This is a genomic window from Streptomyces sp. NPDC044044 (assembly GCF_056434405.1).
Genome location: NZ_JBWKFG010000015.1, coordinates 57,231 through 114,901, shown reverse-complemented (window position 1 = coordinate 114,901; position 57,671 = coordinate 57,231). Strand labels below are relative to the sequence as shown.

Genomic DNA, 57,671 nt, shown 5'->3' with positions numbered 1-57,671 from the left:
CGATGTGGGGGGAGGGTTTGTCGGCGTGCAGGGTGGGGGGCAGGTGGTCGTGGTTGAGGGCTTGGACCATTTTGATGATGCCGCCGATGCCTGCGGCGGCTTGGGCATGTCCGATGTTGGATTTCAACGATCCGAGTAGTAGGGGGTGTTGGGGGGTGTGGTGTTGTCCGTAGGTGTTGAGCAGGGCGTGGGCTTCGATGGGGTCGCCCAGGGTGGTGCCGGTGCCGTGGGCTTCGACGGCGTCGATCTGGTCGGCGGTCAGGCGGGCATTGGTGAGGGCTTGTTGGATGACGCGTTCTTGTGCGGGGCCGTTGGGTGCGGTGAGTCCGTTGCTGGCGCCGTCTTGGTTGATGGCGGAGCCGGGGATGACGGCGAGGATGTGGCGGTTTTGTGTGGTGGCGTCGCTGAGGCGTTGCAGGACGATGACTCCGGCGCCTTCGGCCCAGCCGGTGCCGTCGGCGTCGGCGCCGAAAGCTTTGCAGCGTCCGTCTTCGGCAAGCCCCCGCTGGCGGCTGAACTCGATGAAGATCTCCGGGGTGGCCATGACGGTGGCGCCGCCGGCCAGGGCCATGTCGCATTCGCTGTTGCGCAGGGCCTGGCAGGCCAGGTGGACGGCGACCAGAGAGGACGAGCAGGCCGTGTCCACGCTCAACGCCGGACCGTGCAGACCGAGCGTGAAGGCGATGCGACCTGACGCCACCGCTGGAGTCGTGCCGGTCAGGAGGTAGCCCTCCAGCTCCGGTGTGTACGCAGCCCCGTAGTGGTTGGGGGAGAGGCCGGTGAAGACTCCGGTCTGGGTGCCGGTGAGGGTGGTGGGGTCGATGCCCGCGTCCTCCAGGGCTTCCCAGGCTGTTTCCAGGAGGAGGCGTTGTTGGGGGTCGATGGCTTTGGCCTCGCGCGGCGAGATGTTGAAGAAGCCGGCGTCGAACTGATCGGCGTCGTGCAGGAAACCGCCGTGGCGCACGGTGGAGGTTCCGGGTCGGTCGGTGTCGGTGTCGGTGTCGAAGAGGCGTGTCAGGTCCCAGCCGCGGTCGGTGGGGAAGGGCCCGACGGCGTCCCGGCCCTGGGCCACCAACTCCCACAACTGCTCAGGCGAGTTGATGCCTCCGGGATAGCGACATCCCATCCCCACCACGGCGATCGGCTCGTGCGCACGGTCCACCATCTCCCGCAACTGTCCACGGGCCTGGTGGAGCTCGCCGCTGACGCGCTTGAGGAAGTAGCGCAGCTTCTCGGGGTCTTCTTCTCCCACGTTCGCCTCCTCGATTGCCGGAATCGATCACGCTTCACGGCAGGCGGAGGTAGGAATGTGGAGTCTGCGGCCGCTACCCCCGTCGGCACCGCAAGATTGCTTTGGGCTCTGATGGACTGTCACCGCCGAAATTGCTCACTGGTCACGGCCGTGAGCGATCCCTCGAGCGCTATGCGGCCTGCTCAGGCGAGAGGTCGAGGGGGTCCATGTCCATCAGGGCCGACAGGATGGGGGGTCTGCTCCAGTCGAACGGACGGAGTGCCATGTTGACGTGGATGTCCATGTTCTGGGTGACGCAGAGGGGGCCCGCCATGCCGACGAGCCGCGTGGCGGCGTCGTAGGGCGGGACGGTCGTGAGGCCGGGAACGGCCGTCAGGCCCGGGCCGGTTCCAGCCGCAGGGGCGAGCGCATGCAGGTACCACTCGCCGACGGGGATCCCGGAGAGGTGGAACCGACCGGGGGCGCGGACCGTGGTCGAGGTGACCGGACGGCCCTGCAGTATCGGGCTGTTGAAGAGACCGATGAACGCGGCGGGCAGAGCGCCTCCCTCGACGGTGATCAACCCGTGGACGGTGCTGGACTGCCGGTGCTGCGGCGGAGCGTGGACTTCCGCGGCTGCCCGCTCTCGTGGGGCCTGCCGGAGCGGTAGGAGCGCCGTGGTGGTGCGGGTGGCTCCGGAAACGTCGGGGCGGCCGAGGGGCTTGGGGATGCCAGCCGTGTCCGGCTGGCCGGTACACCGCTCGTAGGCCAGGTGCCGGTACCTGGTAGGGGATATCCCCACCGATTCGCTGAAGCGTCGTGAGAAGGTCCCGGTGCTGCTGTAGCCGACCTGCGCGGATATGTCCGCCACGTTGAGCGAGGTGGTGCGCAGCAGTCGCTTGGCCTCGTGGAGGCGGACGGCGCTGAGGAAGCGTCCGGGGGTGACGCCGGTCACGCGCGTGAACACGCGCAGGAAGTGGAACTTGCTGACCATGGCCGAGCGTGCGAGGTCGTCGAGCGTCAGCGGCTCGTGGTAGCTGCGGTACATGGTGGTGATCGATCGGCGGACCAGGTGTTCCATCGGAGCCTCCGGGGTGACATGGCGAACCAGGGGCGGGGCGGGTCCGTGCCGCATGGGTGTGCGCAGACTCGCGGGAGCTGTGCTGATGGGCATGCTGGGAGTGGCGCCGGGCGGGCGGCGCCGGGTGAAGGGGGAGCGGGTTGGAGCGACCTCTCCTCAGGTCACCGGGACGGCTCTCGGTGCGTCACTCGTCGTGACGGTGGGAGGTCGCAACGCACCGGACGGCCACGGGAGTTCTTGATGGGGCCGTGGAGCGACGGAACGGGGGAGTCCGCGGAACGTGCACTGGTGGGGTGGTGTGGCTCCGTCACGCGTCTCAATTCCGTACCCGGGCAATCTCGCCTCTTCTTCTTCGATATGTGGTCAAAGAGCGGGTGCGCCTACGCAGTTCCATGCCCAGATAGAGGAAACGCGTACGAAGGCATGGTTCGGAGCGCTGACGCGGCGCCGTCGATCGGCCGAAGGTTCTGCCGCCGATGCGCTTGTCTGCTGGCTGATAATCGATCATGCAGGGCGAACGGGGCGCTGTCTTCTTCATGCTTGCTGAATCAACGACCCAAGCGAGGTGAGCAACCTCGGCGATGACGGAAGGCCACGTCGGAGGCAACGCTCGATACCGATACGGCCTTGGGGTATGGAGGTGGACAGTGGCGAACGGGGGGCCAATGCGGCTGGAGCTTCTGGGCAATGTCGGCGCTTGGCGGCATGGACAGAAGGTGGCAGTCGGGCCGCCGAAGCAGCGGGCCGTTCTCGGGTTCCTCGCGGGGCATCTCAACCGGGCGGTCAGCGTCGAGGAGACGCTCAACGCCGTCTGGGGGAGTGAGCCTCCGCGGACTGCGGACAGCGCGCTGCATACCTATGTCGCCGGACTGCGCCGCGCCCTCGACCTCCCGCGCGAGGACACGGAGGGTGGCTGTGCGCTGATGTCGACCGGGGGCGGATATGCGCTGCGCATGAATCCCGAGAACGTCGACGCGCGTAGCTTCGAGCTCCGTCACGCCGAGGCGCGCAGGCTGCAGGACTGCGGGGAGCGCGAGGAGGCCCTAGGCCTCCTGGAGTCGGCTCTCGGCCTGTGGCACGGCTCGGCCTACACCGCGGTGCCCGGACCCTACGCGGGCGTTGAGCGCATCCGGCTGCAGGAGCTGCGCTTCACGGCGGTCGAGGAGTGGGCTTCCGAGATGCTGGCGACGGACCGGCATGCGGAGACGGTCGCGCCATTGCGCGACCTGGCTGCCAGGGAGCCGCTGCGTGAGCGGCTGAGGGGCCTGCTCATGGTGGCGCTTGAGTCCGGCGGGCGGCGGGCGGAAGCGCTCGCCGTGTACCGCGAGACCCACGAGATGCTGCGTCGGGAACTCGGCGTCGGACCCGGGCCCGAGCTACAGCTCCTGCACGACCGGATCCGCGAGGACCGGCCCGCGCCGAACGGGCCGCAGAGCTCCCGCATTCCGGGGCAGCGCACCCCCAGGCCCGCCCAACTGCCGCCCACAGCACGCGGATTCATCGGACGCTCTTCTCAACTGCGGGAGCTCGCGGACTTCCTGGTAGAGGAGCCGGCCGCGCAGGGGGCTCCTCGGATCGCTGTGATCGACGGTGAACCGGGCGTCGGCAAGAGCGCGCTCGCCCTCCATCTGGCCCATGAGACGGCGCACTGCTTTCCGGATGGCCAGCTCTTCGTGGACCTGTGCGGAAGCAGCCCGCTGCGCGGCCCCTTGGGCGCCCTCGAAGCACTCGGCCTCGTGCTGGGCAGCCTCGGGGTCCGGGCGTCGGATCTCCCCGTCGATCTGTCCGGACGGACGCGGCTCTTTCGCGAACTGCTCTGCGGCAAGCGGACTCTACTGTTCCTGGACGATGCCTGCGACCTGTCGGAACTGGGCCCGCTGATGGCCGCGGGACCGTCGGCCGTCGTGGTCACCAGTCGATGGCGACAGGCCGGTCGGTTGCCTCAGGGGCGAGTGCACCGGGTCGAGCTGTCCGCCCTCGCGTCGGAGGAGGCCGTGCGGCTGCTCTCCTATCTGGCGGGTGCCCAGCGCATCGCGGGGGCACGTCACGACGTCGTCCGGCTCGCCCGACTGTGCGGACGCCTGCCCCTGGCGTTGCGGATCACCGCCGAAGTTCTTGCCGAGCATCCCGGTCTCTCGGTCAGGGAGCTGGCGGACGCCGTGGAGAACGGCCGCCTCGACGAGCTCACCGTCCTCGGGGCGGCCCTTGCGGGGCTGCGGGTGGCGAAGAAGCCCCGTCACGTGCTGCCCCGCCGGGCCACGCGCAGACTGCGTCTGCTGGGGCCGCGCGAGGAGCAGGAGGACGAGATCACCGTGTCCGTGGCGCCCGCGCCGACCGGAACCGTCCGATGTACGGCCGGGCCGGCGAGGGCGCGGGTGAGCAACCCGTACTGAGCCACGCGGGAACGCGCCCCGGGTGCTGGTGCGGGGCGCGAGCAATCAGGCAACGAGAGAGATGCGCGCCCGCCCGGGCTCAGGCAAGAGTTGGCGACGGTACGGACCGCCCGTACCCCCTCAGCACAGCGAAGCAGACGAACGGGGAGAGCACATGGTGGAGTTGACCACGACGGCGAAGGCCTGGGTGCGGCGGTTTCATCCGTCCCCCGACGCCAGTCGGCGCCTTGCGTGCTTTCCGCACGCGGGCGGCGCCGCGAGCACCTTCCATCCGCTGTCGGCGCGCCTCGCTCCGGTTGTCGAAGGGCTCTCCTTGCAGTACCCGGGCCGTCATGACCGGCGTGCCGAGCCGTTTCTCACGGACGTCCGGTCCATGGCCGACATGGCGTACGAGGCGCTGCGGCCCTGGGCGCGGCCGGGTGGCGCGAACGCGCCCGCCCTGTTCGGGCACAGCATGGGGGCGATCGTCGCCTTCGAGGTGGCGCTGCGTATGGAGGCCGCCGGCACGCCGGCGGCGCACCTCTTCGTATCCGGACGCAGGGCGCCTTCCACCTACCGGGACGAACGCGTCCATCTGCGGGACGACGCGGGTCTCGTGGAGGAGATCCTGGCGCTGGGGGGAACGGAGCCCGAGGCCCTTGCCGACGCGTCCTTGCTCCAGTTGATCCTGCCGCCCGTCCGTAACGACTACACGGCCATCGAGACCTACCGCTGCCCGCCAGGCGCCGCCTTGACGCGCACGCCGATCACCGCGCTGGCGGGGGACGCCGACCCCAAGGTCACGCCGGACGAGGCTCAGGCCTGGGCCGGCCACACCTGTGCCGGATTCGAGCTCCAGATCTTCGAAGGCGGCGGGCACTTCTATCTCGCCGAGCGTCAGGACGAGGTGGTGTCGGCCGTAACGAGGCAGCTGGGCGTGTCGTCGGTGGTCGCCGCGGGCTGAGCGCCGGCGCGGATGACCTGAACTCCACGCCGCCGACCGTCTGTTGACCGTCGGTCCTGACCTCGCGCGGCATTCTTCCGCCCGATATGGGCAGTTCGTCCCCAGGAGGCTTCGGTGAGCGTAGTACCCCCGATCATGGCCGAGACCCCACGGACGGTCGGCCCTCCGGGGCGCGGCTCTCCCGGTGGCAGCCGACTGGCGGGCGCCGTCACGCTCGATGGCCTGTTCAGCAGGACCGCAGCTCGCCGACCGGACGGCACGGCAGTGAAGGACGGCTGGCGCAGTGTCACCTACGACGGGGCGGAGAAGCGTTCGGGGCAACTCGCGTCTGCTTTGCTGCGTTACGGCGTCCAGCTGGGCGACCCCGTCATCGTGCACACCTCGGATCATGTGCAGTCACTGGTGGCGCAGTTGGCGGTCCTGAAGGCCGGCGGGGTGTGCACGCCGGTGTCCGGCGAGGCCGACCGCCGCTCGATCGCCCGGGCCGCCGCGGTGAGCGGCGCGCAGCTTGTGCTGTGCAGTTCCGCGAACCGGGCGAGCTGGCAGCTTCCCGCGCTCGTCCTGGACGACAGCGGGACCCTGGCGCGCCTCTCTGCACTGCGCATGGATCGCTCGCTGCCCCGCTCGGGGCCGACCGACGCCGCGTATCTGCTGGTCGAACAGGATCCGGTGGGCCGCGCGACCGGTCACCTCATCGACCACAAGGCGTGGCTTCTGGCCCTCGCGGACCGCGTGCGCAGAGCCGGCCGCGCGGAACGGGGCGTGCTCTGTTTTCAGGCGCCCGGCGGATCCTCGACGCTGACCGCGCTGTGGTGGGCGGTATCGGGCGGAGGCACGCTGTACCGCAGGCAGCCGGCAGTGGGCGGCGGCGAGTCGGCCGCCCTCGCTCTGCCGTCGGACGGTGCCCGGTTCGATGCCGCGGTGTTCGGCCCCGCGGCGTACGCGCAGGCGCTGGCCGGGATGGAACGCGCGCCGTCGACGCACCTGAGGAAGGTGGTACTCATCGGCGAGCCGTGTTCGCGTGACATCGTCGAGCGGCATTTCCAACTACTGCCCATTACACCCCTGTTGGCGGAATTCTCCCCCCTGGGCGGTGCTCTCCCGTGGGCGGCGGCGGAGCACCTGTCCGACGACGGCCGTGGGGTGCGGGAGGGCATGGTCGTGGGCCGGGCGGCGCCGCACGTGCGGATCACCATCCGTGACACCGACGGTCAGGCAGTGCCCGCGGGAGACACGGGTGAGATCTGGGCCGCGGGTTCGGCGCTTCCGTTCGACCATCTGGGCGAGTTCGGCGCGGGCGCCGCGCCGGTCCGTCGTGCTTCGTTCGCCGTCTCCGGCCACCTGGGCCGCTGGAACGAGGACGGCCTCCTGGAAGTGACGGGACGCCGCGCCACCGAGCCGCTCCGCCCCGTCGCCGCACTGGGAGACCGCTGGACATGACCGTGCCCGACATCCGCGTGGAGAAGGGGAACGCCCGCGCCGAGGAGATCGCCGCCATCACCGCGGTCCTCCTCGCCCGTGCCGCAGGCCGCTCGGCCCCTCGCCCACCCGCATCGCTCGGCCGCGACAGAGCCCGCTGGCACCGCTTGGACCGTGCTCCCCGCTACCGTGCCCCGCACAGCTGGCAGGAGTAGCGAGCGGTCCGGTGCCGCCGGCCCGAAGGCGGCGGCACCAGGGCTGCCTCAGCCCCCGACCGGCTGCGGGCGGGCCAGGCGGCCCGTCCGGTACAGGCCGTGCAGGGCCGCCGCACTCCCGAGGCCGAGAGCGAGCAGCGCGAGCCAGGGGAGGGCGGAAAGACCGGCCGCGCGGGCCGCGTCCAGACTCGCACCGGTGAGCAGATTGCCGACGGTGATACCGATGCCGCAGACCGTGTTGTAGAGGCCGTAGTGGGTGGCGACGAGGCGGTCGTCCGCGAGCCGGACGACGGTGTCCATCTCGAAGGGGTACGCGATCATCGTGCCCACGGCCAGCAACAGCGCGGCGAGGAGGGGCGGCAGCGCAGCGAGCAGCCAGCGCTCGACGCTGCCCGCGGCGGGCACCGGCAGGGCACTCGCCGCGACCAGTGGCACGAACGCGCCGCCCATGAAGAGCAGGCCGCGCACCAACGACTGGCCGGGCGTGAGGTGCTGTTTGCACCAAGCGGTGATCCTGGTCTGTCCGAGGATCGTGGCGAGACCGGACACGGCGAAGAGCAGGGCCACGGCGACGGTGCCGGCTTCCCCCGCGCCGCCGACCCTTCGCACCTCCAGGGGAAGGGACAGATAGACCTGGAAGGACAGGACGTACGCGCCGGTCATGGCGGTGGCGAAGAGCAGGAAGGCCCGGTTGGCGAGGACCGTGCGCCACTGACCGATGACACCCGCGGCGACGGTCCGCTCTCCGCGGCGGGTGGGCAGTGCGCGGATCTGCACGATGCTGAGCAGGCCGAAGACGGCGGCCGACACCAGGCAGGTGAGCCGGAAGTCGATGCCGGTCAGGAGCATGCCCACGAGCGGGCCGAGCAGAATGCCTGCCTGGTAGAAGACGTTGAACAGGGCGAAGGCCTCGACACGGCGTTCCCCCGCGTCGGCCGCCAGGTACGCGCGTACCGCCGGATTGAACAGGGCGCCCGCGAATCCGGTGGCCGCCGATGCCGCGAGCAGTGCCGCGACGGAGTCCACGAGGCCGAGCGTCGCGAAGCCCGCGGTGCGCAGCAGACACCCGGCGACGATCAGGGGTTTGTACCCGAAGCGGTCGGCGAGAGTGCCGCCGATGAAGAACATGCCCTGCTGGCTGAAGTTCCTGACGCCGAGCACCAGGCCGACGAGCCAGCCCGCGAGGCCCAGCGTCCCGGACAGGTGCTGGGCCAGGTACGGCATCAGCATGTAGAAGCCGAGGTTGATCGTGAACTGGTTCGCGAGCAGGAGCTGCACGCTGCGGTCGTAGCTGCGCACCTGGGCCAAGGTGGTCTTCATAGGGCCGCTTCACCGTCCCGGACGTCGACCTCGGCGGACAGCGGATCGGTGATGCTCGTGCAGCGCGTCCAGCAGGTGATCTCCTGCTCGGCGGAGCTGGAGACGACCTGGGGATCGGACGCGGGTGTCACGTCGAGCAGTCCGTGCGCGGCGCAGTACGCGTCGTCGTAGACCGTGTCCAGATAGCGCTGCGGGCCGTCGGGGAAGATGGCCACGACCCGGGCCGAGGCGGGCAACGTGCGGGCCAGCCAGCCGGCCACGAGGGCGACCGCGCCGACGCTCCAGCCGCCGGTCGCGTAGTGCAGGGTCGCCAACTGCCGACAGGCCCAGACCGCTTCGGCCGGTGCCACCCAGTGGACCTCGGAGAACGCGTCGTACGCGACGTTGCGCGGGTGGATGCTGGAGCCGAGGCCACGCATCAGACGGGGACGGGCGGGCTGGCCGAAGATGGTCGAGCCGATGGTGTCCACGCCGACCAGGCGCAGCCCCGGGCGCAGCCGACGGAGCACGCGGGAGATGCCGGCGGAGTGGCCGCCGGTGCCGACGCTGCACACGAGGACATCGATCTGTTCGAGACCGTCGGCGAGTTCGAGGGCGAGCGGGGCGTAGGCGGCCACGTTGTCGGGGTTGTTGTACTGATCGGGGCACCATGCGCCGGGCATCTCCCGCAGGAGTTCGTCGACGCGCGCACGGCGTGACTGTTGCCAGCCACCGACGGGATGCGGCTCGGTGACGGTGTCGACGCGTGCGCCGTATGCCATGAGCAGGCGGGTCATGGACGGTTCGAGCCCCGGGTCGGTGACGAGCGTGACGGGGTGGCCGTACACGGTGCCCGCGAGGGCGAGGCCCAGGCCGAGGGTGCCACTTGTGGACTCGACGATCGGCCGGCCCGGCAGCAGCTCGCCGCGGGCGCGGGCCCGTTCGACCATGTACAGGGCGGCGCGGTCCTTTATGCCACCGGGGTTGAAGCCTTCGAGCTTGGCCCAGAATCCGCGCTGGGGCGGGGTGAACGGCTCGGACACCTGCAGGACGGGGGTGTTGCCGACGAGCGCGGACAGGGTGGAGCCACGAGCGGTGGCAGGGGACATGGGTTGTGTTCCCAATCGCTGGTTCGGTCGCTGGCTGCGTGGCACGGTCCCTACGGCTGTTTGCGCGCTCCTTGCCGGAGCGCCGGTGAGCGGCGGGATGCGATGAGGGAGCGCACGACCGTCCCGGGCTTCATCACCGAGGACGGCGAGGCGAGCAGGTGCTGCACGTCGAGCATGACGCGATGGGAGTACGTGGAAACGTGGCTGGCCAGCATCACGCGCCTGATGTAGGCGTTGACCAGACCGATGCCGGGCGGGCGCCGCCCCTGTGTCTCCGGATAGACGAAGTCGCTGCTGGTCGCCATCTGCCACGGCGTATCGATGATCTTTCCCGCGGCGCGGTAGAAGGACCGCGCCATCCGCGCGGACGGGCTGCCGAACTCGTCAAGACGGCACCCCAGTTCGAGCGCCTCCAAGGCGGCGACGGTCATGCCCTGGCCGTAGAGCGGATTGAAGCTGCATATGGCGTCACCGAGCGCCACATAGCCGCCGGGCAGGTGGCGCAGCCGTTCGTAATAGCACCGCCGGGCCTCCGGATAGGTGAACTTCCGGGCGTCCTTGTCGTCCAACGGCTCTGCACGCGCGAGCAGTTCCGCCATCTCCGGGGCCTCAAGCGCGGCCGCGAACTCCTTGAAGCCCTCGCGGTCCACCGGAGCGTGGGCGCGGTGCCAGCCGCCGAGCGTCACCATCCAGCGATCTCCCTCCACGGCGAACGCGGCGGCGGCCCGTTTGTCGTGCGGTGGTACGGCGCCCATCAGATAGAGCAGGCCGTCGCCATGCAGATCTCCGGGCCTGCGCTTCAGGAGCAGCGTGGTGTACCCCACGTCGATCTTCACGGTGTCGACCTCAGGCGCCGGATAGCCGAACCGCTGGAGCGACTGCGCGGCGCCGCCGCCACCGCGCCCCGTGGCATCGACGATCAGATCCGCCCAGATCCGCTCGCCGCCCGTCAGTTCCACGCCGGTGATCCGGCCGCCGCCCGCGACGAAGCTGCGCACCAGTGTCTGGTCGCGGACGGCCACATTCTTGAGGTCACACACCCGGGCCCGCACGTTGTACTCCAGAAACGCGCGGCTGAGGCTGACGCCGAGCCGCCCGCTGGCAAAACGGGTGCGCAGAGCGCCCATTTGATGGAAGAGCAGATCATGACCGGGGTCGAAGAGAATCGCGCCACCGTCCACGAGTTCATCGGTAAGCCCCGGAAATAGTTCTTCCAGTGCCAGACGACCGCTGATGAGCAGCGCGTGAGCGTGACTGCCGTGAGGTACCGCGCGGCGATTCTCGGGCCGTTCCGGAAGGGTGTCACGGTCGATAACCGTGACCTGGCGAAATCGCGACGCCAGGGCCTTTGCGGCGACGAGCCCTCCCATGGAGCCGCCCACCACCACCGCGTGCTCACCGATCACGCCCATACATCCTCCACGGATAGGTCGACAGGAAATTCAAGAATGAGATCGCCGACAGCGTGCGGCCCGGCGGGCCACAAGTATCTTGTGCCGCCCTCGTCGGTGTCTTCTTCTTGATTGCTCACCTGTCTGTGTTCCATGGCTCTTTGGAGAAGTGTGGCGATACAGTCCCGATGGCCGAATCCCTTCTCAAGACAAGGGAAGAATTCCTCATGTCCAAGAAGCCCAGCAGACCGAATGCGCTGAACTCCAGCTCCGCCGAGGCATCCGTCGCGCAATGGACCGAGGCGCGGATGCCGGACCAGTCGGGCCGCTTGGTCGTGGTGACGGGCGGCAACAGCGGCATCGGCTATGTCACCGCACGCGAGCTCGCCCGACGTGGCGCCCACACGGTCCTGGCGTGCCGGGACCGGACCCGCGGAGAGGCCGCGGTGCTGCGGATGCGTACGGAAGTGCCACAGGCCCGGGTGGAGCTGAGGCTGCTGGACCTCGCCGACCTCAAGTCGGTCCAGGGCTTCGCGGAGAACTGGGACCACGAGCGGATCGATGTACTCATCAACAACGCGGCCGTGGTGATGCCGCCCCTCATCCGCACCGTCGACGGATTCGAGTCGCAGTTCGGCGTCAACCACCTGGGGGCGTACGCGCTCACGGGCCGGCTCCTGCCGCATCTGCTGCGGGCACCTGAGCCACGTGTGGTCACGGTGAGCAGCGAGGGGCAGCTCACCGCCCGGTTCAGCCTGGACAACCTCAACGCCGAACAGCGCTACAACCCCAGCCTCGCCTATGCCCAGTCGAAGCGGGCCAACGTCTACTTCTCGGCGCAGTTGCACCGCCTGGCCACTGCGGAAGGGCTGCCCCTGCGCAGCATGATCGCGATTCCCGGCCTGAGCGATACCGGCGTCATCACCAAGAACTCCGTGCACGGTCCGCTGTGGAGAGCCGTGGCCCCCCGCTTCATCCGGCTGCTCGCCAAGCCGGTCATCCAGGGAGCGAGGCAGTCGCTGTACGCGGCCACGGTCCCCGGCCTGCGGGGAGGCTCGTACATCGCGCCGAAGGGACGCCTGCAGATGCGGGGCGCGCCCACGCCGAGGCAAGGCCGCCGCACCTCGTACGACGAGGAGACGGCGGTAGCGCTCTGGGACCTGTCGGAGCGCCTGACCGGGGTGCGCTACGGACACTGAGCACGCACGGCGCCGCCCCCGCCTGATCGGCGGGGGCGGCGCCCATGGGGTCGAGCGGTGGCCGGCGGCCAATCACCACCCGCTCTTGCGCCGGCGCCGTGCCCCGGCCAGGCCGCGCAGTCTGCGCACCTGGGTGTCGGCGATGTCGACCAGAGTGGCCACCGAAGCGAGCGTGAGCAGCGCGGTCCCGGAGACGGCCATGTGCACGGGCCGATGCTCGTCGCCCTTGACCTGCAGGAACTCCGGCTCGCTCGTGGGGGCGGGCAGGGTGATGTCGACGTGCTCCGAACGCTGCTTCAGCGGCAGCTTCCAGATGCCCGGCACCGCCCCGTGGGCCCGCAACCCGGCCTTGACGGCGGGCAGTCTGACGTTGCTTTCCAGGCGCCAGATGGCGCGCCGCTCCAGGCTGCGGTGCCAGCGCTCCACGGCGCCCGCGACCACGTGGGGGTCGAGCCGGTGCCAGGGTGCGGACTGGGAGAGGAACAGCCGGCGGCTCAGGCCCTCCCGCAGCTCCGCATGCTCGGTGTTCTCCGCCGACGTGCGGCCACCGGTCTCGATCAGCCAGCGCGCGGAGCGGAAGCGGCCCAGCATCGCCGCTCCGAAGATCGTCAGGTCGAGCAGGTGGTCGAGGATGAAGAAGCGGCTGTCGGCGATGGCAGGGCTGTACTTGGAGCGGACCATCGAGCGCATGATCCGCCAGTCCGCGGTGGCGGCCCTGTTGACGTGGTTGAGGTAGTCCAGATCGAGCGTCTCCAACTGGATGTCCCGCTGCGCGATGTTCGCGATGTGCCAGGAGACCGTCATGGACAGCGAGATGCCCTGGCTGTAGTACGCGTCGATGATCGACGACGCGTCGCCCACCATGGCGTACCGGCGGGGCGAGATGAAGGTGTCGGTGCAGTGCTGTACGTCGCGGTACGCGCTGAACTCAAGGACGTTCTCCTCCTTGAGCCAGTCCAGCATCGGATAGCGGCGCAGTACCTTCCAGAACACCTCGCGCGCATTGCCGTCCTCCGGCGGCCGTCCCCGGTCGTACGACACACCGATGCTGACCCGGTCGCCGGCCAGTCGGATCACCCAGATCCAGTAACCCTGCCCCCACAGGTGCAGGGTGTTGCGGTCCCGGCGCGCCACGTCCCCGTCGGGGAACTCATAGGCCCAGCGCTCGTCGAAGAGGTCGTCGGTGCAGTGTGAGAACTGTGCCCACGCGGCGGTGGTCCGGAACTCCTCGTCCAGGGGCAGATCGTGGTCGTACTTGCGGGCGAGCAGCCGGGCTCGGCCGGAGCAGTCGACCATCCAGCGCGCGGATATCTGGCCGGTCTTCTTCTTGTTGCGAGAGACCCAGGTGATCAGGTGGTCGGCGTCGTCGTCACCCAGCTCGATGTCACGGACCAGACCCGTGTCGTCGAGGAGGGTGACGTTCTCCATCTTCCTTGCGCGCTCGCGGAGTTCGGCCTCGATCTCCGGTCGCACGATCTGCGAGTCCTGGAACATCACACGAGGGAAGAGAGCGTTGTTGAACTTGTCGTACCAGCGCTCGGGCAGCTTGCTCTGGAAGCCCCATTCGGTGACCGAGCCGTCGAACTCCTTGCGTCCCTCCAGACCGTGAGCCATCCAGAAGCCGGCCTTCTGGAACGACTGGTTGAGCGGGGCGTCCAGGTCGCCGAGCGTGCGCAGGAACGCGTTGGAGAAGATCAGCAAAGACTCACCGACCTTGTAGCTCTGCTGCTGCTTGTCGGTGGGCTGGTCGATGCAGACGACGGTCAGGCCCCTCTTGGCGAGCGCCATCGTGTTGATCAGTCCGACAATGCCGGACCCGATCACACACACATCGGCTCGGACGCGCTCCGTGGAATCGGCCGCGGCTGCGTCCCGGCTGCTTGCGGGCACAACGTCTCCTCTGCTGGGCAGGGCACGCCGGGGCGTGCGGCGAATGGGGCGAAACTGTTTGCCCTCGTCCTGCTAGGAAGCGTAGGAACCGGTCTGCGGCATCGCGACTTCCAGGTTGCTCAACTCGTTCGGGGCCTTCAGTTGATGAAGTCGAGACAGGGGTCGGTATCGGCCACGGCCTGTGGCCAGGTCGCGTACCGGCGCAGTCCGTACAACAGCGGCAGCTCCGCCTGGAGTTGGCGGATCCGCTCCACTCGGCCCATGATCACGACATGATCGCCGACGTCGCTCGCTTCGCTGACGCGGCAGTCGGCGATGGTGTGTGCCGAGTTCTCGAGATGTGGACCGCACGCATCCTCGCCCATCCGCCAGCCGACCCGATCGAAGCGATCCGCCGCTCCGGAGGCGAAGAGTTCCGCCGACGACTGGGCCTCGTCGTGCAGAAGGTTGATGGCGAAGCCGCGGCTGGCCAGGACCGCGGCGAGGGTCGGACTGCCGCGGCGCAGGCAGACGAGGAGCGTGGGCGGCTCCAGGGCGACACTGCACAGAGACGTGCAGGTCATGCCCCAAGGGACTCCGTCGTTCAGGGAGGTCACGATGCACACGCCGGTGGGGAAGCCGGCCATGAGCCGGCGCATGTCCACCTGTTGCTCGGTGTCGGTGGCTTTCTGGATCATGCTGGTCGCCTCCTGTGGGCGTCGGCGGTCGTGGGGTCGGACACGGACAGGGCGGAGCGGACCTCGCGCACCACGGCCCGCCCGAGCCGGCCGAAGCCGTCGTCCAGGAAGTGGAAGTGCCCGCCGTCGAAGGTGTGCTGATGGAACGCTCCGGTGGTCTCGGCCGCCCATGCGTGCAGGGTGGCCACGGGCGCCAGGTCGTCGTCCGTGGCACCGAACGCGGTGAGAGGCGCGTCGAGTCCGCGGCGTGCGAGGGCCGGGCGAAAGGCGCCCAGGGCGTGCAGATCGCCACGGACCAGGCGCAGGAAACGCTTCCGGAACTCGGGCACCTCGTCGAGCCGTTGCGGGATTCCGCCCATGCTGCTCAGCGCCGTCAGGAGCGCCTCGTCAGACAGCCCGGGATCGAGCGGGTCGGCGCGCTTCTGCGTCATGGGTGCCACCCGCCCGGAGACGCCCACCCAGGCGGGCCGCACCCCGCGCTCCATGAGCCGGTGCGCGCTCTCCAGGGCCACGACGGCGCCCATGCTGTGTCCGAACAGGGCAAGGGGTGGTCCGGTCCACGGCAGCACGGCCGCCGTCACGTGGGCGGCCATCTCGTCGATGTCTCGCAACGGCGTGGCCCGGTGCAATGTCCCCCGCCCCGGCAGGTCGACCAGCAGTACGTCCCAGTCGTCGGGGAGCTGACGGCTCAACGGAAAGTAGACGCTGCCGGATCCCCCCGCGTGGTGACAGACCACGAGTCGCACGGCCGGGTCGTTGTGGCGCAGCGGCCGGATGATGGCACTCACGCACAACGCTCCTGTGCATCGGATCCGCGCGCGTCGGCGGAGGTGGTGGCGCGGCCTGCGATGTCCGCCGTCAGTCGGCCGATCAGCGTCTCCAGGGACAGGTCGAGCGGCAGATCCTCGGGGGTGAGGCCGACCTCGAACCGCTCCTCGATCTTGGTGATGAACAGCGTGGAGATGAACGAGTCCCCGCCGGCGTCCAGGAACGAGCGCTCCATGTCGAGTTCGCCGGGCGCGTCGAGTGCGTCCCTGAGCACGCCTTCCAGGAACGTTCGGATGCCCTCCGGGCCCAGGGGGCCGGGCCTGGTGCCCAGGGCGTCGCCGTCCTCGTCGGGCGCGCGGCCTTCCTCGCCGAGGTGTGGCTCGGCCACCCAGTAGCGGTTGCGCCGGAAGGGGTAGGTCGGCAGGTCCCCGAGCCGCTGCGTGCCGGGCGGACACAGGGCGTCCAGGCGCAGTTCGGCCCCGGCCTCGAAGAGCCGGCCGAGGAGGTCGAGGAGAGCGTCGACGGGTGCCGCCGCGGCACTTTCCCCGTCCAGGCCATGGGCTGCCTCGTCGCCGCTCGCGTCGTGGTACACCCCCACCTGTATCCCGAATGCCCCGAGGACAGCGCCCAGTTGCTCCGACGGGTCGGGCTGGGTGGAGGTGCCGGGCGTCGGGGCGGCCAGCCATGGATAGGCATCGGCGAGCGCGTCGGCCAGGTTCCTCAGTTTCCTCGCGTCGGATGGCGGCCGCACCACGACCCGGCGTAACGGGGACAGCGGCCGGGATGGTGCCCCGTGCGCCGCGCGGGTCAGCGCGTCGGCCAGTTCGGCCGCGGAAGCCCCGGTGACCGCGACGCGGTAGGGCAGCGGTGCCCGCCCGCCGCGCAGGGTGTGGCACAGCGCGGGCAGCAGGTCCGGTTCGGTCTTGCGCAGCCGGTCGGCGACTGCCGCCGCGAGGTCGGCGAGCGCGCCCGGATCCTTGGCGGAGAGGGTGAGCAGCTCTGGGCTCCCTGCACGGGGCGTGGGCGTGGCCGCGTCGCCCTGCCCGGTGTATGCCTCGAGCACGACGTGTACGTTCGTGCCGCTCATGCCGAAGGAGTTGACCCCGGCCACCCTGCGTCGCAGCGCCCTGGGCCAGGACTGGTTCTCGCGCGGCACGGTGAAGGAGATCCGGTCCCAGTCGATGTGGGGGTTGAGCTTGCCGTCGTCGGGGGTGGCCGCCGCGGGGATCTCGCCGTGCTGGAGCATGAGAACCGTCTTGATGAGGGCGGCCATGCCGGAGGCCGCCTCAAGGTGGCCGATCCGGGACTTGACGCTCCCGATGGCCAGCGGAACCCCGCGTTCCCGCACCGCTTGGCCGACCACACCGTCCAGGGCGCCCACTTCGATGGGGTCGCCGAGGACGGTTCCGGTGCCGTGCGCCTCGATCCAGCCCAGTTCGCCCGCCGCCACGCGCGCATCGGCGAGCGCGGCGCGGATGACCTCTTCCTGGGCGGGGCCATTGGGGGCGGTCAGCCCGGAGGCCGCGCCGTCGTGATTGACGGCCGAGCCGCGGATCACGGCGAGGATCGGGTGGCCGTCGCGTTCGGCGTCGGCGAGGCGCATCAGAGCGACGGCGCCGACGCCCTCACCGCGCCCGTAGCCGTCCGCGGAGGCGAGGAAGGACTTGGAGCGGCCGTCGGGCGAGAGCGCCTTGGTCTGGCAGAGGGAGACCATGAGGTTCGCGGAGAGCAGCAGGTTGGAGCCGCAGGCGAGGGCGTAGCGGCACTCTCCGGCGCGCAGCCCCTTGATCGCGAGATGGAGCGCCGTCAGGGAGGACGAACACGCGGTGTCCACGCTCGCCACCGGACCGCTGAAGCCCATCGCGTAGCTGATCCGTCCGGCGCCGAAGCAGAGACCGCCTCCGGTGGTGTAGTAGGGATCGATCCGCGTCATGTCGGCGCGGTCCTCCAGCCGTTCGCTGTACTCGGAGGCCATCATCCCCAGGTAGACGCCGACGGGGAGCCGGTCCGTGCGGCGAACACCGATGCCACCGCGCTCCAGGGCCTCCCAGGCCGTCTCCAGGAGCATCCGCTGCTGCGGGTCGAGCAGCTTCGCCTCGCGCTGCGAGATGCCGAAGAAGTCGGCGTCGAAGTGCGCGATGTCGCCGAGGAACCCGGCCCGGCCGACGTAGGACCGTCCGGGCCTCGGCGGGCCCGGCTTGTACACGGCCCGCAGGCCGGGGCGGTCCTCGGGGATGGCGGAGCAGGCCGTCGTGTCGCCGCGCAGAAAGTCCCAGTACGCCTCTGGGGAGGTGAGCCCGCCGGGCAGTCTGAGGCCCATGCCGATGACGGCGACCGGGCCGTGCCGCTCGTCCTCGAGTTGCCGGATCCGCTCCTGTTGACGGAGGGAGAGCCGTAGCTGATCCTCCATCAGTTTCCTTATTTCGGCGGGCTCCATGGTGTCGATCCTCACTTCTCTTCTGCCAGGTCTGCGACGTCTGCCTGGACGGCTCGCACGAGTTCGTCGAAGGACAGCGCCGCGGGGTCGGTGTCGCGCCGGGGGGCAGGGGCGGTGGTGCCGCCGGGGTCGGTCCGGTGCGGGGCGGCGTCGGCGGCGGGCTGCCGCATGCCGCGCAGGTCCGCGATGTACGCGGAGAGCAGGGTGACGGTGGGGTGGTCCAGGGCGACCGTCGCCGACAGCTCCAGAGCGAGCGCGTGCGAGAGGCGGGTACGCAGGTCGATGACCATGATGGAGTCGAGCCCGAGCTCGCCGAAGCCGAGGTCGTCGTCGATCGGACCGCGCTCGCCCAGCGCCTCGGCGAGAAACTCCCTTACGGAAGCCCGCAGTTGATCCAGTGCCCGCTCGTCGTCCAAGCCGTTGAGCAGCTCGCTCAGCTGACCCCGACGCGGTCGGCCCGTGGGTGCGGAGCCGGGCTGCGGTGCTGCCTCGCCCAGCAGGGCGGCCCGGGGGTGCCCCGCGGTGCGGGCCGTGTAGCGGTCCGCGTCCACGGCGACGGCGACCAGGCGCGCGTCCCTGGCGGTGAGCTCCGGTTCGGTGAGGCAGAGCTGGAGCAGGTCCTTGGCCTGCTCGTCGTCGAGCGGTGTGATGCCGAGCCTGTCGATGGCCTGCGCCGTTGCCGCGGACCCGGCGAGGCCCGCCTTCGCGCGCGGGATCCAGGGGCCCCAGGCCACGCTCGTGGCCGGGATGCCCTTGCCCCGCAGTGCTCGTGCCAGACCGTCCAGAAAGCCATTGGCGGCCGCGTAGTTGACCTGGCCGGCGTTGCCGAGCACGCCTGCCACGGAGGAGAAGAGGACCAGTGCCGCCAGGTCGTCGCCGCTGTCCTCCAAGGCCGCCGTCAGGTGGGCGGCGCCGGTCGCCTTCGCGGCGAAGACCCGCTCGAAGGCCTCGTCGTCAAGGTGCTCGAAGGCGCGGTCGTCGGACGTTCCTGCCAGGTGGAGCACGATCTTCAGGGGTGCGTCCCGGCCTGCCTCGGCGACGGCGCGGCGGCAGTCAGCGGGGTCGGTGACATCGCCCTGGACGATGCGCACGCGGGTGCCGCCCGCGGCGAGGGCGGAGATGATCCGCCGTCCCTCGTCGTCCGGCGCGGAGCGCCCCATGAGCGTGACGGCGGGCACTCCCCACGCGGCCAGCGCGGTGGCCGTGCTCAGTCCGAGGGCGCCGAGCCCACCGGTGATGAGCGCGGCCCCGTCGGCGGCGAAGGCAGGGGGGCCATCCGGCCGAGGCTCGTCGCGTGGCACGAGGCGCACCGCGCGCACTCCGCCGGCGTCGACCTCCAGGCGGGTCTCGGGAATCGAGGTGTTGAGCGCGCCGGTGAGGGCGCGTGCCACGCGCTCGGCGGCATCCGTCCGGTCCGCCGTCGGGGCCACGGCCACCCGGAGCAGTCTGCGCTCGGTCTGTTCGGCCTCGAGCGCGGTGAGCATGGACCACAGGGCCTCGCGGCGCGGACCCTGAGGATCGGGCCTGCCCTGCTCCGGAGCCGCGCACAGCAGCGTGTAGGGCAGGTGCCGCGGGGTCGCGCGCAGGTCGTCGGCGAGTGTCCGTACGGAGGCGAGAACTTCCGCCGGTGAGCAGGGTTCCGTCGCGTCGTCCTGGTGGATGGTCTCCGGGACGACGGTGAGGAAGCGGGTGTCGACGACCAGGTCAGGATCCAGTGCGGTGAGTTGGGCCACGGTCGCCGCGGTCACGCGGTGGCCCAGCTCTTCGAGGGCGCTCGTCAGCTCCTTGGCTTCCGGGTGCTCCGGCGTGCCCAGGACGGCCACGTGGAGCGGACGGGCCGCCGCCTCGGGGGCGTCCGCCGCGAGGTACTCGCCACGCAGCGCGTACGCGTGCCGGACGCGTTCGCGCAGCGAGCGCTCCAGCAGCGAACGGGGTGCGCTGCGGAACCGGAAGCGGTCGACGTCGAGCACCGTCGCGCCCGTGCCGTCGAAGAGGCGCAGATCGGCCGATTCGATCGCGAGGAAGTCCGCGGATCCGTCCGGGTGCTGCTGATCCCTCACCACTGTGACGTGGGCCCACAATTCACGCCGACGCGTGGGACGCCCGCGGAGCGTGACACCGGCGGCCGCGAACGGAATGGCGAGGGCCGCCTCCTCCGTGACGGAACCGGGTCGCGCGGCGGCGACCGCGAAGGCCACCGTGCTCTGCAGGCAGGAGTCGAGCAGGCCGGGGTGGATCTCGTAGCCGTCCGGGTCCTCGTTCATCCCGTCCGGCTCGGCGAACCGGACCAGCGCCTCGTCGCCGTTGATCCACACATCACGGATCCAGCGGAAAGACGGTCCCAAGTGGTAGCCGACGGTGTGCAGATGGGCGTAGAAGGAGTCGCCGTCCAGGTGTCGGTCGGCGCCCGCGATGAAGGCCTCCCTCGGGAAGACGACGGTCGGCGGCTCCGGGGTCGGCGCCACGACACGCGCCGCCAGGTGCTCCTGCCACTGGCCGTGCTCGGGGTCCACGAGACTCTGCACGCTCACGGTGCGGGTGCCGTGCTCCTGCACCTCCTCGATGACCTGAAGGTCGTAGAGCTCCCCGTCCCGGAGCACCAGGGCACGGGGGAAGTGCAGGTCCTCCAGGGTGACATGGGCGCCGTCGCCGCCCAGCGCCGACAGTGCCGTGGCGGTCTGGGAGGCACCTGGGACCGAGACGACGCCGAAGAGCCGGTGGTCGGTCAGGTGCGGGGGGTAGACCGTGCTGCGCTGCGTGGCGAACACCCGGCCGCCACGCAGCGCCGGGGAGCGCAGCTCGGTGCCCCAGGCCGGGGCGCCGTCCCGGACGGAGAGCGTGACGGGCCGATCGACGGCCCGCGGCACCTGCCCGTCACGGTCCGTGGCCCCGACCCAGTGGCGTGTGGGTGCGAAGGGATACCGCGGAGCGTCGACCCGGCGCCCGTGGGTGATGTGCTCGGCGCGGTCGATGCGCTGCCAGTCCAGGTCCTGGCCGAGTTCGTAGAGCTTGCCCGCGGCGGTGCGCAGGGTGTCACGGCCCGCCGCTCCACGGCGCAGGGAGTGGGCGACACCGCCATGAGGGGCGGCGCCCGCCCCCTGGACCAGGCTGACCAGCGTGCGGCCGGGACCGATCTCCAGGCAGACGTCCACGTCCAGTTCGTCCAGTCGGCGGACGCCGTCGAGGAACCGGACCGGGCGGCGGGCGTGTTCGCGCCAGTACGCGGCGTCGTACTCGTCGTGCGACACGAGCCGCCCCGTCACATTGGACACGACCGGCACACCGGGCGGCCGGAACTCCAACGCTGCGACAGCGGTGGTGAATTCGTCCAGAGCGGGGTCCAGGAGCCGGGAGTGGAAGGCGTGCGAGACAGTGAGCCTGCGGTGCCGCACACCGAGCCCGTTGAGTCGCTCCTCCAGCTTGGCGACGGCCCCGGGGGAGCCCGAAAGGACCGTGGCGTTGGGGCCGTTGACGGCGGCGAGGTCGAGGCCCGCCGCCTCGGCCCAGGCGACCGCGTCCTCCTCGGGGGCCGACACCGCGAGCATGGCCCCGCGCTCCGTGGCCTGCATCAGCCGGGCGCGCTCGGCTATCAGGCCGAGGCCTGCTCCCAGGTCCATCGCGCCGGCGCAGAGTGCCGCGCCGATCTCGCCGACGCTGTGGCCCATCACCACGGAGGGGGTCACACCCCAGGACTTCCACAGCTCGGTGAGTGCGAACTCCAGGGATACCAGTGCGGGTTGAGTGATCCGGGTTTCGTTGAGCGTGTCCGGGTCCGCCGGATAGAGGACCAGGTCGGTCAGGGATGCGCCGAGTACCGGTGCGAGGTGACGGTCACAGGCGTCGTACGCGGCGCGGAACACCGGCTCGGTTTCGTAGAGATCGCGGCCCATCCCCGCGTACTGGCTGCCTTGCCCGGAGAAGAGGAAGGCGATCCTCGGCGCCGCCCCGGTGCGCGGGGCGGCACTGTGCGAATCGACACCGTCCAACGCCGTGAGCAGCTGCTCACGGCCCTTGCCGAGGAGCGCGCGGCGGTAGGGGAAGTGGGCACGGCCCGCGCCCGCCGTGGCCGTGAGGGCGGCGACCTCGCCCGCGTTCGCGTCGGTGAGGCGCTGACGCCAGGCCGCGGAGAGCCGTGCCAGACCCTCCGGATCGGGGGCGGAGAGCGGGAGGAGGTGCAGGACGTCGTCCGGCGCCCGAACCGGCTGTTGCGCTTCGGGCACGGGACCGGCGGCGGGGGCCGGCTCAGGCGCCTGCGCGAGAACGATGTGCGCGTTGGTGCCGGTGAAGCCGAAGCCGGAGACCCCCGCAACGAGAGGGCCGCCTGTGGCCCGCCACGGTGTCGTGGACTCCACCACCTGGACATTCATCGATTCCCAGTCGATGTGCGGATTGGGCCGGGAGAAGTGCAGGTTGCCCGGCAGTACTCCGTGCCGCAGGGCGAGCACCGTCTTGATGATGGAAGCCATGCCCGCGGCGGACTCGCAGTGGCCGATGTTGCTCTTCACCGAACCGACCCGCAGAGGCATTCCCGCCCTGCGGTCCGGACCCAGTACCCGCCAGGCCGCGCCCAGTTCGATGGGGTCGCCGAGCGAAGTGCCGGTGCCGTGCGCCTCGAGGTACGACACCGTGTGGCCTTCGGTGGCGGCATCGGCGAGCGCGGCCCCGATCATCGCCTCCTGGGCCGTGCCGTTGGGTGCGGTGAGCCCCGAGGAAGCACCGTCCTGGTTGACGGCGCTGCCGCGGATCACGGCGAGGATCTGATCGCCGTCCCGCCGGGCGTCGCTCAGCCGCTTCAGTACGAGGACGCCGCAGCCCTCGGCCCGTGCGAACCCGTTGGCGTCGGCGGAGAAGGTACGGCACCGCCCGTCCGGGGAGAGCATGTGGGCGCGGCTGACGGCGACGGACGCCGCCGGGTCCAGGATCACGTTCACGCCGCCGGCGAGCACCGCGTCCGTCTCGCCGGAGCGCAGGGAGCGCAGGCCCAGATGGAGAGCGACGAGCGAGGAGGAGCAGGCGGTGTCGACGGCGACGGCGGGCCCGTTCAGGCCCAGTGTGTAGGCGATGCGGCCCGCGGCGGCGTTCAGGGCGGTGCCGGTGCTGTAGTACGCGTCGAGCCCCGCGGGGCCGCCCTGCGCTAGCAGCCGCGCGTAGTCGCCGTAGCTGATGCCGACGAACACACCGGTCCGGCTGCCCTTCAGACTGGTGGGATCGATGCACCCGTCCTCGAGTGCGTGCCAGGCGGATTCCAGGAGAAGCCGCTGCTGCGGATCGAGGTTCTGTGCCTCGCGGGCGGGGATGCCGAAGAAATCGGCGTCGAACCGGTCGATGCCGCGCAGGAACCCGCCCTGGTCGCTGGCGATGCTGCCGAGCTCGTCGGCGTCATGGCCCGAGGCCGCGTAGGCGGCGGCGTCCCAGCGGTCCGCCGGTACGGTCCCGACGCCGTCCCGGCCCGTGCGCAGCAGGTCCCAGAACGCGTCGATGTCGTCCGCGCCGGGGAAGCGCCCTGCCATCCCGACGATGGCGACGGGCTCGTGGCCGCGGGAACCGGAGGAGGGGGAGGCGGCGGGCACGGCGGGTTCCCGCGCGGGAGCGGTACTTCGCGGTGCGAGCGTCGGCACCGGGCGGACCGGCGGCCGGGCGGACGCGCCCGCGCGGGGCGCCCCGGCGGACGCGGCCAGCAGATGTGAGGCCAGGTCATTGACGGTGGGGTGGTCGAACGCGTCGGCCACGGTGAGCGGTGCGTCGAACGCGGCGGCGAGCCCCGCCACCAGGTCGACGGCGGCGATCGAGTCGAGGCCCAGGTCGAAGAAGCCGGTGTCCCGGCGCACGGCGCTCGGGTCGTCGTGGCCAAGGACGGCCGCGAGGATGCGCGCGACATGGTCGCGGGCGGCCTTCGGCCGGGCGCTCTCGGGTAGCGCGGTGATCTCGCCGACGACGCAGGGCTCCGGAGCCGAATCCGCCGCGGCGGCCCGCCCCGGGGCGGCGCCCTCTGCCGAGTCCTCTGCCGCCCCCGTACCGAGCCCGGCGAGCAGTCCGCGCTGCCGCAGCCCCGCCATGACATGGCCGAAGCGGTGCGGGTCGAGAGGACACGCCACGATGTGTCCCGCGTGGCCGGGCGCACGGGCGGTGAGTTTGCCGCAGCCCGCCGCGGAGTCGAGAGGCCCGACGCCCAGGCGCGCGTACCGCTCCCGGGAGGCGGCGTCCGCCATGCCCCGGCCGTCGAGGTCCCAAGGCCCGTACGCGACGCTCACGGCGGGCAGCCCCTGGGACAGCCGCTGTGCGACCAGTCCGTCGAGCGCGCCATTCGCGGCCGCGTACGCGGCGCAGTGCTCCGTACCCCACACGGCGGACACCGAGGAGATCATCAGGAAGAAGTCCAAATCCCAGTCCCTGGCGGCCTGGTGGAGCCACCAGGCGCCAGCGGCCTTGTCGCGCAGCGCGGCCGTGAACTCGGGGACCCCGGTGGAGGCCGCCGGTGTCCGCTCGACGCTCCCCGCCGCGTGGATCACGCCGCGCACGGGTGGCATTCCGTCGAGCGGTGCGCACGCGGCGGCCAAGGCCTCGGCGGTATCGCAGCCTCCGCTCCGATAGACGACCTGCTCGGCCCCTTCCCGGAGCCGGGCAAGGACCTCCGTCGCGTCCGTGTCGAGTCGGGTCTCGGCCCGGCGCCCGATGACCAGCAGATGCCGGGCTCCTCTGCGCACCAGATCACCGCTCAACTGCCCGCCCACCGCCCCAAGTCCACCGGTCACGACATACGTGCCGTCGGCGTGCACGGGCAGAGGGGCGGGCTCGGCCTCCACGGGCCGCAGCCGCGCGACGAGCACGCGGCCCTCGCGTACGGCGGCAAGGTCCTCCAGGGGCCGACCGCCCCCGGCGGACACGAGGCCGACCAGCGCGCCCAGGTCGTGCGCGGTCGGTTCGCCCGGCAGGTCCACGATGCCGCCCCAGGCGGCGGACAGTTCGAGCCCAAGGACGGGGGCGAGCCCGTGCAGGGCGGCGTGCCCGGTGGCCGCCGCGACGTCGTCGGGGCCGGTGCGGCGGGCGGCCCGGGTGACGGCGACTGCCTGCCGCCCGGCGCCGGGCGTTGCGGCGAGCGCCGCGACGGCCGTTGTGACGGCGGAGCACAAGGCGGCGGCGGACCGGGTGCCACCGTCGTCCGACGCGGTCGCCCGCCAGGCCAGGACAAGGCGTGCCGGGGTGTCGCCGGGACAGCCGTCCCAGAACTCCCGCCACGCTTCCGGGGTGTCGGGCAGTGCCCGCGTCCGCCAGCCGTCGGCCGCTGTCACGGCGGCCTTCGGCGGCACGAGCAGAGTGCCGCCGAAGCCGCGCACGGCGGCCGCACCGGCGAGACCTGCCAGCAGTTCGGTGTCGTCGCCCGCGAGGACGAGCGTGGGGCGGCCGCCCTCCGGGGCGGAAGCCACCGCTGGGGTCTCGTGCCAGGTGACCTCGTAGTCGCTCAGTAGTGCGGCCGTGCGCGTCGCGTCGGCCTTCTCGTCGTCGGCCGGCCCTTGGACCGGTCCCTCCGGGGCGTACCGTTGCCGCTGCCACGGGTATCCGGGCAACTCGATGACACGGCGCGGGAGCTCACTGCCAAGCTGCTCGCCACTGGTGCCGTCGGCCGAGTCCGTCACGACCGCGCCGGGGACCTCGTCCCCGGCGGCGACGGCACGCAGTGACGCGGCCGCGGCGGCAGGGGTCGCGGCGGTGATCCGTGCCCGTGACCGCAGGCGAGCCCGGCCCGCGGTCACCGTGTGCGCGAACGCCGGGTAGTCCGCGGGGGACAGGGTGCCGAGCCGTTCGGCGTGGGCGGCGGCGAGCTCCCGGAGCGCCTCGGGTGTGCTCGCCGACAGCTCGAACCCGGTGACGGGACGGGCCTCCGGCGCATCGGCCGGGGCGCCGTGCGCCAACTCGTCCGGTGTCGGCAGGCCGAGGATCACCTGGGCGTTGGTGCCACTCATGCCGAAGGAGCTGACCGCGGCGTGGTCGCCGCTGTCCGGGGACCAGTCCGTCAAGGCGGTCGGGACGGTCATCCCGGTGCCGGACAGGTCGATGCGCGGGTTGAGGGTCTCGAAGTGCACGACGGGCGGTACTTGCCGGTGCCGCAGGCACAGGATGGCCTTGACGAGTCCGGCCGCGCCGGCCGCCGACTCCAGGTGCCCAAAGTTCGTCTTGACCGCGCCGACCGGCAGCGGCGCGCCGCCGTTGCGACGGCCGAGCGCGGAGGCGAGCGCCTCCATCTCGATCGGGTCGCCCAGCGAGGTACCGGTGCCGTGCGCCTCGACATAGCCGATGTCGGCCGGCTCCAGGCGTGCGGAGGCGAGCGCCGATTCGATGAGGGAGATCTGCGAGAGCACATTGGGCGCGGTGAACCCGCCCGAGCGGCCGTCCTGATTGACCGCCGAGCCGCGGATCACGGCATGCACCTTGTCTCCGTCACGCACCGCGTGGTCGAGCCGCTTGAGCACGACGGCGCCGCACCCCTCGCCCCGGGTGAAGCCGGCGGCCCTGGCGTCGAACGTGCGGCACAGACCGTCCGGCGACAGCGAACGTGTCTCCTGCACGAGGCGCATGGACCGCGGCGACATGATCAGGTTGGCGCCCGCCGCGAAGGCTGTCTCGCACTCACCGCGCTGCAGAGCCTGCACCGCGAGGTGCACCGCCACGAGCGACGAGGAGCACGCCGTGTCGACGGAGAGCGCGGGCCCGTTCAGGCCGAGCGCGTACGCGATGCGCCCCGCCGCGAAGTTGTGCCCGTTGCCCGTGGTCCAGTACGCGTCCGGCTCACCGCTCAGCCAGTCCCGGTAGTCCTGCCACATGATGCCGAGGTAGAGCCCCGCGCGGGAGCCCGAGAGCCGGTCGGCGGGCAGCGCCGCGTTCTCCAGGGCCTCCCACGTCACCTCCAGGAGCATCCGGTGCTGCGGGTCGAGATGGCGGGCCTCGCGCGGGCTGATGCCGAAGAAGCCGGCGTCGAAGTCGAGGACTTCGTCCAGGAACCCGCCGCGCTGAGGCAGCCCCTCCCACTCCTTGGCGAACGGTCCTTTGCGGGCCTCAGGCATCGGCCGCACCAGGTCATGGCCCGCGGCCAGCGCCGTCCAGTAGCCGTCGAGGTCGTTGATGCCGCCGGGCAGCCGCAGGCCGACACCGATCACGGCGATGGGCTGGTCGCCCTGCTGCTCGTCCAGGCGTTGCTGCAGCCTGCGGACGGCGGCCAGCGCACGGGTGAGCGGTGTCTGCTTCGTCGCCCCGGGTCGTGGGGCCCGGGCTGTCCCGGGCTCCGCGCTGGTGTTCTGGTCCGTGTTCGGGGCATCCATGTCCGGGCTCTTCATGTACGGAGTTCCTCGCAGTGGGGAGATGACGGCCGGCGACGGGTTCGGTGAGGACGTCAGTCCGCTCCGGGCGACTCGGACAGCTGGCCGACGAGCGCCGTGGCCAGTGCCGTCGTGCTGCCGTAGGACCACAGGAGCGTGGGCGACAGCTTCATGTCGAGCGCGGCCTCGAGGCGGTTGCGCAGTTCGAGGCTCATCAGGGAGTCGAGGCCCAGCGCCTTGAAGGGGGTGTCCCCCTCCATGGCCATGGGCTCGATCCGCAGGACACGGCCGGCCAATGCCCGCACGGTGTCCTCCACGAGCCGGACCCGTTCGTCCGGTAGCGCTGCCGCGATGCGTGCCCGGAGCTCGGCTCCGGACGCCCCGCCACCGCTGCCGTCCCGGGCCGCGGCGCGCAGCAGCTCCCAGCTCTTGAGGGCCGCGGTGTCGGGATAGGCGTCGAACCACTGGCGCAGGTCGATGGGGACGTAACCGACGACGGGTTCGTCCTGGCCGAGCAGCCGCATCAGCGCGGGCCAGGCCTCACCCACGCCGATGCCGCCCATGCCGCGATCGGCGAGCCGCGCGCCGCGTCGGCTGTCGTCGGCGGCGAGTCCCACGTCGGTGACGGGGCCCCACTGGACGCTGAGCGCGGGCCGCCCACGGTGCCTGCGGGCCTCGGCGAGAGCGTCGAGGAAGGCGTTGCCCGCGGCGTAGACCGCCTGGCCGGGGTTGCCGACGAGGGCTGTCGCCGACGAGAACAGGACGAAGAAGTCCAGCGGGTCGTGGTCCGTCGCCACGTCCAGGTTCCGCGCCCCGTCGGTCTTCGGGGCGAGCACGGAGGCCAGTTGTCCGGACGTCACATTGACGACCGTGGCGTCGTCGAGGAGTCCCGCCGCGTGCACCACGCCACGCAGCGGCGGCAGTTGGGCACGCAGCCCGTCCAGTGCCGTGTCGAGGGCGGCCTGGTCACCCACATCGCACTGCACGGTGTGCACCCGGATCCCGTCGGCCCGCAGCGCGGCGACCCGCCGCTCCGCCTCGGGGCGCACCGCGGATCTGCCGAGCAGGGCCAGGTGCCCGGCACCGTTGCCGGCGAGGAACTCGGCCAGTGAAAGCCCCAGGGCGCCGAGGCCGCCCGTGATCAGATACGTGCCGTCGGCGCGCAGCCGTCCCCCGGGCAGCGGCACCGCCGCCACTCCGTCGACGTCCCGCAGACCGGTGACGACGACACGCTCGGGACTGGTCAACTCAAGGAGCTTCGGGGTGACTTCGGCGTGGTTGATGCGGCGAACGGGCAGGGGTTCGAGCTTTCCGGCGGCGACCAGATCCCACACCGATGCGAGTGCTCGGGTGAATCGCTCGGGGCGCGCCGAGAGAAGCCCTGCTGGGTCGATGGTGGCCAGGCTGATACCGCCGTGCAGAGCGTCGAGGTCGACCGAACGGCCGCCGCCCCCGGCGATGGTGCCGGTGTCGAGGAACCGCCCGCCGGGGGCGAGCAGTTCGAGTCCGGAGCGTACGGCGGTCCCGGTGAACGGGCCGAATGCGATGTCCACGCCGCGCCCCGATGTGGCGGTCCTGACCCGCTCGTGCCAAAACGGGTCGTCGGTGTCGAAGACAGCGTCGGCGCCGAGTTCGGCCAGCAGCCTTTGCCCCTCCTTGTCGCGGTCGGCGCCGAGCACCCGGGCGCCGAGCAGCCGGGCCGCCTGGACGGCGGCGAGACCGAGACCGCCCGCCGCCGAGTGGACGAGGACGGTGTCGTCGGGCGCGAGTCGGCCGATGTCGGCCAGTGCGTACCCGGCGACGGCCATGGCCATCGGCAACGCGGCCGCCTCGGCGTCGGGCAGCCCGTCGGGAGCCGTGAGGACGTGATCGGCGTGCACCGTCACATGACTGGCGAGCGAGTCGGCCGCGCACGCCACCACACGGTCGCCGACCGCGAAGCCCTCGACGTCCATGCCGACGTCGATGACGACCCCGGCGCAGGAGGCGCCGAGCAGTCCCTCCAACGCTGTTGCGGTCACCTCGAGTTCGACCTCGCCGGGGCCGGGAGGGCGCCGGTCGAGGGGGACGAGGTCGACGGTGTCGCGGCGCGTGGCTCCGACGGAGGCGCGGAACGGCTGCCGGGGGGTGCGGGCAGGGGGGAGCGCGGTGGCGGAGTCGTCCACCGCGGCGCCGCGGACGATCCGGGCGGCGAGACGACGCGGGCCGCGCAGCGCGACCTGGTCCTCCGACGTGGCGCCGACAAGCTCTGCCGCGCAGGCGATGGCCCATTCCTCGTCGGAGGGGAGCACATCGATGAGCCGCGTCTCGAACTCGCCGTGCTCGCGCCGCAGCGCCCGAGTGAAGCCCCAGTACTGTGCCGCTCCCGGATCGGGGCTGTGGTCGCCTGCCGTCTGGGCGCCGGCCGTGACGACCGCGAGCCGCGGCGGCACGGGCAGGGCCGTGCCGGCACGGACGACCTCGACGAGGTCGTGGAGCCCTGCCCGCTGAGCGGTGGCCCCGGCTGTGGCGGGCGGGGCCACGAAGACCACGCCGTCCGTAGCGGCGTCCCCAGGAGTGTCGGTGCGGGACACCGGTGCTCCCAACTGCTTCAGAGCAGCCGCGAGTTGATCGGCGAGATCGCCCGCACCGGCGGACACCACGGTCCAGTGCGTCACGTCACGCCCGGCCTTCTCTGCCGGTGCGTCCGTGACATCGGTCCACCGCACCCGGTGCCACCGCTCCGGGTCCGACGGGGCGTCCGCGCCCCCCGGCAGCGGTTCGAGGCGGAGCGCCTCCATCATGAGCAGCGGCTTGCGCTCGTCGTCGAAGACGGTCACATCAACGGCACCGTCGCCCCGGCGCCTGGCGTGCGACCAGGCGTGGGTGACGGGCTCTCGGGCGTCGTCGACGAGGTGCACGGACCGGACCGACGTAGGGACGAGCGCGCTGTCCTTGCCGCCGTCCAGCGCGAGGGAAACCTGCAGGGCGCCGTCCCACAGCGCGGGGTGGAGGGCACCTGCGCGGTTGGCGGCCCGCAGTCGCTCGCCGAGGACCAGTTCGCCCACGGCCTCGTCGCCCGAAGCGGACACCCGCACGGACCGCACGCCCTGGAAGGCGGGGCCGTACTCCAGGCCGCGTGCTGCGCAGGCGAGGTAGAAGTCCGCACCGGCGATCTCGGCGGGCCCGGCCGGGGCCTCCTGGGCCGCTTCCGAGGGGGACGCCTCGTACCAGTCAGGGAAGTCCGGCATGGAGCAGCCCGGTGCGGAGCGGCTGATCCGTGCTGTCGCGTTCACCGTCCACCGCGTGTCGTCCGGAGCAAGCGAGAGCAGCCGGAAGGCACCGTGTGCCGCGTCGTCCTCGTGCCATTCGGCGGTGAGGCGCACCGGGGCGTCGCCGAGCGCGATCTCCTTGCGGAAGGCGACGTCGTCGATCCGCATGCGGCCCGAGCCCAGGCCCGCCCGAGCGGTGTGCACGGCCAGCGTGAGCATGCCGGCCCCCGGCAGCACCGCGGCGCCGTACACCCGGTGATCGCCCAGCCACGGCAGATCCGGCAGCGCCAGCTCCAGCTCCGCGAGGTGCACGTCAGGACGTCCCGGTGCCGGGCTAAAGCGTGGAGCGAAGCCCCGCACCGCACCGGAACCCTGCTGTCGTACGGGAGTCCAGTGACGCTCGCCGCGCAACGGATAGCCGGGCACGGGCACGAGGGCCCGGCGTGGCAGCGCGCCGAAGGGTTCGAGGCCGCTCACATAGCCTGCGGCGAGGGACTGGGCGAAGTCGTCGACCCCGCCGTGGTGACGGCGCAGCGTGGTGAGCACGGCAGGCGGCTGCGCCCGCTCGGCGGCCAGCTGTTCGACGGCAGGGGCGAGGACGGGGTGCGGGCTGATCTCCACGACATGGGTGACACCGTCGTCGAGCAGCGCCTGCATCGCGTCGGCGAACTGGACGGGGTTGCGCAGGTTCTCCACCCAGTACGCGGCGTCCATCTCGGGGCCGTCGAGCACACGACAGCGCACGGTGGACATCAGCGCGATGGACCCGTCACGGGGCTCGGCGGGGGCGAGGGCTGTCAGGAGGTCCGCTTCGAGGGGGTCCATCTGAGGGCTGTGCGACGCGTAGTCGACATTGACCAGCCTGCAGTACGTGCCTTCGGCCTCCAGGAGCTCCTTCAGTACGAGGACGGAGTCCTCCTCGCCGGACAGCACACAGGAGTTGGGTCCGTTGTGCACGGCCAGGGACACACTGTCCTCGAACCCTTCGAGGGCGGCGGTCGCGGCCTCCCGGTCCAGGTCGACGGCGAGCATCCTGCCCTGCCCCGATGTGCGCCGGGCGATCGCGCTGCGCCGGGCCATCACCAGGGCGGCATCCTCGTAGCTGAGGACGCCCGCGAGGGTGGCCGCGGTGATCTCGCCCTGGCTGTGGCCGAGCACGACATCGGGGCGCACGCCCGAGGCCTGCCAGAGTTCGGCGAGGCCGAGCGACATGGCCCACAGCGTGGGTTGGAGCATGTCGATGCGCGACATCCACTCATCGCCAGCCGTGCCGGCGAAGATGTCGAGGAGATCCCAGTCAACGTGCGGGGCAAGGGCCGCGCGACAGCGGCGCACGACATCGGCGAACAGCGGGCTGTCCCGGTAGAGGGCACAGCCCATGTCGCTCCACTGGGAGCCCTGGCCCGGGAAGACGAAGGCGGTGCGCCCCCGCGGGAGGGCGCGCCCGTCCACGACACCGGGCGGCACGACGTCCGGGGTCGCGGCGAACGCCGCGAGGCGGGTGCGCAGTTCTTCGGTGTCCGAGGCCAGGAAGGCCACGCGGGCCGGGAAGTGGTCGCGGCGCAGTGCGAGGGTGCCGGCGAGGTCGGTGAGCGTCGCGCTGGTGTCACTCAGCGCGGCACCGAGTTCCGTCGCGCGCTCCGCGAGCAGCTGCGGCTGCCGGGCCGACAGCGGCACCAGGGCGGGAAGCCCGGTCTCCGGCGTCCTCCCCCGCGGCTCGGCGGCCGGCTCGGGCGGGCTCATCGCGACGACGTGGGCGTTGGTGCCGCCCCAGCCGAAGGAGTTGACCCCCATGTAGAGCGGTTCGTCGCCGGACAGCGCGAGCGGCTCGCGCACGACGTGCAGGTTGAGGTCGTCGAAGGGGATGTCGGGGTTGAGCTCCGCCGAGTGGAGGCTCGGCGGGACGGTGCGGTGGCGAAGGCAGAGCAGGACCTTGAAGAGGCCCGCCATCCCGGCGGCTGCCTCCAGGTGCCCGATGTTGGTCTTGATCGAGCCGACGGCCAGTGGCCCCCGCGTGCGGTGCCGGGCCACGGCTCGGCCGATCTCGGTGACCTCGATGGGGTCGCCACGGCCGGTGCCGGTGCCGTGTGCCTCGATGTAGGCGACCGCACCGGGCGGCACGAGTCCGTCCCCGTACGCACGGGTGAGCAGGTCACGCTGACCGTCCGGGCTCGGTGTCACCAGACTCGCGCCGCCACCGTCGTTGTTGACGACGGTGCGGGGGATGACGGCGTGGATGCGGTCACCGTCCGCCAGAGCACGCTCCAACGTCTTCACGTAGAGGGCGGCGACACCCTCGCCTCGCACGAATCCATTGGCGTGCGCGGAGAAGGTCGCGCACCTTCCGTCGGGTGACAAGGCACCGAAGTGCGTGAGTCCCACGGTCACATGGGGGTCGAGCATGAGATTGACGCCACCGACGACGGCCGACTCGATCTCACCCTGGCGCAGTGCCTGGGCGGCCAGGTGAAGGGCCACCAGCGAGGACGAGCAGCCTGTCTCCACGGTGAGACTGGGGCCGCGCAGTCCGAAGACATAGGAGAGCCGGGCTGCTATCACGTCCAGGGCGTTGCCCACCAGGCTGTGCGAGGTGGGTGCGGCGCCCCGCTCCTTGCGCAGGAGTTCGTAGTCGTGCCACGACGCGCCCACGTACACGCCGGTGCGCGTGCCGGACAGACCGGACACCTGCTGTCCGGCGTCCTCCAAGGCCCGCCAGGCCTCCTTGAGCAGGAGCCGCTGCTGCGGGTCGATGGCGGCGGCCTCACGCGGGGAGACCCCGAAGAAGGCGGCGTCGAAGCGGTCGACGTCGTCGAGGAAACCTCCGACAGCCTGGATCTTCCGCTCGGGGTCCAACTGTGCCGACGCGTCCCACCGTTCGGCCGGTACGGGCCGGATGGCATTGCCCCGGTCCATCAGGAGCCGCCACAGCCCCTCGACGTCCGAGGCTCCCGGGAAACGGCCCGCCATGCCGACGACGGCAATGAAGTCCTTGTCCGTGCTGTGCGGCGTGTCGCTCGCCGTGCCGTACGTGACGTCTTGCGTGGTGCTCGCTTCCATTGGCTGCCCTTCACGCTGCGCTTCGGCGTGCGGTTTCTCTGAATTCGGCCTCTGCCATCTCCGCCCATACGCCATGTCAGCAGCCTATGACGCACGCTTTAACGCCCAACACCCCTTTTTCTTGGGAGCCTTGCGGCTACAAACCCCTATTCAGCCGATAGGGGTTTGCAGCCGTAGCCGACCGGCTTCAGCCGCGCAATCGCATCCGGACCAGTCCCTTGCTCGCATTGATCATGCGGGGGCCGATCTCGGGGGGTGCTTCCCTGCGGCACCACACGGCGTTCGTCGCCATCTTTCCCGGCGACATGTTGAAGCACTGCGTATCACGCTCACCGAACTTGAACGACGGCGCGATGAAGTCTGCCCCGCGAATATGCTCCAGAATGCGTGCGGCCGCGGCCTTCGGTGCGGTCTGACCTGTCTCCACGGATTCGCACAACTCCCGAGTGAGGATCCCCATCCTGTTGAAACCCTCACTCACCGGGAGCGGCGAACCGGGGCGTTCACTCTCCTCGAGCTCGCGGAGAATCTTGTCGTCACCGGTGCGCGCGTAGCGATAGTAGGCGTCCTCCAGCATCACGTTTCCGAGCATGGTGCCGAGCATCCACGTCCGGTTGACCGCGTTCCACAGCTCGTAGTCGCGGAAGCCCACGAAGGAGCTGTAGACCAGGTCGTCGTGGAAGTCGAAGAGACCCTGCTGGAGCGTTTCGAGGTGACCGAAGCGCTCCTGCGACCAGTCGCCGTCACGGGAGGCCGCGATCAGCCGCCACCCCAGTGCGTTGACCAGCTCCAGGGTGTTGGTCAGGCCCCGCGAATACAGTGCGTCGATGAAACCCGCCGCGTGCGAGGTCAGGCAGAAGCGCTCGCCGACGACCTGCTTGGCGGAGTACTGGAGACGTCCGGTGGACACCCAGGGCCGTACCGCCTTGGCGTTCTTGAACTGCCAGGCGATCTCCGGGAACCGGTCGAGGAAGGCGTCGAACTCCTGCTGACCTGGCGTCTCGTCCTTGGGATGGACCCGGGGGTCGAGCGTGAGGCCGACGCTGCACAGCGGGTTGATGGATTCGGGGTGGTTGTCGAAGGGGATCACCCACAGCCAGCCGCCGTCGAAGACGTGGTGCAGCGTGCCGTTGTGCCAGGGGTTGGGCTGCTTGTGCTTGCGGCCCGCCGGTGCCTTGTCGAACGGCTCCACGCCGATCATGTGCGTGAAGAGGGTGCGCGAGTGGGTACGGGCGCGGGTCGGGGTCTCGCGCAGTGCGAACTTCTCCGCGAGCGGTGAGCGGAAACCGCTGCCGTCGACGACATAGCTGGCGCGGAACTCCTCACCGCGGTCCGTGCGCAGCACGGCGCCCGTGGAGGGGTCGATCTCGATGTCGGAGATGCGGGTGGCGAGGCGGGGCGTCGCGCCGTACTTGACCGCGACATTGAAGAGATACGAGTCGATGTCCTGGCGGAAGAGATGAGTCTCCGTCCTGATCGCGGACGGCACCACGAGCTGATTGATCTTCTCGGGGTCCTGCAGCTTTCCCTCTTCGTGGTACACAAACCCGAAGTTCTGTTTCTGCCCGCAGTACTTGGAAACCTGCTTGCTGATTCCCTTGTGGCTGGACAGCGGCATGATTTCCGGGACGTTGTAGCGATCTGCGACGAGCCGAGTCATCCCGGAGGTGTAAGGAATCGTCGATTCGCCGACCGCGAACCGCGGGTGGGTTCCGGCGTCAAGGAGAAGCACCTTCACGCCGTTGCGTGCCAGGATCGCTCCAAGCATTCCACCGGCCATTCCGGCTCCGAGTATCGCAACGTCGTATTCATTGGTGCTCGGGATGGTAGCGGTCATAAGGGGTCTCTCCCTCGCTCTCAGATCATGCATGGATGCGCCCATACGTTCCTCGCCCGCCTGCTTCACTCCGCGGCGTGCAGCCCGGTTTCCGCGGGGAGTTCCCTGCGCGCCCTGACATCGAGTTTTCGGAAAACGCGGGTGAGATGCTGTTCCACCGTGCTCACGGTGATGAACAGCCTTTCCGAGATCTCCTTGTTGGTGTGGCCATGGGCGGCGAGCGCGGCGACACGCCGTTCGGCGCTGCTCAGCAGCTCGAGCGCGGCCACCCGCTCGGCGGGGTCGGATGCCGGCGGTGCGCACCGTGACCGGGCCTGGGCCAGGTCATCGGCGACGGCGGTGGCCAGCGGCCTGGCCCTGCTCCCGTCGGCGAGGTGTGCCGCCGCCTCCAGGACCGGCTGGGCCCGGTCGGGCTGCCCCGCCTCAAGGTGGGCGCGGCCCAGGTCGGCCAGGGCTCCGGCGGTCTGCAGCCGGTCGCCGGCGGCCTGCAGTGTCTCGGCCGCCTCGGTGAGCAGACCTACTCGTGCCCATGCGTCGCCGGTCGAGGCCAGAGCGCGCAGGGCGAAGCCCCGGGCGCGGAACCGGCCGCTGCCGAGCAGCGTGAGCTCTTCGCGGGCCAGAGCGTGCGCCTTGTCCCGGTCGCCCAGGGCGAGGTGAGCGCGGGCCGCCTCGGAGCGCCAGGGGACCAGGGAGGGCTGGTCGAATCCCCAGTCACGCATGCGGCTCGCGCAGGCCATGAAGTCGTCGAGCGCCGCGTACGGACGTCCCGTCTCCAGGTGGAAGCGTCCGCGGGCATGCAGGAAGTACAGCCCGAAGCGGGTTGAGAACATTCCGTCAAGGACCGGGACCTCGAGATAGTCCTCCGCCGCCTCGTAGTCGCCCATCTCGGTGGCCGCCTGGACCAGATTGGCCAGTGGACCGCCAAGACACACGCCCCAGCTCTTCGCCGGCACACGGGCCAGTGCCCGCTCCGCGAAGCTCCGGGCACCGGCCGGATCGCCCTGCCGGAGCAGGATGGAGGCCCGAAGCGAGGCGAACTCCGCCTCCCACAGCGGGACTCGGCGTTCGCGCGCCTCGGAGAGCCAGTGGTCGCACCAGCTGCCCGCGGCCTCCAGACGCTCCCCGAAGAGCAGCGCCGCGACGGCGCACATGATCCATTCCTGGGTGTTCTTGCCGAGGCGCATGACCCGCATCGCGGCTTCCGCGTCGTCGGCGGCGGTGGTCCCCGGACCCTGGGAGAGGACCCGCGTGAGCGCGGCGGCGCCGTGCACACGGGAGTACCCGTCGTCTGTCGGACGGGGTCGTGGCGTGGGTGCGTCCTGGACGGAGAGCACCGCGGAGCTCAGCAGCGGCGGGTAAGTCGCGGACAGGAGCTCCCGGGTTGCGCTGATGTCCGAGGCACCCGCCGGATCGAGCCCGGAGCGCGTCCCGCGCCGGTCCATCCGTTCGATGGCCTCCACGGCTTCTTCGAACCGGCCGTGCCACAACAGGTGCTTGGCCAGGGGCAGGGCGTGCTGGTCGGGCAGCAGGCCGTCGCGCAACGCGGCGGCCAGTTCGCCGAGGTGCCGGGCGCTGATCGACGGATTGAGCAGCCACGCGGTGCCGGCGAGCTGGGCCTTCAGGGAGACACGGTCGCCGTCGTCCCGGCACATGGCGAGCGCCGCGTCCAGACAAGCGTGGGCGTCATCCACGCGGTTGCCCGAGAGGTAGCGGTCCGCAGCCTCCCGCAGCACCGCAAGCCCCCAGGAGGGGCCGCCGGGTTCGGCTGCCAGCAGGTGCGGGGCGATCCGCACGGCGCTGGCCCCGTCCTGGTACAGGAGCTCCGCCGCACGGCGGTGCAGGTCGCGGCGCGCGGGTGAGGAGAGGTTCTGCAGCACCGCGTCCCGTGCGACCGGGTGCCGGAAGCGGCCGGCCGCGATGAGGCCGACCGCTTCCAGAGCGATGCGGCACTGTTCGACCGCGGTCGCCTCCTCGTCCAGGAGCCGGACCGGGCGGCCCGAACCGGTGTCGGGTTCGTCGAGGACCGCCAGTGCTTGCGCCAGCCGCAGCGCGGGGGTGCGGCCTCGGTGCAGACAGCTGAGCACGGTGTCGGCGTAGGCGTCGCCGACCACGAGCTCGGGCTTCAGGTCGGGCAGCACCGCGGTGTGCCGCTGGTCCTCCACCAAGGCGCGTACGAGAAGCGGGTTGCCGCCGCTGACGCGATGGCAGTCCGCCGCCAGCGCGTCGGCCCGACGCGGATCCATGTGCGCGCCGAGCACCGCGCCGACTCCGGCCTCGGACAGGGCACGCAGATCCAGGCGCCGGTAGTTGGGCTGGCGCAGCAGTTCCGTGTGCAGATGCGGATGGGCGGACTTCGAGAGGGTGCACTCGGCGACCACCAGAGCGATGCGTGAGGAACGCAGAGCGTGCACCAGCTGCAGAATCCAGTGCAGGGACAGCGAGTCGGCGAACTGGATGTCATCGACGCACAGCAGTACCGGTGCCTGCACAGAGATCCGCATGATCTCCGTGGACAGCTGATGCAGGGCGGCCGCGGTGGCGGCATCCAGCGGGCACCGCTCGGGTGTGCAGCCGTCCGCGTCCGCGCGGATGGCGCCCAGGCGGGCGAGCACCTGTGAGACGGCGCCGCTGTGATCCGGTGTCGTATCGGCATACCTGGGCAGTTGTTCGAGGACACTGCCCGGCGAGAGCCGCTCCGCCCAGGAAGCGGTCGCCTGCAGCGCGACGAACCCGGCATCGGTGGCAAGTCCGCGCACCAGGCTGAGGAGTTCGGTCTTTCCGCTGCCTGTGCCGCCACTGACCACGGCGATGCCGCCGTGTCCCTGCTCGGTCTGGCGGAGTATGTCGGTGAGCGCGCCGACCTCACTATCCCGCTCAACCAACCGCATGGTTGTCTCTCCCTCCTGTTCCCGCTTGATCTGTCGCGGCGGTCTTGTCGGCCAGGCCCTTCGGCACGTGCTCGTCGCCGATACCGCCTGCCTTGGTCCGGCGGTCGATCAGGTGGAGCAGGGGCCCGGTCATGGCTGTGGTCACGAGCGCCATGACGACCATGAGTGAGTACAACCGGCCGTCCAGCAGCCCCAGTTGGAGGCCCACACCGAGAATGACCAGCTCAGTAAGGCCACGAGTGTTCATGAGGGCCGCGAGTGTCGCCGATCCCTGGGCCGGCAGCCCCTGGGTGCGGGCGCCGAGGTAGGTGCCGACGGTCTTGCCACCGATGGCGACGAGCAGGATGACCCCGAGTTCGGCGAGTCCGCTGAGGCCCACTCCGCTCAGGTCCACCTTGAGCCCGGCCACCACGAAGTAGACCGGCAGCAGCAGCGTGGTGATCTGCCCGGTGCGTTCGCACAGTTCGTCGCGCACCGCTCCGATGCCCTCGCGCGGCATCATCACGCCGAACAGGAAGGCGCCGAAGATGTAGTGCATGCCCATGGCCTCGGTGGCCGCGCCGGACAGCAGCGCACCGATCAGGGCGACGGCGATCCCTGAGGAGGAGAGCTGTCGATCGGGGCCCTTGGGCTCGAACACCCGGCGCAGCAGCGGTCGCAGGAGGAGCAGCACCGCCGTGAACGGGATCAGTAGTGCCACTCGCCAGTAGTCGTCGGCACCGCCGACCACCGCCTGCACTGCGGCGAGCGCCGACCAGGCCACGACATCGACGAGCGCGGCCGTGGCCAGGGCGAGGCTGCCGATGTGGGTGCGGGACAGACCGCGGTCGGCGAGGATCCTGGCGAGCACCGGGAACGCGGTGACCGACACCGACAGTCCGATGAACACCAGGAACGCGGCCCGCTGGCCGGTCTCGTGATCCCGCAGCAGGAACAGGGCGAGGCCGAGTCCGAGGACGAAGGGCACCAGGGTCGAACCGAGGGCGGCTCCCGCCGTGACCCTGGTCCGCCCGCGCAGCGCCCGGTGTTCCAGTTCCAGTCCCACGACGAACATGAACAGCGCCACACCGATCTGGGCGAGCGCGGTGAGGAACGGGCGTACGTCACCCGGAAAGAGATGGTCGGTGATCGCTCCGTCGAACAGTGTCGGGCCGAGCATGATGCCGGCCAGGATCTCGCCCACGACGGGAGGCTGCCCGATGCGTGCGGCCAGTGCCCCGAGTCCGCGGGCGAGGAGCAGGATGAGTGCGAGATCCAGAAAGAGCAGCTGTATTTGGTGGCTCGTCATGGGCGGCGGAGACCTCAATCAGCACGCGGGGCACGAGAAGGGAGGCATGGTGTGGCGCGCTCACGCGGCCGACTCGTCCTTGTCCTCGGGCTCGTCCTCGTCGTCGCTGCCCGGGACGAGGTCGTCCAGCGAGATGTTGAACATCGGGTGACGACCGCTGAGACCGGAGATCAGCTTGACGAAGTCCGCGGACGGCTCGTTCTTCTTCTCCGGGTCGATCATTTCCTGGGCGAGGCTGAAGTAGAACTCCTTGTACTTGGTGCGGTCGTAGAAGCGCTCGACGAACTCGCGGATCTCGTCGAAGAACCCCGAGTAGGCGGTGGCGTACCGGTCGAGCGCCTTCTCCTCGATCTCCGGGTGCTTGATCACCTGGTCGACGATCTTGGCCAGCACGCTGCCGGCCAGCGTGGCGAGCGCTACACCGGTGGAGAACAGCGGGTCGACGAAGGCGGCCGTGTCGCCCACGAGCACCCAGCCGTCGCCGTAGAAGCGGTTGCTGTGGTACGACCAGTCGCGGGCGGTGCGGAATCCCGCGGAGCGGCGCCCGGGCGCCAGCATCTTCTTCAGCTTGGTGGACTTCTCCAGTTCGGCGGCGAAGTGCTCCTGGAGCGACTGGTCGGACTCGCCCACCGTGGCGGAGCGCGTCACGTAGCCGACGCTGATGGTGCCCTTGTCGATCGGGATGGCCCAGAACCAGCCGTCGTCGAGCCCCTCGATCAGGATGTTGGTGTATTCGTCGCCGGGCAGCCGCTCGCAGTTGTCGAAGTAGGTCCACACCGCGACGTTGCGCAGTTCGTCGTGCCAGCGCAGATCGGTGAAGCGGCGGCTGAGCACGCGGGCCTGCCCCGAGGCGTCGATCACCAGGCCTGCCGTCGCCTCCTTGATGTCCTCCTCGCCGCGCACGGCGAAGCGGACGCCGGTGACCCGGCCGTCCTCGTTCTGGATCGGCTCCTTCACCGTGGCGTCCTCGATGATGTACGCGCCCAGCTCTCTGGCGCGGTCGAGGATCAGCGAGTCCAGGTCGGCGCGGCGCGTGTGGTAGGCGTACGCGTGGGCCCCGCCCTTGACGAAGGAGAAGTTCCAGGGCACCTGCTCGTTGCCCCACACCAGCGAGCCGCCGTACTTCCGCTCGAAGCCGCGGGCGTCCATCCTTTCGGGCAGCCCGAGCTCTTCCATCGGGCGCATGAACGCGGGTATGAGCGATTCGCCCACGTGGTAGCGGGGGAACCGCTCGCGGTCCAGGACGAGCACGCGGTGGCCACGCTTCGCCAGGAGACCGGCAGTGGTCGCCCCGGCGGGCCCCCCGCCGATCACGATGGCGTCGAAGTGCTCGGGGATGCCGTAGAGAGTGGATGACATGCGTTGACCTTCCCTTTGCCGACCTTGGGACGGCCCGCGGAACGCGGGCATCGTTCGCTTGTGCACGGTGCATGTTCAGTCTGTGCCGCTGGGGCTGCAGAGCCTCTGGACACCCTCTGGATGCTGTCGGCAGACGGGCCTACGGGTGGTCAGCAGTCGCTGGAGGCCAGGTCACGCCTGCTGAGGAGGCTTTCGCCGTGCCTCGGTGAGTGGTTGTGGCCGACATACAGCCGCAGTGCGCGGGCGAGTGCCTGGCTCCTGCTCGGCACCGGCTCGTCCTCCGCGCACTCGTTCGCGTAGGCCCCGATGAGTTCCTGGAAGCGGTAGGTGCCCTCACCGGTCTCCATCAGCAGGTGCGCCTCGGCGAGGGACTGCAGCAGGCGGCGGGAGTGCCCGATGTCCGTGCCCGCGAGGGTGGCCGCGGCTTCGGCGGTGATGGTGATCCCCTCGCACAGACCCAGCAATCGGAACATGCGTGCCACTTCGGGCCGCAGCGTGCGGTAGGACCGGGAGAAGGAGCTCCGCAGGCTGGCCGCCGCGTCGCGCACCACGTCGAGCCGGTCCATCCGGCGGTCGGCGACGGCCTTCACGAACTCGTGCGCCGACACGTGGGGCATCGTGGCGAGCATCTCCGCGATGATGCGCAGGGCCAGCGGGAGGTGTCCGCAGAGCCGGGTGAGGGCCGCGATGTCGTCGGCCTCCGTCTTCAGCCGCTCCGTGAGGGTCAGACAGGTGAGGAGATTCATCGACTCCTCGGGGGTGAGCGGATCGAGCTCCACGCGGTAGGCGCCGTCCCGCGCCACGAGGCCGCTGTGCCGCCAGCGACTGGTGATCAGGACGTAGGCGGGCCCTTGCGGAATGAGCGGCCGCAACTGGTCCGCTGCGTACGCGTCGTCCAGGACGAGCAGCGTCCGTTTGCCGTAGAGCATGCTTCGGTACAGGGCGGTTCGCCCGGCCAGGTCCCCGGGAATGAGCGTCTCGTCGATGCCGAGGCTGCGCAGCACCTGGGCGAGCGCCTCCGTCGCGGTGAGCGGTGCGCGGTGCGCGTTCGTGCCGCACAGGTCGACGTACAACTGCCCGTCCGTGAACTGATCGGCCAGCTCGTAGGCGACGCGCAGCGCCAGCGCACTCTTGCCCACGCCTGGCAGGCCGGTCACCACTGCCATGGTGGTGCGGCCCGAGGGGGTGCCGTCGGTCTCCGCGGCGAGCCGGGTCAACTGGGCCATTTCCACCGAGCGCCCGACAAACCCACGTGCGATGGGGGGGAGTTGGGCAGGGCGCACCGTGCTCCACATGGCGGGCCCGCCGCTGTCGGACGGCGCGGGGGCGAAGGCCGTGACGCTGCCGCGTCCCTCTTCCTGTGTGTCGGTGCTGAGGTCGGGGTGGTCGGACAGCATCCGCTGGTGCAGGAGACTCAGATCCCGCCCCGGTTCTATGCCCAGTTCATTGCGGAGCAGGATGCGGGTCTCGTGGTAGAGCTTGAGTGCGTCCGCGCGGCGGCCACAGCGGTAGAGGCTCAGCATGAGCAGCCAGCGCAGCTTCTCGCGCAACGGCTCCTTCGCCACCAAGGCGGTGAGGGCCGAGCAGACTTCGGAGTCCCGCCCCAGCGTGAGTAGTGCGTACGCCCACTCCTCGGTGGCCGACAGGCGCAGTTCCTGCAGCCGGGTGCGCTCCATGTCGGCGAAGGGGCCGGGCAGGCCGGCGAACGCTTCGCCGTGCCACAAGGGAAGTGCCTTCTCCAGCACGTCGATGGTGCTCGTCAGGTCGCCCTCGGCCTTCAACTGACGTGCCTGGGCGTAGCGGTGGGCGAAGACGTGGGCGTCCACCTCCTCCGTCGCCAGACGCAGGAAGTAGCCACCACTGGACGAGACGAGCAGGCCGCCGGACTCCCGGCTGCCGCGCTCCGGCTCCAGGGCGCGACGCAGCCCGCCCACGTAGGTGTGCACTCCGTTGACGGCCGTACGAGGGACGTCGCTGCCCCATACGGCATCGATGATCTCCTCGATGTGCACGACCTCGTTCGCGCGGGTGGCCAGCAGTCCCACGACCGCCAACTGTTTCGGAGGGCCGAGCGCCAGTTCGGTGTTATCGTGCCACGCTCTGACTGGGCCCAGCAGTTGTAGCCGCATGAAGTTCCCCCGTTTCTAGGACATGCCAAGGGATTCAGTCACCCGTTGTCTCGGCATTCCGTCGGCCTATTTAAGCTTGCGGTTTCCGCCAACTCACTGTCATCGCTTAGATTGCTCGCGGCCTGGTCCGACTTCTGCCCGCTTTGCCGCATTGGGGTGCCTCCGTCTGGTCGCGCGGTCTTGACTCGGCAGGATGTGACTGTGGTTGTGCATATGCGTCCGGGAAGTCACTCGCGATTTTCGGTCAGGCATCCTCTGATTTCGGCCATACTCCGCCCCTTGGCCCCCACGCCCCCTCCTTCCCCTGCGGTGTGTGTCGGCCATCAGTGCCGAATCCTTTCGTTCGTGCGGCCGTGGCTGCTCAGGGTTCGTCCATGGCCTGGCCTGATCGCCTCGTCGGCCCGTGCGTGTGTCCTGCCGCTCCCGCTCCGTCGCTGTCGAGGAACTGTCGACCGCGACCACCGACTCGGTCGCCCACCGTCCATGGCCGGACGGATTCACCGGTGACCAGCCGATGCTGATGGGGGCGCATCCCGGCCGCAATCGGCAGAGCGGGAATCGATGCACAGCTGATCAAGGAAATGTGGGTGCCGCGGCAGTCCGTGGGCTTGATCAGCGACGCGGACTGGTCTTGACAACTTTTGGTTACCCTTGGTTCACTACCGCGATTGCTTCTTTTTTACTTGTTTGTCGGCTGCGGTGTCAAAGATTTGCACCGAAACACGGGGGTGCCGAATGAGAGTGGAAATAGAGCGTGTTGTCCAAGGAATTCGAGAGAGGTATGAGGAGCCGCTTTCCCTGAGTGACCTCGGGGAGATCGCGAGGCTCACTCCCTTTCATATGGCCCGGCTTTTCAGGGCGGAAACTGGATTGCCGCCGGCGCAATTTCTCACTGCTGTGCGCCTGGAGGAGGCCAAGCGAAAGCTCCTCAATACCGACACGAGTGTCGCCGACATTTCGAACCAGGTCGGCTATGCGAGTCAGGGGTCCTTCACCACGCGCTTCAGCAGGACCTTCGGGGTGTCGCCAGGGCAGTACCGCAAGATGACGTGCCTCGGTCCTGACGCGCTCCAGGTCGCGGGCGGGCGCGATGACGCGTCCTTCGCCTATGGCACTGTCAAGGGTCGTCTTCGCAGGTCGGACGGGTTGGACGACGCTGCCGCCTTCGTCGCGGCCTTCCGCGCGGGGCCCGCCGGGGGCGTACCCGCCCGCTGCTATCGCATGCAGCGGTCCACGGACACCTGGAGCATTTCTCACGTGCCCGCGGGTGTGTGGAAGATCGAGGCCGTTTCGCTCACGTCCGCGTCCGGCCGCAACGCCGTCGTGGCGGGCAGCGTCGGGCCGATCACGGTGACCCCCGGATCGGTTCTCGAAGTGGACGTTACGCTTCAGTCGGCGCACAACGCCGACGTGGAGGGCGACCGCTGTTCCTTCGCCTTTGCGTTGCCGGAACTCTACGACTCCTGAGGGGGCGCCCCTACCCCTGATCCCGGATCAGGAGAAAGAGGGGTGGGGCTCGGAGCTTTCCCTGATCGGGCCTGATTCGGCCCGATCAGGGTGCCCCAGGAGCGGAGGCGCAAAATCCGTATCGCCCGCAGGGGAGGCGGAATTCTGGATTCCGTCTCGACCGGCCGAGTTCGTGTCATTCGCTTTCGCCAACGATGCGTTCCGAGTGGAAAGGGGCGCCCGAACACGGCAGGGATGGAAATTCCTCGCCAGTGCCTGGAAACGACGTCACCCGCGCGGATTTTCGTGGATCTTGCGCCAAGAGGAAGTGGAACGGTGGCCGGCCGCGTCACTCGGTGATCACTCGGCGCCGAAGATCTTTTGTCGGGTGAAGGCCAACCACCCTTCGGGCGTTGACGTGAGGCTCAAATTCGATCTTTCATGACGGCTCGCCGATTCAGCCGGCGTTGAGGAAACTGCCGTGGGGGATGTGGGCATGCACGGCCCGGGTGAGGGCGTTGAAGAATGCTTCGGGCCGGTCCTTGGCGAAGAAATGGCCACCGGGCAGTACATCGGCCCGGAAGGACTCCGAAGTGTGCTCCTGCCAGGCGAGGATTCCGTCGATGTCGACGAGGGGATCCTCGTTTCCGGCAAGCACGTGCAGCGGAATGGGCAGCCTGCGCGGCGGCGTCGGACGGTGATCGCCGCAGACCGCGAGATCGTCACGGATCACCGGTAGCAGCGCGGTCAACCATTCGGGCTGGTCGGCCAGTTCGGCGGGTAGTCCACCCATCCCGATCAGCAGCTCGGTGAGCTCGGTGTCGGGCATGTCAGGGGGCAGGCTCAGGGCATGCCCCAGGTGAGGGGCGGGGAAGCCGCCGACGACGAGCGCTTCAGGCAACCGCGTCCCGAGGGCGGCCCGCTCGGCGAGCGCGTACGCGAGCAGGGCACCCATGCTGTGCCCGTAGAACGCGTACGGCCGGTCCAAGTGGCCCGCCAGAGCCCCCTCGACCTCGGTGACGAGCGGCGTGAGCCGGGTGAAGCGCGGCTCACGGATCCGGCTCTCGCGGCCGGGCAACTGCACCGGTACGACATCGACGCGCGTGCCCAGAACATCCCCCCAGCCGCGGAACGCGGCGGCGCTGCCCCCGGCGTGGTGGAAACAGAACAGCGTCAGATCCGCCTCGGCCGCCGGGGGATGCGGCAGATAGCGAGTCATCGAGCGCCGTCCCCGCCCTGCAGCGCACCGACACTGGGGACCCCTTCGCCGGCCGCCCCCGCCCCGGTCATGCGGGCGACGGCCCTGGCCATCCACGCGCGGGTCTCCTCGACGTGGGACGGCGAGCCGTGCACGTCGTCGAAGGAGATCAGGTCGAGGTCGCGGATGTGCCGCGTCAGCAGGTCCGCGTCGGCGCCCGGGATGATCTCGTCACGACGACTGCGCGCGTACGCGACCGGGATGTCGAGGGAGGCCAGTTCGGTGTCCGTCAGCCCCCAGTCCTGGAGGTGGGCGCGCAGGCGTTCGTGCGGGACTCCGCTGTGATGGGCGATCGTGTGCGTGGTGAGCGCCGGTACGCGTGGCCACCACTGCCCGTCGGTGAAGAATTCCCGCACGGGCGCGCCGACCGTGATCACGCCGCGGATCCGAGCGTCGGTGACGGCCTGACGCAGTGCGAGATGACCGCTGAAGCTGAGGGCGACAAGAACGGCGCGCGTGGTGTCGGCGCGGTCCGCGAGCGCGTCCAGGACCGCCCCGTACATCCGGTGGCTCTCGCGCCCGTAGGGCAGGGTGTTCTCGCCGACGCCCGGCATCTCCGTGACGACCGCGGCCACGCCCAACTGCCGCGCCAGGAGCAGGAATGGCGCCCACTGCTCCTTCACGCTCACGATGCCTCCGGTGACGACGACGACCGGCTTCAGGACCTGACCGTCGAGGCCGGTGGCCCAGCAGCGCACGGTCGCGTCACCGATGGACACGTCGAGGCGGTGAACATCCGGAAGGGTGCGCCGCCAGCGGTCGAAGGCGCTCAGGGCACGGCCGCGGGCGGTGCGCCGCGCCGCGCTGTCGGGGTAGGGAAAGCTCGCCAGGATGGCGCCGCAGACGGCGCCGGGGAGATCGCCTGCAGCCTCGGACAGATCGATCCGGGAGCTCCACTCTCCCGTCCAGGAGCCGGGCCCGTCACGGCCGTCGTCGTGCCGGACGCGGTCGAGCACGGCGGCGGCATCGCTCGGGTCGAGCCCGAGGGCCCTGGCGTGCAGCATGACGAAGTTCTTGAGTTCCGCGAGGTCGTGCACGGGTCTCAGCCTCTCTGTCGATCTGGTGAGGGTGGCGTGGTGCGGCCCGGTCCGGCGCTCCATCAGGCGGTCCCTGAGGCGCTCGTGAGCCAGGAGGTCAGGACGGCGTTGAACAGGGCGTCCGCCGCGGGGCCGTCCAGCGAGCCGCTCGCCGTGTCCTGGATGACGGCGCCGACGCGATAGCCCTCTGCGAGGACGAAGGTGCGAGCGGTCCACTCGCCGCCGGTGTCGCCCTGTCCGTCGGGGCGCAGCACGCACCCTTCCTCATGGCCGACGCCGAATCCGAGCTCGGTGAACCGGAGGCGCAGGCCTTCCCCGACGGCCTTGCTGTAGGCCTCCTTCAGCGTCCACAACCGGACGAGCTCGGCGTTGCGACGCTCTGCGGGAAGCCGGTCCAGGTGACGGGCTTCGTGCGGAGTGCAGATCTTCCTCGCCAGCCCGTCCATCGGCCGCTGGGTGTGCTCCACGTCCACGCCGATGAGGCCGCGGGTGGTGACACCGACGAGCAGCACGTCGGCGGTGTGGCTCAGGCTGATGTCGATTCCGTCGAAGCCGGGCAGATACGGGCGTCCGCCGCGCTCGTACGCCAGCTCGACGCTCGCGGCGGGCACACGCAGGACGGTTCCGGCCGCCTCCTTCAGCAGGGCGCGGGACGCGGCGAACCGACGGCGCTGTCCGGGGCCCAAGGACTCGTGGCGGTCGAAGTCCTTGCCCAGGAGGCGGCGCAGGCCGGCTCTGTCGGAGGGCGTGGCGGGGCAGTCGTCAAGGGTCGCGTACAGGAGGGCGGTGCCTCGGCGGTCGGCCGCCTCCCGCACGTCACTCCAGGACCTGGGGGAGAGGATCCGCACCGGCTCTGGAAGGGACGACGACCGCAGTGGCCGGTGCTGGTCCGTCGGCATGGAAGCCCTCCAGGGCGCTCTTGATCTCGCCGAGGACGTCGGCGGCCGGCGCGCCGTCGATGACCCGGTGGTCGAAGGTGAGGTTGACCCGCATGACAGGAGCCACGGTCACCTCGCCGTCCCGCACCCATGCGCGGTCCCTCATCTGACCCACGTTGAGGGTCACGGCGGTGCCGCCCGCACCGGAGAAGGCGTCGACGGGACGATGCCCGAGGGAACTGACGGAGAAGGTGCCCAGAACTGCGGCGCGTGCGGCGGGCCTGCCCATGAGGCGGCGGAACACCATCGAGCCGACAGGAGCGGGCAGCCGGTTGACCTTGCGGACCCCGGCGAACTCGGGGGCGTGCTCCGGATCCGCGTCGCGGTAGCGGTCCATCACGTCCTGAATCTCGTCGAGCGTGGCCCGTTCCGCCTCCGGCACCAGCGCCGAGAGCACCACGCGCCGCCCCTGAAAGGTGCGGTCGAGGGCGACCTTCGCGGTGGCCGTCGGGTGCCGTACGAGCCGGGGAGCGAGTCGGCCGGTCAGCGAGGAGTTGACCTCCGGGCGAGCGGCGACGGCGCGGGCCCCCGCCCACACGACGTAACTGACGAGCCCGTATCGCCGGCCCTTCGCGCGGGCGTCCCGCCGGTGCGCGACGACAGCCGTCATGTCGACCTCGGTGTCGATGGAGACGCTGCGTTGCCGCGCGAAGGCGTGCTCGAGGAAGTACAGGGTGTGGCGTCGCTGGCGCTCGGACACGATGTCAGGCCGGGCCGCGGGGCTCATCCGGTCACCGCCATGCCGAAGATCTCGTTCAGCGTCCGGGCTTCGAGGACACGGGTGACCGGCAGGCGTACCTGCGTCTCCCGCTCGATGACGGTGACCAGTTTCAGGAGGTGCACGGAGTCCCAGTCGTTCAACTGGTCGAAGGGCGTGTCGAGTTCCTGCGGTGCGACAGGGAATCCCACGAGGTCGCGCAGGATGCCGAGATAGTCGTCGAGTGTGGCGAGTGTGGCCATGGTGGTGGTCCTCAGCAGTGGTGGATCAGTGGTGGGCGCGGGCGGCTGCCCCGGTGAGCGCGGTCAGGTCGGCGTCCAGGGCCACATGGGCCGGCGGCGGCTTGACGACGTCCAAGGCGTGGGTGAAGCGCGACTCCCGCTCGTCGCCGCTTCTGAGGAAGCCGGTGTCGGGGTAGAACGCGCGCATGCGGTGGTTCTTCTTGGTCGGCAGGTACGTCCCGTGCACCGCGGGGATGCCCGCTTCACGCGCGGTGAGCAGAAGCTCGGCCAGGCAGGCCTGTTCGATGCCCCGGGCGAAGACGCGGCAGCTGAGGAGGAAGTTGTCGAGGTGTAGGCCGTCATCGCCGAGGTGCGCGAAGACCGCTCCGACCAGACCGTTGTCGCCGAACCGGTCGGCGGAGCGGATGGCGAGGACGAGCTGAGCGGGGTCGTCGAGCGCGGCGCGCACGTCGTCGGGCTGAAGACGCCGGGTCGTCAGGTTGAACTGGTTCGTGCGCTGGGTGAGTTGGGCGATCCGGGCCACCTCTAGCGGGCTCGGCGGCGAGAAGCGCACGGTGACGCCCAGGCCCGCGAGATAGTCGTCCATGGACCCGGCGTTCTCCCGCAACTCCTGGCGTGCCGCCTCTGTGCGGTAACGGGCACCGCGGGCCCGGTCCTCGTCGGTGACCTTCCACACGTCGAACCAGCCGTCGGCGAGCAACTTGTCAATGTGCAGGGCGGGTTCGTCGTCGAGCCGAATGACGGCGGCGCCCGGCACGCCCGCCTCGACCAGCCCGCATTCGAAGGCGCTGTCGTCGGCGAAGACGAAGCTGTCCGCGCCCAGGTTGATGCGGTCGGCCAGCGCCAGCAGATTGCCGTCCTTGGGCTGCCAGTTGGCCGTGACGTTCACGAAGTCGTCCTCGCGCAGCACCATGTCCGGGTGGTCCCGCAGCACCGCGAGGAGGGGGTCACGGTCGTTCTTGCTGCACACGGCGAGGAGCACGCCCTGCGCGCCGATCTGCTTGATCACCTGCTGGAAGGCGCCGAAGGCCTCACCGCGGAAGCTGCCCGCTGCGGCGATACCCTCGGGGCCGTCGTCGCCCAGGATGCCGTCCCACAGGGTGCCGTCGGCGTCGAGCGCCAGGCACTTCTTGGTGCGTCCGGTCAGAGCGCCGACCAGATGGCCGATCTCGGCGGCGTACGCGGCAAGTGTCTCGTCGCCGAGCCGGGCCTTGGCGTAGGCGCTCAGGCGCGGGTCCGCGACAGGGCCGCCGGCGGCGACCAGCGGGTCGAGGTCGAGCACGAGGACGTTGGCGTGCAGCTCGGTGAGGCGCAGCAGCTGGGCGTTGAACGTCCGCCAGGCGGCGCCGAGCCGGGCCCGCGACGCCCAGTCGACCAGCTGACGGGTGAACCGGGGCAGCAGCGGCAGCGTGTTCAGGACCAGGGTGCCGCCGCCCGATGCCGCGTATGTCCCGGCGAGCGTGGAGAGTTGCGCGAGGCGGGCCGTCAGCGCGGCCTCGGCATCCTCCACCCGCCAGGGCACGGGCAGCTCGTCGAACACGGACTCCGCGTCCAGGACACAAAGCACCAGGTCGGTGCCCTCGCGGTAAAGGTCGCTGCGCGGGTCGGCCAGGTCGCGCAGGTAACTGTCGTAGTCACAGAGCCGGTGCCGCAACAGCATCCCGTGGCGCGCGACTTCACCGGTCAGTGGTGCGGTCAGGCCCACCAGGGTCGAGTGCCCTGTGACCGCGACCGTGAAAACCGGGGTGTCCGGGTGGCGGCGAAGCACGTCCTCGGTGTCGAGCCGGGAGAGCAGCTGACCGATGGAGGCGCGCGCGGGAAGGTCGAGGCCGGGCAGCAGCGCGAGTGCCTGCGGAAAGTGCTCGACGAGCGTCGCCTCGGCATTCCAGGCGCGGATCTGGGCCAGTGGTCCGGGAGCCGGCGGCGATGCGGCTGCCGCTCCGGCGGTCACGTCGTCGTATGTCGTCATGGGCGTGGTCTTCCTCGTCTCCTTGTTTGCCCGTGGTCCTGTGGCCGCTCAGACCTTCTCCAGCGCGAAACCCGCCTTGATCCACTTGCTGGACTCGACGGCGATACCGATGGCCTTCTGCCCCGGTTCGATATGGTCGAGGAGGCGGGACATCTGCATGAACGGCAGGGCGTTGCTGGTGTTGCCGGTGTCGGCGACGCAGGAGATCTCCGTGGCAGTCGGCATGTCCATCTCCGTCACGATCCGCTCGGTCATCCGGGCCGACAGCTGCGGAGGCAGCAGATAGGTCAAGTCACCCTCGCTCCACCCCTGTTCGTCGAGGAGCTCCCAGAGGATCTCGGTGGCCATCACCGGCACCGTGGACTCGATGGCCTTGTAGTCCTCACTGAGGGCCTGCCGTCCGGATTCCCGGTCGGCGATGCCGAACCACTCGACGGTCTGGCCCGGTTCACGGCCCAGACCGATGAGCCGGTTGAGGACCCGCAGCAGGGAGAGCCGGGCGCCGACGGGCTCGGAGGTCAGCACGGCGGCGCCCGCGCCGTCGCCGAAGAGTACGAAGTTGACCAGCTCGGAAGGCTGCAGTCCCGCGAAGTCCTGGCCCAGCGGCAGGTGTTTGGTGCAGACGTCGCCGCCGAGGACGAGACCGGCCTTGTGCGTTCCGGAGGTGATCAGGGTGCGTCCCAGATCGAGGGCCTGGAGCGCCCCGGCACAGCCCGACTGGAGCTGATAGGTGGGCAGATGATCGAGACCGAGCTGGTCCGCGACGAGGTTGACGGTGGCGGGCATCAGCGCGTCCGGGGTCGCGGTGCCCATCACGATGAAGCCGATGTCGTCCGGCGAGACGCCGGAAGCGGCAAGGGCGCGGCTGCCTGCCCGGGCGGCGAGGTCGGCGAGGGTGTACCGGATCTCGCCGTCGTCGAGGTTCACGGCGAAGTGCCGGGTACGGGTGCCGATGAACACCTCTATCCAGTCGGCGTCGATCCCGAAGCGTTTGCCGAGCTCCTCGTTGCCGATGGGGTCGCCGGGCAGGGCGGTGCCTATGGACGCGATGTACGCCGGCTGATGTGTCATGACGCGCGGCCTTCCTTGACTGAGATGCCCCGTACGGTTCCGGCGGCGTGGATGGTGTGCTCGCGCAGGAAGTCGATCAGCTCACCCACCGACGCGAGATGCGGCAGGAGCTGCTGGACGGATAGCTCCGCGAGTCCGGGCAGCGCGGCCTCCACCTTGGTCTTCAGCTGCATGATGGTGACCGAGTCGAAGCCGAGGTCCTCGTAGAAGCGGGCCCGCAGCGCGATCTTGCCCGGCGCGTATCCGCCGGTCTCGGTGATGGCGCCGAGGACGGCGTCGGTGACGTGGTCGCCGGAGGAGAGCACGGCGGTGGGAGCCACGGGGTCGGCAGGGTCGGCGGGGGCCGACTCCCTTGCCGTGAGCCCGCTCCCGGTCTGTTCCCCCGGGGTCATCGCCACCCCGTGCCAGTAGCGGTGCCGGGCGTTGAACTCGTAGGGCCGCAGCCGCTGGAGCCTGCGGTCGTCGGTGTCGTACAGCGCCTCCCACCGAGGGGTGACGCCGGACCTGAACAGTGCCGCGACGGCCGCGGCGAGGTCCTGCCCGTCGGCCGTCTCACTGTTGCCGGGGGCCAGCAACACCAGGTCGTCGGCGGCGTGGAGCCTGCGCACGAGAGGGGTGAGAACGCGCCGCGGGCCGATCTCCACGAGCAGTCGGGGGCCGTCCTTGATCAGATCGGTGACGGCGTCCGCGAAGTGCACGGGGCTCTGGACGTGGTCGGTCCAGTAGCCGCCGTCGAGCGGCTCGCCGTCCAGGACGTGGCCGCGCACGGTCGAGTAGAACGGAACCTGGGGTGGCCCGGGGCGGCAGGCCGCGGCGACTCGCCCGAACTCGGCGAGCATGGGACGCATCAGCGGCGAATGGAAGGCGTGCGAGACGCGCAGAGTCGTCGGTTCGACACCGCGCTCGCGCAGGGTGCGGGCGATCCGTTCGAGGGCATTGATGTCACCGGAAAGGACAGTGGCCTGGGGCCCGTTGTGGACGGCGATGTCCACGAGAGGTTCGGCGGCGACGAGTTCGGCCAGGTCGCCGGGCGAGGCCGGGACGGAGATCATCCCACCGCCGTCCGGAAGCTGTTGCATGAGGCGGCCGCGTGCGGCGATCAGCCGGGCGGCGTCGTCCAGGGAGAGCGCGTCGGCCGTGACGGCCGCGGCGAACTCGCCGACGCTGTGGCCGAGTACGGCGGTGGGCTCGATGCCGAGGTCGACCAGGGTGCGCGCCATGGCGTGGCCGACGGCGAACAGCGCGGGTTGCGCGTTGTCGGTCCGACGGACGTCCTCGTCGCCGGAGAGGATCAGGTCGCGTACCGAACGTCCGAGGTGGGGCCGGAGCGCGTCGTCGGCGTCGCCGAGGTGACGCCGGTAGGCAGCGCAGTCCTCGTACAGCGACTTGGTCATGCCGGCGAACTGGGCACCCTGCCCGGTGAAGAGGAAGGCCACCTGCTCAAGGCCGTCGGGGTGGCCGGTCAGTGCGGCGAACTCCTCGGCGTCGGCGACCGCCGCCTTGAGGCGGCGAACCAGCTCGGAGGTGGTGCGAGCGGCGACGGCGAAGCGGTGCGGCAAGGCCGTCTTGACCCGGTTGCTGGTCCAGGCGAGCGGGGCGAGCGGTTCCTGTCCGCGTCGGGACAGTGCGACCGCCTGGGACTCGAGGTTGCGGCGCAGGCCCTCGGGGTTGTTGGCGCTGAGGGTGAACACGGCCGGTGGGGAGGTGTCGTCGGCGACGGGCCTGCGGTCGCGCACCGGGGACGTCTCCATGACGGCGTGGGCGTTGGTGCCGCCCATGCCGAAGCTGGACAGTCCGGCCAGCTGCGGGCCCGAGGGCAGGCGTAGTGGTGACTTGATGAGCTTCAGACCTTGGTCGGCAAGGCCGAGTCTGCGGTTCTCGCGGGTCGCGAAGGGGCTCACGGGAACGAGCCGGTGATGCAGCGCGAGAGCCACCTTGATGAGCCCGGCGATCCCGGCGGCGGCCTCGGTGTGGCCGATGTTGCCCTTGACCGAGCCGATGGCACAGGGCTTGGTCCGTCCGCTGCCGTAGACGTGCCCGAGGGCGCGGGCCTCGATCATGTCGCCGAGCACGGTGCCGGTCCCGTGCGCCTCCACGAAGGCGACCTGCGCCGGGTCGGCGTCGGCCCGGCGCAGCGCTGCGGCGAGCACCTCTTGCTGGGCCCAGCGGCTGGGCGCCGTCAGGCCGTTGCTGCGACCGTCCTGGTTGACGGCGGTGCCCCGGATGACGGCGTAGATCTGCTGGCCGTCGGCGAGTGCGTCGTCGAGGCGGCGCAGCACCACCACACCCACCCCGTCGCCCCGGCCGATGCCGTCGGCCTCCGCGCTGAACGGCTTGCAGCGGCCGTCGGGCGCGGAGAGGCCCGCCGCGGAGTAGAAGATGCCGAGCGCGGGGGTCAGTTGGAGGTTGACGCCGCCCGCCACGGCATGGTCGACCTCACCGGAGAGCAGCGCGTTCACGGCGAGGTGGACGGCGACCAGGGACGAGGAGCAGGCGGTGTCCACCGCGAGGCTCGGGCCCTTGAGGTTGAGGTGGTAGGAGATGCGGTTGGGCACCATGCAGTAGCCGTTGCCGGCACCGGTGTGCGCGGTGACCTCCTCGTACCGGGAGAGGTGCAGCTGCCCCCACTCAGAGGCCATGATCCCCGCGTAGACGCCGGTGGTCGAGTCGGTCAGCCCTTGCGGCGGCATGCCCGCGTCCTCCAGGGCGCGCCACACGGTCTGCAGGAACAGGCGCTGCTGGGGGTCCATGGCGCCGGCCTCGCGGGGCGAAAGCGCGAAGAACTCATGGTCGAAGGCGTCCGGTTCGTCGATGAACCCGCCCCGAGTGGTGTTGGTGCGTCCCGGCACGCCGCCCGGGCCGTGGAAGGCGGCGGCGTCCCAGCGCTGGGAGGGCACTTCGCCTCCGCCGTCCGCGGCCCGCATGAGCAGGTCCCAGTAGGCGGCGGGGTCAGGGGCCCCGGGGAAGCGGCAGTCGAGGCCGACGATGGCGACGGCGTTCATGAGCGGGCGCTTTCCGCGAGAGTGGCGGCGAGATGGCGGGCGAGTTCGAGGACCGTCGGGTAGTCGTAGACGACGGTGGGTTCGAGCTCGATGCCGTACTCGTCCTCCGCGTCGCCGCACAGGCTCAGCGCGAGCACGGAGTCGAGTCCGTAGGTGGCCAGCGGCACTTCAAGGCCTATCGCGTCCGGCGACTGGCGCAGGTAGAGCGCCAGGTGCTCGGCGAGCCACTGACACAGTTCGGCGACGACGCGGTCGTGGGCCGCAGTGGTCATGACGGTGACTCCTCGGGAGGGGGAGAGGGAGGGGGCGCGGGGCCATGTCGGAAGGGCTCGGCGGGCCCTGTCCGGCAGCCGGACACCGGCACGCCGTCGGCCAGGGTCGGACGGCGTGCCGGTTCGGGTCGGCCGCGGCATCAGACAGGGGAGAGCCCGCTCACCTTGCGGTCGAGCAGTCCGGCGACTTCGGGAGTGAGCAGCTCCTGGAGGGTGGTGAGCTCATCGGCCAGAAAGAGTTCGCGCATCAGGGAGCGCTGGATCTTTCCGCTGGTGGTTTTGCGCACGGTGCCAGGCCGGGCGAGCAGAACGCCGCCCACGGCGATGTCGAACTCGCGGGAAACACCCCACTGAACCGTCTGGGCGAGCTCTTCCAGGCCGACGGCGCCCAGGCCGCGCGGGCGCACCTCCTGCACCACGACGGCGACGTCACGCCCAGCCGTCTCGACCATGAAGACGGCACCGGGGCTCTGGGCAAGTGCGGGCAGCAGCGACTGGACGCTCTGCTCGATGTCCTGCGGATAGAGATTACGGCCCTGGAAGATGAGCAGTTCCTTGCGCCGCCCCGTGACGTAGAGCTCGTCGTCGGAGAGGACTCCGAGATCGCCGGTGCGCAGATACGGGCCACGGCCGTCGGCGGTCCGGGCGGCGAAGAGCTCCTGGTTGGCCTCGTCGCGCTTCCAGTAGCCGCGTGCCACGCTCTCCCCGGCGAGCCAGATCTCGCCGACCGCCCTCTCGGGGAGCACCACGCGGCTCTCCGGCTCGACGATGAGCACCTCGAATCCGTGGGGGCGGCCGCAGCTGACGACCTCGCGGACCGGCTCGCCCGGCTCGGCGTCCATGAGCAGGTCCTGCTCCAACTGCCGCGCCGACGCGGCCCGGACGACCGGTTCCACGCCCACGCCGGTGCCGGTGACGGCGAGGGTGGCCTCGGCCATTCCGTAGCCGGGGTGGGCGGCGCCGGGCCGGAAGCCGACGGCGGCGAATCGGCGCACGAAGTCGCGCATGGAGGAGGCGCGGATCGGTTCCGAACCGTTGACGGCCGACTTCCACCCGGACAGGTCCAGGGTGGCGAGCTGAGCATCGGTGACGCGGCGGGTGCAGAGGTCGTACGCGAAGTTGGGCCCGCCGCACACGGCGATTCCGTAGTCGGTGATCATCTGGAGCCAGCGGTGCGGGCGCTTGAGGAAGGAGATCGGCGCCATCTGTACCAGGGTGCAGCCGGTGTACTGGGCATGCAGGATGAAGCCGATCAGGCCCATGTCATGGAAGTACGGCAGCCAGGACCCCAGGACGTCGCCTTCCGTGGTGCCGAGCACGGAGACCAGGACCTCTTCATTGGCGAGCAGATTGCGGTGCGAGACCATGACGCCCTTGGGCTCACTGGTCGAACCGGACGTGTACTGAAGGAACGCGAGATCGTCGGGGCGGATCGTGGGGGGCTGCCAGCGCTCCGGTTCTCCATAGCCGTCCTGGTCGGTGGCGAGTACCTCGACACCGGTGAGCTCCTCGCTCTCCAGCCATTCCGTGACCTCGCCGAGGCTGGCGGAGTCGGTGAGGACGACTCGGACACCGGCGTCCTTGACGATGCCGGTGACACGGGAGGACGACTGGCCATGACCGCCGGGCGGCGGCGAGGGTACGGCGACCGCGCCGGCGTACAGGCAGCCGGTGAACGCTTTGGTGAAGGCGAGTCCGTGGTCGTAGAGCATCAGGACGCGCTCGCCCTGCAGTTCCCGTTCCTGAAGCCAGGAAGCCAGGCGCCGGGCTGCCGCGTCGAGGCCGCCGAAGGTGAGGTGCTCGCGATCGTTCACGGTTCCGCCGTCGTGCAGGAAGACGTACGCGTCCTGGTCGGCGCGGCGAGTGCACTGGTCGAGGACCAGGTCGGTGAAGTTCCGGTGGGCGGGCAAGGCGGATCCTCTCGTCTGCGGAGAGCGGAGAGCGGAGAGCGGAGTGCGGTGGGCGGCCAGTGCGGGTGCGGGAGGACTCGGCGGAGCTGATGGTGGCCGCCGCCGGCCAAAGGAACCCTGCAGGCCTTCGAAAGGTGCAGTTCGCGGGGGTGCGGCCGTCAAGGGTGGTGCCTGGAGGGGCGGCGGCTCGTGATCACGTGGCGTGTGGTGGTCACGACGTACGACTGAGGCCGGGCCTCGGGTCGAGTTTGCTCACGCCGTGAACGAACCAGTCCACATCTCCGCGAGGTCTCAACTAGGGAAAGACTGCTGGCGGAAGCTGCATTCGATCTTGCTCTGCTGCCGATGAGTGGACTATACCTATCGGCACCCTGAGTGGCGGGTGCGAGCCCTTGCCATGTAGTTGTCGCACGTAACGCACCACCAAAGCTTCAACTGACCCGCGGTGTCGGGCCCTTCGCCTTCGGCGAGCTGTCGGGAGCCCCGTACGCCGCCTGAGTCCTGGAAGGCGAGGACTTGAGCATGGGATCCACCAGCATCAACCGTCGTGACGTGATGAAGAGGGCGGCGGCCACCAGCCTTCTGGCAGTACCGGCCGTGGGCGCCCTGAGTTCCTGCGCGAGCGGTGGCGGCGAG

Annotated in this window: 33 protein-coding genes (2 of these 33 cut by a window edge); 7 read left to right on the top strand and 26 right to left on the bottom strand. The window is 70.5% G+C overall.

What is annotated here, in order from left to right; all coding sequences use genetic code 11:
* Together AC07AG_RS41065 and AC07AG_RS41060 are read right to left on the bottom strand one after the other, a co-directional pair.
* On the bottom strand, nt 1-1,252 hold part of the coding region annotated (locus tag AC07AG_RS41065) for a type I polyketide synthase (RefSeq protein ID WP_478762076.1) (this coding region is incomplete at its 3' end). 279 nt of the annotated region lie to the left of the window's left edge; 1,252 of 1,531 annotated nt are visible.
* Between the two features lie 169 nt (nt 1,253-1,421).
* Complete coding sequence (locus AC07AG_RS41060) at nt 1,422-2,312, bottom strand: helix-turn-helix transcriptional regulator (protein WP_478762074.1); 891 nt, start codon at nt 2,310-2,312, stop codon at nt 1,422-1,424.
* A gap of 716 nt (nt 2,313-3,028) precedes the next feature.
* Between AC07AG_RS41060 and AC07AG_RS41055 the strand changes: the two genes are divergently transcribed.
* The 4 genes from AC07AG_RS41055 to AC07AG_RS41040 all read left to right on the top strand — a co-directional run bounded on the left by AC07AG_RS41055 (nt 3,029) and on the right by AC07AG_RS41040 (nt 7,282).
* Entirely contained in the window at nt 3,029-4,705 is a 1,677-nt protein-coding gene (locus AC07AG_RS41055; protein WP_478762072.1) for an AfsR/SARP family transcriptional regulator, read from the top strand.
* A gap of 154 nt (nt 4,706-4,859) precedes the next feature.
* Entirely contained in the window at nt 4,860-5,648 is a 789-nt protein-coding gene (locus AC07AG_RS41050; protein ID WP_478762071.1) for a thioesterase II family protein, read from the top strand.
* Between the two features lie 114 nt (nt 5,649-5,762).
* Nucleotides 5,763-7,088 carry an AMP-binding protein gene (locus AC07AG_RS41045; RefSeq protein WP_478762069.1) on the top strand — a complete coding sequence of 442 codons (1,326 nt, stop codon included), beginning with the start codon at nt 5,763-5,765 and terminating at the stop codon, nt 7,086-7,088.
* A complete protein-coding gene (locus tag AC07AG_RS41040; RefSeq protein ID WP_478762067.1) occupies nt 7,085-7,282 on the top strand; it encodes an acyl-CoA carboxylase subunit epsilon in 198 nt (65 codons plus the stop codon). The genes AC07AG_RS41045 and AC07AG_RS41040 overlap by 4 nt, the downstream gene beginning before the upstream one ends.
* Before the next feature lie 48 nt (nt 7,283-7,330).
* Here the strand turns inward: AC07AG_RS41040 and AC07AG_RS41035 are convergent, their stop codons facing one another.
* From AC07AG_RS41035 to AC07AG_RS41025, 3 genes are read right to left on the bottom strand one after another with little or no spacing between them, the layout of a single operon-like run.
* Nucleotides 7,331-8,602, bottom strand: coding sequence for an MFS transporter (locus tag AC07AG_RS41035; protein WP_478762065.1), 1,272 nt, complete (start codon nt 8,600-8,602; stop codon nt 7,331-7,333).
* Nucleotides 8,599-9,690 (bottom strand): PLP-dependent cysteine synthase family protein, encoded by a 1,092-nt coding sequence (locus tag AC07AG_RS41030; RefSeq protein ID WP_478762064.1) that lies wholly within the window; start codon nt 9,688-9,690, stop codon nt 8,599-8,601. The genes AC07AG_RS41035 and AC07AG_RS41030 overlap by 4 nt, the downstream gene beginning before the upstream one ends.
* Nucleotides 9,691-9,740: 50 nt before the next feature.
* Entirely contained in the window at nt 9,741-11,102 is a 1,362-nt protein-coding gene (locus AC07AG_RS41025; RefSeq protein ID WP_478762062.1) for an FAD-dependent oxidoreductase, read from the bottom strand.
* A gap of 206 nt (nt 11,103-11,308) precedes the next feature.
* On the opposite strand from AC07AG_RS41025, the gene AC07AG_RS41020 reads away from it, so the two are divergent.
* Nucleotides 11,309-12,280: an oxidoreductase gene (locus AC07AG_RS41020; protein WP_478762061.1), complete on the top strand. Its 972-nt coding sequence runs from the start codon at nt 11,309-11,311 to the stop codon at nt 12,278-12,280.
* A gap of 72 nt (nt 12,281-12,352) precedes the next feature.
* Here the strand turns inward: AC07AG_RS41020 and AC07AG_RS41015 are convergent, their stop codons facing one another.
* From AC07AG_RS41015 to AC07AG_RS40965, 11 genes are all read right to left on the bottom strand, one after another.
* Nucleotides 12,353-14,170, bottom strand: a complete 1,818-nt coding sequence (locus tag AC07AG_RS41015; RefSeq protein ID WP_478762060.1) for an NAD(P)/FAD-dependent oxidoreductase — start codon at nt 14,168-14,170, stop codon at nt 12,353-12,355.
* Nucleotides 14,171-14,307: 137 nt separating this feature from the next.
* On the bottom strand, nt 14,308-14,847 hold the full coding sequence (locus tag AC07AG_RS41010; protein WP_478762058.1) for a flavin reductase family protein: 540 nt from the start codon (nt 14,845-14,847) through the stop codon (nt 14,308-14,310).
* Nucleotides 14,844-15,635, bottom strand: a complete 792-nt coding sequence (locus AC07AG_RS41005) for a thioesterase II family protein (RefSeq protein ID WP_478762056.1) — start codon at nt 15,633-15,635, stop codon at nt 14,844-14,846. Before AC07AG_RS41005 ends, AC07AG_RS41010 begins: the two co-directional genes overlap by 4 nt.
* Nucleotides 15,632-18,052 carry a beta-ketoacyl synthase N-terminal-like domain-containing protein gene (locus tag AC07AG_RS41000; RefSeq protein WP_478762055.1) on the bottom strand — a complete coding sequence of 807 codons (2,421 nt, stop codon included), beginning with the start codon at nt 18,050-18,052 and terminating at the stop codon, nt 15,632-15,634. Before AC07AG_RS41000 ends, AC07AG_RS41005 begins: the two co-directional genes overlap by 4 nt.
* A gap of 11 nt (nt 18,053-18,063) precedes the next feature.
* On the bottom strand, nt 18,064-27,381 hold the full coding sequence (locus AC07AG_RS40995) for an SDR family NAD(P)-dependent oxidoreductase (RefSeq protein ID WP_478762053.1): 9,318 nt from the start codon (nt 27,379-27,381) through the stop codon (nt 18,064-18,066).
* A 56-nt stretch (nt 27,382-27,437) separates the two neighbouring features.
* Entirely contained in the window at nt 27,438-33,671 is a 6,234-nt protein-coding gene (locus tag AC07AG_RS40990) for a type I polyketide synthase (protein ID WP_478762051.1), read from the bottom strand.
* A 187-nt stretch (nt 33,672-33,858) separates the two neighbouring features.
* Nucleotides 33,859-35,508, bottom strand: a complete 1,650-nt coding sequence (locus AC07AG_RS40985) for an NAD(P)/FAD-dependent oxidoreductase (protein WP_478762049.1) — start codon at nt 35,506-35,508, stop codon at nt 33,859-33,861.
* A 65-nt stretch (nt 35,509-35,573) separates the two neighbouring features.
* A complete protein-coding gene (locus AC07AG_RS40980; RefSeq protein ID WP_478762047.1) occupies nt 35,574-38,396 on the bottom strand; it encodes a BREX system ATP-binding domain-containing protein in 2,823 nt (940 codons plus the stop codon).
* Nucleotides 38,383-39,684 carry a cation:proton antiporter gene (locus AC07AG_RS40975; RefSeq protein WP_478762045.1) on the bottom strand — a complete coding sequence of 434 codons (1,302 nt, stop codon included), beginning with the start codon at nt 39,682-39,684 and terminating at the stop codon, nt 38,383-38,385. Before AC07AG_RS40975 ends, AC07AG_RS40980 begins: the two co-directional genes overlap by 14 nt.
* A 60-nt stretch (nt 39,685-39,744) precedes the next feature.
* Nucleotides 39,745-41,043 (bottom strand): NAD(P)/FAD-dependent oxidoreductase, encoded by a 1,299-nt coding sequence (locus tag AC07AG_RS40970; protein ID WP_478762043.1) that lies wholly within the window; start codon nt 41,041-41,043, stop codon nt 39,745-39,747.
* Between the two features lie 149 nt (nt 41,044-41,192).
* Nucleotides 41,193-43,172 carry an AfsR/SARP family transcriptional regulator gene (locus AC07AG_RS40965; RefSeq protein WP_478762042.1) on the bottom strand — a complete coding sequence of 660 codons (1,980 nt, stop codon included), beginning with the start codon at nt 43,170-43,172 and terminating at the stop codon, nt 41,193-41,195.
* Nucleotides 43,173-43,907: 735 nt separating this feature from the next.
* On the opposite strand from AC07AG_RS40965, the gene AC07AG_RS40960 reads away from it, so the two are divergent.
* Entirely contained in the window at nt 43,908-44,639 is a 732-nt protein-coding gene (locus AC07AG_RS40960; RefSeq protein ID WP_478762040.1) for a helix-turn-helix transcriptional regulator, read from the top strand.
* A gap of 436 nt (nt 44,640-45,075) precedes the next feature.
* Here AC07AG_RS40960 and AC07AG_RS40955 read toward each other — a convergent pair whose 3' ends face one another.
* The 10 genes from AC07AG_RS40955 to AC07AG_RS40910 all read right to left on the bottom strand — a co-directional run bounded on the left by AC07AG_RS40955 (nt 45,076) and on the right by AC07AG_RS40910 (nt 57,035).
* Nucleotides 45,076-45,837 (bottom strand): thioesterase II family protein, encoded by a 762-nt coding sequence (locus tag AC07AG_RS40955; protein ID WP_478762038.1) that lies wholly within the window; start codon nt 45,835-45,837, stop codon nt 45,076-45,078.
* Entirely contained in the window at nt 45,834-46,913 is a 1,080-nt protein-coding gene (locus AC07AG_RS40950) for an alpha/beta fold hydrolase (protein ID WP_478762036.1), read from the bottom strand. Before AC07AG_RS40950 ends, AC07AG_RS40955 begins: the two co-directional genes overlap by 4 nt.
* Before the next feature lie 62 nt (nt 46,914-46,975).
* Nucleotides 46,976-47,728: a 4'-phosphopantetheinyl transferase family protein gene (locus AC07AG_RS40945; protein WP_478762035.1), complete on the bottom strand. Its 753-nt coding sequence runs from the start codon at nt 47,726-47,728 to the stop codon at nt 46,976-46,978.
* A gap of 1 nt (nt 47,729) precedes the next feature.
* Nucleotides 47,730-48,578: a 2-oxo acid dehydrogenase subunit E2 gene (locus AC07AG_RS40940; RefSeq protein ID WP_478762034.1), complete on the bottom strand. Its 849-nt coding sequence runs from the start codon at nt 48,576-48,578 to the stop codon at nt 47,730-47,732.
* Nucleotides 48,575-48,811, bottom strand: coding sequence for an acyl carrier protein (locus AC07AG_RS40935; RefSeq protein ID WP_478762033.1), 237 nt, complete (start codon nt 48,809-48,811; stop codon nt 48,575-48,577). Before AC07AG_RS40935 ends, AC07AG_RS40940 begins: the two co-directional genes overlap by 4 nt.
* 25 nt (nt 48,812-48,836) lie before the next feature.
* Nucleotides 48,837-50,780, bottom strand: coding sequence for an HAD-IIIC family phosphatase (locus AC07AG_RS40930; RefSeq protein WP_478762031.1), 1,944 nt, complete (start codon nt 50,778-50,780; stop codon nt 48,837-48,839).
* Nucleotides 50,781-50,828: 48 nt separating this feature from the next.
* Nucleotides 50,829-51,851: a 3-oxoacyl-ACP synthase III family protein gene (locus AC07AG_RS40925; protein ID WP_478762030.1), complete on the bottom strand. Its 1,023-nt coding sequence runs from the start codon at nt 51,849-51,851 to the stop codon at nt 50,829-50,831.
* On the bottom strand, nt 51,848-54,853 hold the full coding sequence (locus AC07AG_RS40920; RefSeq protein WP_478762029.1) for a type I polyketide synthase: 3,006 nt from the start codon (nt 54,851-54,853) through the stop codon (nt 51,848-51,850). The genes AC07AG_RS40925 and AC07AG_RS40920 overlap by 4 nt, the downstream gene beginning before the upstream one ends.
* A complete protein-coding gene (locus tag AC07AG_RS40915; RefSeq protein ID WP_478762027.1) occupies nt 54,850-55,125 on the bottom strand; it encodes an acyl carrier protein in 276 nt (91 codons plus the stop codon). Before AC07AG_RS40915 ends, AC07AG_RS40920 begins: the two co-directional genes overlap by 4 nt.
* Before the next feature lie 140 nt (nt 55,126-55,265).
* Nucleotides 55,266-57,035 carry a fatty acyl-AMP ligase gene (locus AC07AG_RS40910; protein WP_478762026.1) on the bottom strand — a complete coding sequence of 590 codons (1,770 nt, stop codon included), beginning with the start codon at nt 57,033-57,035 and terminating at the stop codon, nt 55,266-55,268.
* Between the two features lie 522 nt (nt 57,036-57,557).
* Between AC07AG_RS40910 and ngcE the strand changes: the two genes are divergently transcribed.
* Nucleotides 57,558-57,671 carry the beginning of an N-acetylglucosamine/diacetylchitobiose ABC transporter substrate-binding protein gene (gene ngcE, locus AC07AG_RS40905; RefSeq protein ID WP_478762025.1) on the top strand. 1,320 nt of this gene lie beyond the right edge of the window, so the window shows 114 of its 1,434 coding nt (coding positions 1-114); its start codon is at nt 57,558-57,560; its stop codon lies beyond the right edge, outside the window.

Excerpts from the sequence above, each read along its gene's own strand:
- AC07AG_RS41050 (WP_478762071.1), top strand. The coding sequence starts at position 4,860 with ATGGTGGAGTTGACCACGACGGCGAAGGCCTGGGTGCGGCGGTTTCAT.
- AC07AG_RS41035 (WP_478762065.1), bottom strand. The coding sequence starts at position 8,602 with ATGAAGACCACCTTGGCCCAGGTGCGCAGCTACGACCGCAGCGTGCAG.
- AC07AG_RS41030 (WP_478762064.1), bottom strand. The coding sequence starts at position 9,690 with ATGTCCCCTGCCACCGCTCGTGGCTCCACCCTGTCCGCGCTCGTCGGC.
- AC07AG_RS40980 (WP_478762047.1), bottom strand. The coding sequence starts at position 38,396 with ATGCGGTTGGTTGAGCGGGATAGTGAGGTCGGCGCGCTCACCGACATA.
- AC07AG_RS40925 (WP_478762030.1), bottom strand. The coding sequence starts at position 51,851 with ATGACACATCAGCCGGCGTACATCGCGTCCATAGGCACCGCCCTGCCC.
- AC07AG_RS40975 (WP_478762045.1), bottom strand. The coding sequence starts at position 39,684 with ATGACGAGCCACCAAATACAGCTGCTCTTTCTGGATCTCGCACTCATC.
- AC07AG_RS41040 (WP_478762067.1), top strand. The coding sequence starts at position 7,085 with ATGACCGTGCCCGACATCCGCGTGGAGAAGGGGAACGCCCGCGCCGAG.
- AC07AG_RS40995 (WP_478762053.1), bottom strand. The coding sequence starts at position 27,381 with ATGAAGAGCCCGGACATGGATGCCCCGAACACGGACCAGAACACCAGC.
- AC07AG_RS40920 (WP_478762029.1), bottom strand. The coding sequence starts at position 54,853 with ATGAACGCCGTCGCCATCGTCGGCCTCGACTGCCGCTTCCCCGGGGCC.
- AC07AG_RS41020 (WP_478762061.1), top strand. The coding sequence starts at position 11,309 with ATGTCCAAGAAGCCCAGCAGACCGAATGCGCTGAACTCCAGCTCCGCC.
- AC07AG_RS40990 (WP_478762051.1), bottom strand. The coding sequence starts at position 33,671 with ATGGAAGCGAGCACCACGCAAGACGTCACGTACGGCACGGCGAGCGAC.
- AC07AG_RS40935 (WP_478762033.1), bottom strand. The coding sequence starts at position 48,811 with ATGGCCACACTCGCCACACTCGACGACTATCTCGGCATCCTGCGCGAC.
- AC07AG_RS41060 (WP_478762074.1), bottom strand. The coding sequence starts at position 2,312 with ATGGAACACCTGGTCCGCCGATCGATCACCACCATGTACCGCAGCTAC.
- AC07AG_RS41010 (WP_478762058.1), bottom strand. The coding sequence starts at position 14,847 with ATGATCCAGAAAGCCACCGACACCGAGCAACAGGTGGACATGCGCCGG.
- AC07AG_RS41000 (WP_478762055.1), bottom strand. The coding sequence starts at position 18,052 with ATGGAGCCCGCCGAAATAAGGAAACTGATGGAGGATCAGCTACGGCTC.
- AC07AG_RS40960 (WP_478762040.1), top strand. The coding sequence starts at position 43,908 with ATGAGAGTGGAAATAGAGCGTGTTGTCCAAGGAATTCGAGAGAGGTAT.
- AC07AG_RS40940 (WP_478762034.1), bottom strand. The coding sequence starts at position 48,578 with ATGAGCCCCGCGGCCCGGCCTGACATCGTGTCCGAGCGCCAGCGACGC.
- AC07AG_RS40970 (WP_478762043.1), bottom strand. The coding sequence starts at position 41,043 with ATGTCATCCACTCTCTACGGCATCCCCGAGCACTTCGACGCCATCGTG.
- AC07AG_RS40985 (WP_478762049.1), bottom strand. The coding sequence starts at position 35,508 with ATGACCGCTACCATCCCGAGCACCAATGAATACGACGTTGCGATACTC.
- AC07AG_RS40955 (WP_478762038.1), bottom strand. The coding sequence starts at position 45,837 with ATGACTCGCTATCTGCCGCATCCCCCGGCGGCCGAGGCGGATCTGACG.
- AC07AG_RS40930 (WP_478762031.1), bottom strand. The coding sequence starts at position 50,780 with ATGACGACATACGACGACGTGACCGCCGGAGCGGCAGCCGCATCGCCG.
- AC07AG_RS40965 (WP_478762042.1), bottom strand. The coding sequence starts at position 43,172 with ATGCGGCTACAACTGCTGGGCCCAGTCAGAGCGTGGCACGATAACACC.
- AC07AG_RS40915 (WP_478762027.1), bottom strand. The coding sequence starts at position 55,125 with ATGACCACTGCGGCCCACGACCGCGTCGTCGCCGAACTGTGTCAGTGG.
- AC07AG_RS41025 (WP_478762062.1), bottom strand. The coding sequence starts at position 11,102 with ATGGGCGTGATCGGTGAGCACGCGGTGGTGGTGGGCGGCTCCATGGGA.